This is a genomic window from Phormidium tenue FACHB-1050 (genome assembly GCF_014696925.1).
Lineage (GTDB): Bacteria > Cyanobacteriota > Cyanobacteriia > Pseudanabaenales > Pseudanabaenaceae > Pseudanabaena.
In genome coordinates, this window is the sequence record NZ_JACJQY010000005.1 from 57,672 (window position 1) to 115,342 (window position 57,671).

Below are 57,671 nucleotides of genomic sequence, written 5' to 3' on the forward strand. Positions count from 1 at the left end.
CTAAATCAATTAGGTAAAGCACATCAATCAATTCGTGAGTTTGATAAAGCAAAGTTATATTTTCAACAAGCGATCGAGCTTTGTCGTAAACTTAATTTCCAAAATGGTGAATTTGAAGCTTTATATAATTTAGGTGTTCTTTGTTACAGTGCTAGGGAATTTGAGAATGCGAAATGTTCTTTCAATCAATCTTTAGTAGTTAAAGAAAAGATTGGAGATAAACAGGGACAAGCCGATGTTTATCATTGCTTGGGTATGGTTGCCCAAAAACTAGGAGAATATGCTGAAGCGCAACAAAACTATCAGCAGGCTCTTGCGATAAAGATCGAATTTGGAGATCTCTATTCCCAAGGCAGCACATACGCTCAGTTAGGAACTCTTGCATTAGAATTGCAGAAATATACTGAAGCACAGCAAAATTATCAACAGGCTCTCACTATATTTATCGAGTTTGACGATTACTCGTCCCAAGCCAACACATACCAAAGTTTTGGAATGGTTGCCCAATTATTGCGTGAATATGCTGAATCTCGGCAATACTATCAAAAGGCTCTTGCAAATTTTATCGAATTTGGCGATAGCTACTCCCAAGCCCGTGTATACGTCCAATTAGGACTATTAGCAAAAGCAGAAAACAACTTCACTGAAGCAGGTAAAAATCTATTACAAGCATTAGAAATCTTTACTCAATTCCAAGATCAGCACAGTGTGGAAATGATTATAAATATTCTCTTTTACCTCTATCAAGCCACCCATGAGGAAAATTTATTGGAAGATATATCTAAGGTTTTAGGCATAACCATTGAGGAAGTTAGACAAAAATTAGAATTAGCTTGAAATTTGATCAATTGCGAGAATATGGAGAAGCGCGACAAAACTATCAACAGGCGATCTTAATCAACGTGAGTTCGGGTTAAGAAGCAGAAGGCAAAGCCCACTCCATATGCAAAGAAGGCTTCTTTGGTTGGTGACAATAAGCAATAAGCCCACAAATGACATTGATCAGTGCCTTGATGGGACTACGATGACGAGAATGTTCAATCTGTGAAATATTTTTAAGTTGGTCAATGATCGACTCAATAATTGAGCGTTTGCGAGCAAGCAACTTATCAGTCAAGCGCATCAAGCGATTTTTCATATTACGCTTTGGTTTGGCAAAGAACTCAATGCCAAAGTCTTGAAACAGTTGAGATGCTAACGACTGAGATACATAACCACGATCAGCAAATACTTTACCAAACATAAATCTGAGCAAATCAGGGATAGGCTTACGGTCATCGACATTGCCTGGCGTAATTTGGATATTCAACAATTCACCGCACTCATTGACAAGTAAATGCAGTTTGAAACCAAAGAACCAATCTACTGATGTCTTACCACGAGCTGCTATGCCTTGGAAGACCTTATGCTGCTTGATCCGTCGATTGTGGCAGACATCCAATGAGGTTGAGTCTACAAAACTAATACCTGTACATTCGCCAAAACAATGTTTCAGGTATATGCATAGTGGCATCATTGCTGAACCCATATACTCGACAAACCTGTTGTAGCTTGGTAGTTTTGGAAATTCCTTTTGCCAATACTTACATACATGTTTTTGGTAGAAATTCTTAAAGTCACGGTAGTGGTTTTGGTGAAAGGCGATCAGGATTGTCATGATTTCACTCATACTCAGACACTTTGTCCTTTGTCTTTGTTGTAAACCATTCCCCAGTAATATCTGTCGCCATTTTGGTTCAAATATTTGGCAAAAATCATCGACATGGCAGAACAGGGCTTCTAAACTATTACTCATGGGAGTTACTTCGCTGAACTTGTTTTTCTTATTTTCAGCTTATCGGTTTCTCCCTTTTTTTGTCCTTTTCCTTATCCCGAACTCACGTTAATCAAGGCAAAATTAAAAAGGAAAAAATGGATGATGATATTTATCGCGATTTAGCTGAAGTATAATAAATTCAAGTGTTTAGCACCTAAAAACATGACCACCATCCCCGAAACGACCTTTACTAAAATTTTAGAAGCAGCCGATCACCTTCAATTAGAAGATCAAGAAGACTTGATTCGGATTTTGCAAAACCGACTGCGCGACAGACGCAGAGCCGAACTAATTCAAGACGTACAAGAAGCTCAACAAGAATTTTCCCTAGATGAATGTAAGCCCGTCACGCCATCACAACTTATCTGGCAAGTAGCACAAGAACTCATGGCAGATGTTCCCCCTGAAATATTAGAGCAACTACCCACCGATGGCGCAGCCCAACACGATCATTACATCTACGGCACACCCAAACGCTAAAAAGGGAAAGATGAACACTTAATCTCCAAATAAAAAAAAGGGGGAAATATGAATCAGCTAACATTAGCGCCAAAGTTAGATAGCCTATTAACAGAATTTCGTGAAGAACTGCAACACCTATATGGCAGTAAATTCTTGCAAATCGTTTTATATGGTTCACAGGCACGCAATCAAGCCACAACTGACTCAGATATTGATGTTGCTGTCATCCTCAAATCTCCCATCTCCCCTCCCACTGAGATTTTTCACATGGGCGCAATCAAATCTAGACTCAGCCTTCAATACGACGAACTCTTATCCGTAATTCCCATCTCAGAAGAAGACTTCAGAAACAAATCTACTCCTCTTTTAAACAACATCCGTAGAGAAGGAATTGCTCTATGAGTCAAATTCAATAAAGCAGAAAGCAAAGTCCCACTACCATGAGACAAGTTCAGGAAATTTCTTTGCTAGCTCCGTAATCACAGGACAAATGGCAGCATTTTCAGTGCGATTTTCTAAGGTGTTCCAACTGAAGGGAGCAGATTGAGCAGCCGATAGCCATAATAATCGCTTAGCACGGGTCATGCCAACATAGAGCAGCCGAAACTCCTCCGCTTGCTTGAGGTAACTGCATTGTCGCCAAGCCTCTTCCGCATTGGGAAGGCGATCGCCATGCACGATCGCTCTAATTTGCGCCCTCGTCACTTCAGGTAACCCAAAGTCCCCTAAGAACTTAACTGATTCAGGAATATAAGCCTCCCCAGGACAAATACGTTTATGCAGAAAGGGCATGAAGACCACATCCCAATCTAGCCCTTTAGCTTTGTGCAAACTGATCAGCGTCACCTGTCCACTTGTCATATAGCGCCCTTCCAGATTCTCATCTTCGACTGCTTCAAAGTTTTCCGATTCGACGATTTCTCGTAGTGATTCAATTACAGTTTGCATCGAATAGCTGCCCACTAGTTGCTGATTGAGGCGATCGCCTAATTTATCGGCAGTTGCCAATAGTCCAGCCTCTTCGTCATAGATAGTAAAGGCGATAAAGGGAATTAAATTATATAATGGAAGTTCAATTTTAGCGCGGAGTAAGCCGATGCATTTAGCTTGGGTTTCTTGAGCAAGTTGTGATAGTGCAGGATCTAATAAAGTGGGATAGAGAAACTTTTCGGGATTACTGGCAAGGGCATTGAGATCTTGCTGTGATGAGATTTTCTGGCGATCCTTCAGAACTTCTAACGCTAATTTGAGATTGTCGGGGGAGTGGGGACGTTCCATAAATTTTAAAATCGCCAACATATCCATCGGCACACGCGATCGACGATCGCTTTGTTCGACATCATAGATTTTAATCTCATGCTCCTTGGTTAGCCATGCTAAAGCCTCAGCAACAAAGCGCCCCTGATTATGTTGACGCACTAGTATCGCGATACTCAGTTTGGGATCTTGAGCAAGTAATTGCTTAATGCGATCGCCGATCATCGTCATCTCATGCTCAATATCATCGACAGTATTGGGCAAATAGATTTCTACGCCTTTACCAATGGGTTCAGGATTAGCATTTGCTTGAGGATCATCAGCATCTACTGGATGAATTCTTTGCTGACGGAACGGCTTCTCAATCTTGGCATATTCGGAATGATTGACCCAATGCAGCATATAGTTTGCGGCTCGCATCACATTTCTGGTACTGCGTCCTGCTTGATCAAGGGTTGAAAGTTGCGAATTAAGACTACAGCGATCGCAAAATTCATTAAAAAAGCGCGGATCGGCAGGGGTAAAAGTGGAGTTAATCGCTTGATTAGGATCACCAACCCGCATCAGGTTTTTGCCCTCTCCCTCTGACCCTCTCCCAGAGGGAGAGGGAAGTAAGAAATTTGACTCCCCTTCTCCCTCTGGAAGAGGGGGCTGGGGGGTGAGGGCATTCTGCGCCAGAATCTCTAACAACTCTGTTTGCAACGGTGAAGAATCCTGTGCTTCATCTTCAAATACAGCAAAAATCCGCTCTTGCCAATATTTGCGAACACCTTCATTTCTTAAGACCCGTAACGCGCCCAAAATCATATCGTCATAGTCGATCGCCCCTTCCTGTCGCAATAGTCGTTCATAGGTTTCATAGAGTCCTGCCGCGATCGCTAAGATATCGCCACCATCGGGAGCTTCCGCTTCACGCAATTCTGTAGCGCTCAAGCCTGAACTCTTGGCTGTGGCGATCGCCTCTCTCGCTAAACTGGGCAATACATCGGTGCGTAATACCGTTTGTCGTCGCAAGCGTTCCGTATCTTCTCCGTCAAAGTTTTTCCCTTCCAGCAATAGGTCATACAATTTCGGATTTTCCTTAACCCAGATATTGGTGGCATTGCGAATTAGCTTCTGCTTGAGAGAGTCCGAAATAATTTTAGTTTCTCCTGCCCCAAATCCTGATAGTTCGCGATGGGTGCTGGCAATGTTATAAGCCAAACTATGCAAAGTACTAACCGTAAAAGAGCTTTGTGGTAAACGCAGATTTTTGAGATGCTCGGATACTTTTTTGCGAATGTTGCTTACCGCCGATCGCGTAAAGGTGACGATTACTAATTGCTTTTGGCGATGCAAATTAAAATTGGCGATCGCGATCGCGGCGGCTACCGCCATACCCGTTGATTTCCCAGCCCCAGGGACTGCGGAAACGGCAAGCTCACCACCCTGCCAATCTGCCATTGTTTGTTGCCCTTTGCGGAGGGTTGAGCGTAATTGATTGAGAGTTTCAGGGGTGACCATGACAACTTTGGCGGATGTACATCACGCATTTTATCGCAAAGCCAAAGAAAAGGAGGGCGGCGCTTTGCGCCGCCCTCCTTTTCTTTGGCTTTGCGAGAGTGTGCCACTTCGTGGCACACTCTCGCAGACTCTATAAATTTAGATAGAAGTCTTTCACTAAAGCAATGTAATCTTGCGTGTACAGGTGTTTTCTCTCTTCGATGGTGATCGTCATTGTTTGAGTGGGATATTTCGTGGGGCTTAATTCCAGTAGCATCCGTTTGACTGGACTTTGAGGAGTTGGCTTAACATGAACTTGGCGATCGCAGAATAAATTAAAACTTTGAGCTTTAGCGAGAAAATTATTAGCTAAATCGGTGGGATAAATAACTGCTAAATGTCCATTTGGTTTTAACAATTGCGATGCGATTTGGAGAATATCAGTTTGAGAAAGGCTGTCACTATGTCTTGCTAAGTTTCGGGAATTTTGTGAAGGTTTAAAAGCATTTTCAAAAAATGGCGGATTAGAAATAATCAAGTCGTATTGCTGAGAACAAGCGATCGCCCAGTCTTGAATACTGGCATGATCGATATTAATGCGATCGCGCCAAGGCGAACTCTCGATATTCTCTTTAGCCTGTTGATAAGCATCATGATCAATTTCCACTGCATCAATGAAGGTACTTGATGATTGCGATCGCTGAGCCAACATTAAAGCCAGCAAGCCTGTACCTGTGCCAATATCCAGAATTTGAGCATTTTCAGGTAGCCTTGCCCATGCCCCTAACAAAATTCCATCTGTCCCTACTTTCATCGCACATTTGTCTTGAGCGATCGCAAATTGTTTAAAGTAAAAACAGGAATTTCGCATTTCTCTATTGCTAACCGCTATGATCTCAGCATAATTAAATATAAAATCCCAGAATCTTTACCGCCTGCTTTGCGGGCGGTAAAGATTTTGGTTCGATGATACTTACCAATTCAACGCAAGTGTGACAACACTATGGATGCAGCACTTACTTCGCAAGATATTTTGCGCCGCTATGCACAGGGCGATCGCGACTTTAGTGGGCTTAATCTGAATGGCATCAAACTTAGCGGTGCAAACCTGAGTCGTACCGATTGGCTAGATGTTAACTTATCTAAAGCCTATCTTAATAGTACCGTTTTCACCTTTGCTTGTTTGACCCGTGCAAATATGCGCGGAGCCTTAATGGTGGGGGTAAATCTCTGTGGTGCAAATCTTAATCAAGCAAGCATGAGTAATGTCAATCTATCCAATGCGGATTTGCATGGAGCTAGTTTGCAAGGAACGACTCTATTTGGAGCCAATCTGAGCCTTGCTAATTTAATGGATGCGAACTTAATTGATGCGGATATGCGAACCGTGAACTTGAGCGGGGCGAACCTTGTCGGTGCTTGTATGAAAGGCGCAAATCTCAGACAAGAAAGAGCGATCGGCGATCAACATGAAATTGATGCTGGTAAAAAGAAGCGCAGTACTGCGAATCTAACGGGTGCAAATCTATCTGGTGCGGACTTGCGCGGTGCAAATTTATCTGGGGCAGATTTACACAAAGCGGATTTAAGGGGAGCAAATCTCCAAGAAGCAACTCTCAGTGGGGCTAATCTGATTGAAGCGAAATTAAATAACGCCAATATGCAAGGGGTCTTTCTTTCGGAGGCTAATCTTAGTTGTGCCACGCTTTCAGGTGCGATTTTAAATAATGCCAAGCTGGAACGCGCCATCTTAATTGATGCAGATTTTAATGGAGTTTCATTGCGAAGTGCGGTTATGGCAGATATTAAGGCAAGTCGCGTGCAGATGAAAGGAACTGATCTCACGGATGTTAAATTGACTCGAGCCGATCTCAGTCGCGCTAATCTTCATGGGGCAATTATGGTTCGCACTAATCTTATTGAAGCTTATCTGGCGCGGACAAATCTCGCTAATGCTGACCTGACCGACGCGATTCTCAATCGTGCTGAATTGAGTAGCGCTAATCTTGTCGGCGCGATTCTCAAGGGTGCGACCCTTCCTGATGGCAAAGTCCATAAATAAATAGGACTTACGCAAAAACAAAACAGCCCTCATTAAACCTAGTTAAGTCAACAATTAATCGCCCCCTAACCCCCAATTCTGGGGGAACAAGATAATAAAATCCTTTCAAAGTCCCCCAGAATTGGGGGATTTAGGGGGCTTAGATACATTGATACAAAAACGGAGAGGCTTGTGTGTACAAGGTAGATACTGGGAGAGGGACTAGGGATGAGGGTTTCAGGGTTTTATACGTAAATTCTAAATAAATCTAAAGGGTAAGATTGGATGGGCTTCACCCATCCTAAATATAATTGTTATAAAACTTGAGGATAAGGTCATGACTTCTCGGTTCTATGCGCTGACACTTGTATTGGCAACTGGACTTGGTGGAATCGTACTACCACCTGATCAGTCCTTTGTGAACGCTCAAACGCAAACAACTCAAACTCGCAAAGCAGAAGCGGATCGCCTGTTGGATTTGGGAACTCAGCAATATAAACTCAGCCAGTTTGAACCTGCATTGCAATCATGGCAACAAGCCTTAGTCATCTATCAAGAAATCAAAGATCGCCAGAAAGAAGGAATATTGCATGGAAATCTAGGCAAAACATACGAATCGCTGGGGCAGTACGAGCAAGCGATCGCTTCTCATCGCCAGAGTTTAGCGATCGCGAAGGAGCTAGGCGATCGCCGTAGCGAAGGAGAGTCTCTGATCAATCTCGGTGTGGTCTACCGCGCTCTGGGTAACTACTCACAAGCGATCGCCCACCATGAGCAAAGCTTAGTGATTACCCGTGAGACTGGCAATCGCCGTGGTGAAGGATCAGCTTTGGGTAATTTGGGAATGAATTACTATGCTCAGGGCGACTATGTGAAAGCGATCTCATTTCACGAGCAACGTTTAGCCATTGCCCTCGAAATCAAAGACCGTCAAGGGGAAGGCAATGCCATGGGTAATCTCGGAAATGCCTATCGCGCTCAGGGTAACTTTGCTAAAGCCATTGAGTATCAAGAAAAGCGTTTAGCGATTACCCGTGAGATCAAAGAAATACGCGGAGAAGGACAGGCTCTTGGCTTTTTAGGACTAGTTTATCGCTCTCTTGGGGACTATCCCAAATCGATTAGCTATTACAAGCAGAGCTTAGCGATCGCCATTAAGATCAATGATCGACTGAGTAGAGCCAAGTCCCTCGGTTATTTAGGTAATGCTTACTACGATCAGGGTAACTATCAGGAGGCAATTAAATATCACCAGTCGAGTTTGGAGGCGGCGCGAGAAATTAGCGATCGCCGTGGTGAAGGAAAATCACTGGGATATCTAGGGAATGCTTACGAAGCTCAGGGTAATTATGATGAAGCCATCAAATACTATGAGTCAAGTTTAAAAATTGCCCGTGAAGTTAATGATCGCCGTGGTGAAGGGAAAACACTGGGTTCTATGGGAAGTGCCTATTATGCCCTTGGTAACTATACGAAAGCGATCGACTACCATAACGCAGGATTAGAGATCGCCCGTAAGATCAAAAACCGTGATGGTGAAAGAATGGCTCTAAATCAGATCGGCTTGACCCTTGAAAAACAAAAACAAACGGATTTGTCCATTGTTTTCTACAAGCAATCAGTCAACATCAGTGAAGCGATCCGTCAAGATATTCGTAAACTTGATCGAGATTTACAGAATTCCTATTTAAGTAATGTGGAAGGTTCTTACCGTCGCCTTGCCGACCTATTACTCCAACAAGGGCGAGTTATGGAAGCTCTGCAAGTTCTCGATCTCCTCAAGGTGCAGGAACTAGAGGACTATCTTAAAAACATTAAAGGAAGCGATCGCACTGCTCAAGGGGTAAGAATTTTAGAACCAGAGAAAGCGATTAGCGATAAGCTGTTAGCGGTTAGCTTTAAAAATAGTCCTGAAATTAACGACCTACTTGCTAAGCAGATCCAACAGCTTCCCAAATCAGAAATCAACAAAGTCCCCGACTATCTCCAACAAATCCCACAGGGGACTGTGCTACTTTATCCGCTGATTTTAAGCGATCGCCTTGAAATCATCCTCTTCTCACCCAATACTCTCCCAATCAGTCGCTCTGTGAAAATCTCTAAGGATAACCTAGAAGCTTTAATTTCTAACTTTAGGGATGGGGTTCGTGATGTTAGTTCCGAAGATGTCAAAGATCCTGCCACTGCACTCTATACTCTGCTGATTAAACCCATCGAATCGGAACTTGCTCAAGCCAAAGCTCAAACTATCCTCTATGCTCCTGATGGACAGCTACGCTATGTTCCTCTCGCGGCTCTCTACAATGGCAAGCAATGGCTAGTGGAGAAATATCGAATTAGTAATCTCATCGCCTATAGCCTCTCCGACTTTTCTCCTCAACCCAAAACTCAACCCAGCATCTTAGCAGGAGCATTTGGCGGAAGAGAAGGAGAGCAAAAATTTGGACAAGTTGCTTTACCTGCAACACTTACCGAGGTCAAAACGATTGCTAAAAAATTCCAAAACTCTGTTGCTTTAACTGAAGATAACTTTAGTCGCCAAGCGATCGAATCGAAACTAAAAAATCATAATATTATTCACCTTGCCACCCATGCAGAATTCAATACAGGTGCGCCAGATAACTCCTTTATTATTTTTGGTAATGGCGACAAAATCCGTCTTCATGAAATCACGGATTGGCAAATCCCCAATGTGGATTTGATCATCTTAAGTGCCTGTCAGACTGGATTAGGTGCTTTTGGTAGTGGTGTAGAAATCTTAGGATTTGGTTATCAGGTGCAAAAGGCAGGGGCTAAAAATGCGATCGCTTCTCTTTGGTCGGTTAATGATGTGGGGACAGGTTCGCTGATGACTGCTTTTTATGCGGAATTGCAAAAAGAGAATGTGGCTATTTCTGAGTCATTAAGGCGATCGCAAATTGCTTTGATCAAGTCTCAAGACTATAACCATCCATACTTTTGGTCAGCATTTTTTGCGATCGGCAATGGGTTGTAGACATATGGCAAAGCAAGTTTTGCTTAGGAAATAAACCCCAAAAAGCAAGTAGCGGCGCGAAGCGCCGCTACTTGCTTTTTGGGGTTTGGTTGGTACTAGCTAACTCTTTTTTTGCTATATATTGTTATTACTGATGTTACGTGGAACCCTCATCCCCCAACCCCTTCTCCCGCAGGAGAAGGGGAGCAAAATCCATATTATTTTCTTGTTCCCCTCTCCTGCGGGAGAGGGGCTAGGGGTGAGGGCTTTACAGACTTCCACGTAACACCAGTTATTACTTATAGGCTCATTTAAAATATTTTTTTAGCGATCGCAATGACCATTCTTTCTAAATACGAAGAATTAACGCAAATCTATGATGGGGTAAGCTCTCAAGTTTATAGCGCTCGATATATAGAAAGTGGTCAAGCAGTAATCCTCAAAGTTTTAAAAGCCGCATATCCAACACCAGAAGAAATTCGACGTTATCGACAGGAATATCACCTTGCCCATCAACTGCAACTACCCAAGGTGATCAAGGCTTTACAACTAGAAGAATGGCAGAGAACCCTAGTAATTGTTTTTGAAGACTTTGGTGGGACTTCTCTTTCGCAATTACTCAAACAATATCCGCAGGGTGTACCACTAGACTTATTTTTTACACTCGCTTTCAAACTAGCAAATGCCCTAGGTCAAATCCATAGCCAATCAATCATTCATAAAGATATTAACCCAGCCAATATCGCTTTTAACCCCAAAACAAAGGTACTTAAACTGATTGATCTCGGTATCTCCACCCAACTCAGTCGAGAGAACCCCATACTGCAAGCTCCTAACACGCTTGAAGGAACCTTACCTTACCTTTCGCCTGAACAGACTGGACGAATGAATCGATCGCTAGACTATCGCACTGATTTTTATTCATTAGGAGTAACTTTCTATGAATTATTGGCAGGTAGATTGCCTTTTCAAAGTTCCGATTCGATGGAGTTGATCTATTGCCATATTGCTAAACAGCCAGATTCTTTACTAGAGATTAAGAAAGGACAAATTCCTGCCATGTTGGTGGAAATAGTCAATAAGCTGATGGCAAAAAATGCCGAAGATCGCTATCAAAGTGCATGGGGATTAAAGGCGGATTTAGAGGAAAGTTGGGTACATTGGGAAAGAACAGGGGCGATCGCCAGATTTACACTAGGAAGATTTGATATCCCCGATCAATTTCAAATTCCTCAAAAACTCTATGGGCGCGATCGGGAAATCAACCAACTCCTATCATCCTTTGAACGGGTTGTGACTCCAGCATTAGAAGTAAAGGGGGATAGACACAAGACCGAATTAGTCTTAGTCACGGGTTATTCTGGCATTGGCAAATCGGCAGTTGTGCGATCGCTATATCAACCGATTACAGCAAAGCGCGGCTATTTTATTACAGGCAAGTTCGATCAGTTTCAACGTAATATTCCCTACTCAGCATTAGTTAATGCCTTAGCGGAGCTAGTCAAACAAGTACTAGGGGAATCGGAGGCAGTACTGCAACAATGTCGCGATCGCTTGGTAGTCGCCTTGGGCAGCAACGGCAAAGTGATCACAGATATCATTCCTGATTTGGAATTGATTATCGGTGCTCAACCTCCCGTGCCGATGTTAGGCTCGGCTGAAACTAAAAACCGCTTTCATCTAGTATTTCAAAGATTTATCCAAGTGTTTTGTAGCCCCGAACATCCTTTGGTGCTATTTCTCGATGATATGCAGTGGGCGGATCTTGCCACTTTAGAATTATTAGAAAAGCTGTTAGGCGATCGCCAAATTCAAAATCTATTGGTAATCGCCGCCTATCGTGATAATGAAGTTACAACAAGTCATCCCCTGACTTTAGTAATTAATCAATTACAGGATAAAGGAGTCAATTTAGAACAGATTACGCTAGCACCATTGGCAATTGAGCAAATCGAGCAATTGATTGCCGATACATTGCATCAAACGACGCTCAATATCAAAGGTTTAGCCGAATTAGTCATCCGCAAAACTGAAGGCAATCCTTTTTTTATTAATCAGTTTCTCAAAACTCTCTACAATGAGAACTTACTGAGTTTTAATTATGGTTTTAGGGAATGGGTTTGGGAATTAGACAAAATTGAGCAAATGGGTTTCACCGATAATGTGGTGGAACTGATGGTCGGGCAATTGCAGAAACTCCCCAAGTCATTGCAGGAAGTCCTATCAATTGCGGCTTATTTAGGTACAGAGTTTGATCTCAGCACCCTCTCACTAGTGCAAAATCGCCCTGCACAGGAGATCTTCGAGGATCTCAAACTTGCGATCAAACAGGGATTTGCGATCGCGCGATCGCCCTTTGATGACAACATCCTCATTCAAGATTATCAATTCGGACATGCTCGCATTCAGCAAGCCGCCTATGCCCTCATTCCTGAACAGGAGTGCAATCCCACCCACTATCGCATTGGACAGTTATTGCTGCAACATTGGTCAGAGGCAACCCAATCCGAACAGATTTTTACGCTAGTTAAACATCTCAATGATGGGATTACCTTAATCACTAATCAACCTGAACGCGATCGCTTAGCCCAACTCAATCTCTTGGCAAGTCGTAAAGCTAAGTTAGCAAACGCCTATCAATCCGCCTATGAATATGCCGAAATCGGACTAGACTTGCTAGATAGCACCGCTTGGCAAGAACATTATGCGATGACTTTACAGTTACATGAGCTTGCCGCCGAAACTGCATCCCTATGTAGCAAATTTGAGAGCACGGATTTGTACGTGGGTACGATTATTCACCATGCTAAAAGCATCCTTGATCAAGTATCTGCTTACATTATCAAAATTCAATCTTTAACTTTTCAGAATCAATTTGCTGAGGCGATCACCATTTCTCAAGTGATTCTCCAAAAACTGGGAGTGCAATTTCCTGAAGTGATTACGTCCGAATTAGGACTACAGGCAATTCAACAGATCAAAAATTTAATCGGCGATCGCGTAATTGCTGATTTGGGGGATTTGCCTGCGATGCGAGACCCTGAAGCGCTGGCGATGACTCAGATTGCGGCGATGACAATTCCCGCTTGCCATATTCTCAGCGCACCGATCTATCCCTTGGTGATGACCTTACAGGTGCGGTTATCAGTTCAATATGGAAATAGTCCTAGGTCTGCTTTTAGCTATGCTGCCTATGGCGTTTTCCTGATTATCAACTTACAAGATATTGATGCTGCGATCAAGTTTAGCCGCCTTGCCTATCATCTCGCTTCTAAACCCGAAGCCAAAGATATTCGTGCGGAAACCTTGGTTCCAATTGGGCTATTTCTACACCATCGCCAGTTCCATCTTCACGAAACCTTGCCCATCCTTCAGGAAGGTTATCAAACTGGATTAGAAACAGGAAAATTTGAACATACGGGCTATTGTGGCTATGGATATTGTGTTAATGCTTTCTGGAGTGGACTCGCTTTTAGAGAGATAGAAACGACGATTAATACCTATGGACAACAGTTACATCATCTAAAGCAGATTACTAATGCGAACTATTGCGAAATCATTAAGGCAGCAATATCTGCTTTGCTAGGCAATCCCAATAAGGTTGAAGAGCATTTTGCTCAGATTACCCAAACAGAAAAATTAATTACGGAATCTCTAGCCGCAAACAGTTGGCTACGATTATTTCTCTTCTATTTACATCGTGCTTTCTTACGATTTTTAATGGAAGAACTAATTGATGCAAATAACGATATTACCCAAGCCAGATCCTACGTGACCTCGATTGTGGGGATTATTTGCAAAGCTAACTTCTACTTTTATGACTCTTTAATCTTGTTGACGACGATTGGCAATTCTGAAGTTGGTTTAAAAAGCCAGTATCAACGCATTCAAGATAATCAGTCTCAGTTAAAGTTTTGGGCGGATCATGCTCCTATGAACCATTTGCACAAATGGCAACTAGTGGAAGCCGAAATCTGTCGCGTATTAGAGCAGAAAGAACAGGCGATGGAACTTTACGATCTGGCGATCGCGGGAGCAAGACAAAATCAATACCTGCAAGAGGAAGCTTTAGCCAATGAGCTTGCGGCTAATTTCTATCGCAATTGGAATAAGTTAACGATTGCACGAATTTATATATTGGAAGCGCGTCATGCCTATTTGCGTTGGGGGGCGATCGCCAAAGTCAAACTGCTGGACAGCCAATATCCTCAGTTATTACATATGCCCGTGAGTAATTCCTCCTCACGCTTCCCCCATACGACCTTGAATACTTTGAATACAGAGGGCGGTAGAAATTCTGGAGCCGATCTCGATTTGGCGACGGTAATGAAAGCATCGCGAGCGATCGCTAGTGAAATTGTTCTCGAAGACCTCGTTCAAACCTTAATGCGAATTCTCTTAAAAAATGCAGGAGCGCAAACGGGTTGCTTGCTGTTGCCTATAGAATCCCCTGTAGACCGATCTGATAACTTAGCGATCGCCATTTATATTAGTGGCGATCAAGCAAACATTTCCCCAAAGCAGGCACTTAATCAGGTCTTACCCGAGTCGGTTTTATATTATGTGACCCGCAGTCAAGAAAGTGTTGTCCTTGACTATGCTACCCATATTGGTGACTTCACGCAAGATCCTTATATCCAATCGGTGCAACCCATGTCGATTCTCTGCTATCCCCTGATCAATCAGGGAAATTTAGTGGGCGTGGTTTACATGGAGAATCAAGTAACAATCGCTGCCTTCAAGAGTAACCATATTGAGTTCTTACAATTAATCAGTGGTCAGGCAGCGATCGCGATTACTAATGCTCAACTCTATGCGGAGAAGGTGCAGTATACCTATACCCTAGAGCAGAAGGTCGAGGAACGTACAGCCGAATTGCAATGTGCCAATGAGGAACTATATCGCCTAGCCACCTTAGATGGACTCACGCAAGTAGCTAATCGTCGTTACTTCGATCAACAGTTAGATCAAGAATGGCATCGCCTCAAGCGCGAACAATTGCCTCTCTCACTGATTTTATTTGATGTGGATTATTTCAAACGTTATAACGATTGCTATGGACATCAGGCGGGAGATGCTTGTCTGATTCAAGTTGCTCAAGCCGCCAAGGAGGGGAGTAGTCGGTCTGCGGATCTGGTGGCGCGTTACGGTGGTGAGGAGTTTGTGATTATTTTGCCCAATACTGATCACAAGGGAGCGATCGCGATCGCCGAACGCATTCAAAAGTCCCTAAGTGCTAAAGCCATTCCCCACGAGCGCTCAGAGGTAAGTGAGATTGTTTCGATCAGCTTAGGGATTACCTCCGTCATTCCCTCATCAGATCTCTCTCCTGAGATGCTCATCTCCAAAGCAGATGAGGCTTTGTATGTAGCTAAACAACAGGGACGCGATCGCTACGTTTTCAATTCTCCAACTTGGGTTAATTGAACATCAGTTCGCCATTTGAGTCGTGCGAAGCACGACTCAAATGGCGATATCGAACTCACGTTATACCAATTCACGAAAGTGTGACAACACTTTTGTGAATTGAAAACCAAACCCAGTAAGGGTTTTAAAAGCACAAAATGGCGTAGCCATTTTGTGCTTTGGTATTAATTGGAAAGATGATTAAAGTTAAGAGTTGCTTAGCGACTTGCTAGAGATATCGAGTATATAGCCATAAAAGGTTTGCTATGGATCACTAGGCTCCTCATCAAGATCCACAATCTGTCCATTAAACAGATCTGCTAAATTTTTGATCACTCTGTCATCCTCTGACATCCCAACATAACCTCTAGGCTGAGGTGGTTGCGGGTTATCTGGATGAGGCTTTGCATTTACTGATGGCTCGGTTGATGGAGGTGCAATTGGCTGCTGATTAGGTATAGGAGGCGGACTTGGCTTTTGATAGCTGACAGGCTGTGGCGCGATCGCAGGACTAACAGGAAGCGGTGCATTAACTTGAACTTGCTCAGCTTGAGGCGGCGTAGTCACAAAGGTAAACATCACTTTAATCGGACGCTGCAAATACTTAGCAAAAACTTCTTCTAGTTCTGGACGCTTTTGAACCACGATATTCTTGGTTGTTTCATCACGCTTGCCACCCAATCCAATTTTGACGCTATTACTCTCAAGCGTCAGAATATGAGCCTGTATCTGGATAAAAACTGATTTTGTGGGTGTGGGCAACATAGATAAAATGCTTTGCCACATCTGATCTAGATCGTACCCAACCGCAGCGAAGTCATCAAGGTCATCAATTCCCGATGAAATCGGAGTTTCGACCATGGGGGGAGTGGGTATCGAAATATTCTCTGGTTCCGATACCTTGGCAATTGGAATTGGTGGGGTTTCTGGTTTTGGTGTTACTTGAACTTGAGAAACAGGCTGGTTTTTCGGTGCTTGGGGTGGAGATTGGGGAGTTGCAGGAATATTGCGTGATGGGACAAATGGTTGAGCTTGAGATGGAACAGGAGCTTGTGACTGGGCGATCGCTCCCTGTGCGGATGGCAGTAAACCCATGAGCGTAACTTCTAGCCATAGGCGTGGCTGTGTGGAGTTACGGATTTGTAACTCAGCCGATCGCAAATGTTGTTGACCCAACAAAATATTGGGAATCGCTAAACTCTGCGCTAGATGAATCAATCTTTCCCATCCAGAACTGGTCATGGCAACAAGATCACTGCGATCGCTAGCGGTTTTGGCAATTAATAAATCACGATATACATTTGCCAGATTTTGCAACACAATCAGAGGTTCTCGTCCGCGATCCATAATGCGCCGTACATAATCAATTAATTGTGTGGAATGATCGGCAGCGATCGCCTCAATCAAAGATAATAAGTCTTGTTCAGGAACGGAACCAACTAAATCCCAAACTGCCTCAACCGTAATCTCTCCATCTAATAAACTCAATTGATCGAGCAAAGATTCAGCATCACGCAGTCCTCCCTGTGCAATTTGAGCAACTAAAGTCAATGCTTCGATATGAATGTTAATGTTCTCATTTGCCGCGATTTTTCCTAAATGCTTGACCATCGCATCAAGGGGAATCCGTCGAAAGTCAAAACGCTGACAACGCGAAATAATCGTAGGTAATACGCGCTGCGGATCAGTAGTTGCGAGAATAAATGTAACGCGATCGGGTGGTTCTTCTAGGGTTTTGAGAAGTGCGTTAAATGCTGCGGTACTGAGCATATGGCATTCGTCAATAATATAAACCTTAAATCTTGCCTTAACTGGGGCAAACTGAGCGCGTTCGATTAACTCGCGAATATTATCAACACCCGTATTACTTGCCGCGTCAATTTCGGTAATATCGAGGGCGTTACCATTGGCGATGCTATGACATAACTCACACTTGCCACAGGGATGAGGAGTCGGGCTGTCAGAGCTTAGGCAATTGAGCGACTTTGCCATGATCCGCGCACTTGATGTCTTGCCTGTACCTCTTGCGCCTGTAAATAGGTATGCAGGTGCGATGCGCTTAGTATTCAAGGCATTGCTAAGGGTATGGGCGATCGCCTCTTGACCCACTAGATCGTCAAAGATCTGCGGTCGATATTTGTGGTGTAGTGGCTCATAGCCCATAGGAACTCGATGATGCTCAAGCACTGCTGGTCAAATATATCACTCACCAGTATAGCGATGAAAAACCTGTAAAGTTGCGCCCCTGCGGACGCAACTTTACGGGTTTTAATACTTTATTTTGCACCAGTACTTATAGCGGTTTTCACTAACTTAGCGGACTAGCATTGTAAACTTATCTTAACTACCCTTAGTAATCACACCTGAATCCTGCTGTAACCAAAGCCAATGCAACCAACCGATCCGAAAAAATTTACTGAAAAAGCATGGGAAGCGATCGTCAAATCGCAAGAGGTCGCGAGACGCGCTCAACATCAGCAACTAGAAGTCGAGCATTTGCTAATGGCGCTATTGGAGCAGGAAGAGGGCTTGACCACAAATATACTCACGGCGATGTCAGTCCCCATGGCAAGGGCGCGACGACAGGTCGAAGAATTTTTGCGGAGACAGCCCCGCGTGGCTAGTCCAGAACAATTGTACTTGGGGCGCAACTTAGAAGTATGGCTCGATCGCACCGAAGAGCATCGCAAGGTTTTTGGTGATGACTTTATTGCCGTTGAGCATATGCTGCTGGGATTAGCCGATGACGATCGCATCGGTAAGCGGCTGTATCGAGATTTAAGTATCGATCGCAAAAAATTAGAAGAAACGATTAAATCGCTGCGGGGTAGCCAGACTATCACCGATCAAAATCCTGAGGCAAAATATGCCGCATTGGAAAAATATGGTCGTGATCTTACGGAACAAGCAAAGCAAGGCAAACTTGATCCTGTGATTGGTCGTGATGATGAGATTCGGCGCGTCATGCAAGTACTGTCACGACGCACCAAAAACAATCCTGTGTTAATTGGTGAACCAGGGGTCGGTAAAACGGCGATCGCTGAGGGATTAGCGCAAAGAATTATTCGTGGTGATGTGCCAGAATCGCTCAAAGACCGCACGATTATTAGTCTGGATATGGGATCGCTGATTGCGGGGGCAAAATATCGTGGGGAATTTGAGGATCGATTGAAGGCGGTTCTTAAGGAAGTTCTCAATTCCGATGGCAAGATCGTGCTGTTTATTGATGAATTGCATACTGTGGTTGGGGCTGGAGCAACGCAGCAGGGTGCTATGGATGCGGGGAATATTCTCAAGCCAATGCTAGCGCGGGGTGAATTGCGCTGCATCGGCGCAACCACTCTCGATGAATATCGCCAATATATTGAGAAAGATGCAGCTCTAGAACGACGTTTTCAGCAAGTTGTGGTCGATCAGCCAACTGTGGAAGATACAATCTCGATTTTGCGCGGACTAAAGGAACGCTATGAGGTGCATCATGGCGTAACTATTTCTGATTCGGCACTAGTGGCAGCAGCGACCCTTTCTAATCGTTATATTACCGATCGCTTCTTACCAGATAAAGCGATCGATCTCGTTGATGAATCCGCCGCAAAATTAAAAATGGAGGTTGATTCTCGACCCTTAGAACTAGATGAAATTGATCGCCGTCTGATGCAATTGGAAATGGAAAGATTATCCTTACAAAAAGAAGGAGGCTTCACCCCTGTTGAACGCACGGAAGCTGAAGGCAAAGTCATCTATAAAACTAAGAGCAGTAAGGCTGTCCAAGATCGGCTCGATCGCCTTGACAAAGAAATGAACGAACTACGCGATCGCCAAATTAGCCTCGATGATCGCTGGCAACAGGAAAAAGATACCATTGATAATCTGCGATCGCTCAAAGAACAAATCGATCAAACTAAGTTACTGATTGAGCAATCTGAACGTGAATTCAACCTCAATCGTGCTGCTGAATTGAAATATGGCAAGTTGACGGAGCTAGAAAAAAATCTTGATGAGGCAGAATTAGAGCTAAATCGGGCTAGAGCCGATGGTTCAATTCTCTTTCGTGAGCAAGTTACTGAAGATGATATTGCCGAAATTGTGGCGCGTTGGACAGGCATTCCCCTCAAAAAGCTACTATTATCAGAACGTCAAAAATTATTGACCCTAGAGAAACATCTCCACGATCGCGTTATTGGTCAAGATGAAGCTGTCACTTCTGTATCTTCAGCAATCCGTCGCGCCCGTGCAGGGATGAATGATCCTAATCGTCCCATTGGTTCATTCCTGTTTTTAGGTCCCACAGGAGTGGGCAAAACCGAGCTTGCACGTACCCTTGCTGAATTCCTATTTGATTCCGATGCCTCAATGGTACGGATCGACATGTCGGAATATATGGAGAAACATTCAGTTTCGCGCTTAATCGGTGCGCCCCCTGGATATGTTGGCTATGAAGAAGGTGGACAGTTTTCCGAAGCAGTGCGTCGCCATCCTTACTCAGTAGTACTTTTTGATGAAGTCGAGAAAGCGCATCCTGATGTGTTTAATATTCTTTTGCAAGTTCTTGATGATGGTCGCATTACCGATAGTCAAGGTCGCTTAGTGGATTGCAAAAATACGGTCATCATCATGACCAGTAATATCGGTAGCGATCGCATTCTCGAAGTGTCCAAAGATTTATCTAGCGATCTTGATGGGGATGCTCGCTATGACCAAATGCGCGATAAGGTACTTGAAGTACTTCGCAATCACTTCCGTCCTGAGTTTCTCAATCGGATTGATGAAACGGTAATCTTCCATGCATTACGTCGTAATGAAATTCGCTCAATCGCGGAGTTACAAATTAAGCGCATTGAAAATAGGCTGAGCGATCGCAAGATTTCATTAAAATTGAGCGAAGAAGCTAAAGACTATATCGCTGCTGTTGGTTATGATCCTTCTTACGGTGCGCGTCCTTTAAAACGTGCTATTCAAAGGGAAATCGAAAACCCCATCGCCAACAAAATTCTGGAAGGAACTTTTGCAGAAGGGCATCAAATTTCCATCACTGTAGAAGGTGAAACACTAGTTTTTAGCTAAACTTAGACAGCCTAAGAAATCATGCGTAATGTTATTTCTAGATAGTGTGAAGCGGCGCTTCGCGCCGCCTCACACTATCTAGAATGGTGACAGCTATATAATCATCATTAATTATTTGGAGAAGCGGTTAATCAAAGTCCTAATTATTTCTCGATCGCTGATCGAATGGGTTACGTGATGGTTATGCTAGAGCCTAGTCACGTTAATGTCGGTAAGTTATAGGGTTAAATATGGGGCAACTCGAACATATTGAGGCAATTGAAAAGCGCCTGTGGGGTGCTGCTGACACGTTGCGGTCTAACTCCAACTATGCCAGTAATGAGTATTTCATGCCTGTGATGGGGTTGATCTTCTTGCGTCATGCCTATAGTCGTTATTTGGCAGTTAAGGATGAGATTATTACTAACTTGCCGAAACGGGGTGGTAAGGTGCGCGAACTCAAGAAAGAAGATTTTTCACAGAGGAGTGCGATCTTTTTAAGACCAGAGGCGCAGTTTGATTATTTAGTGGCGCTAGGGGACGATCGCGATCGCGCTACTGCGGTGATTGCGGCGATGGAGTCGATTGAGGCGGACTACACCACTTTGAAGGGGGAACTACCTAAGCAGGAATATCAAGAACTGGATAATGAGGTTTTGGGGCAGTTGCTCAGAGCACTGAATCCAGAGGAGTTGAAGCAGGTTAAGGGGGATGTGTTTGGGCGAATTTATGAATATTTTTTGACGCAGTTTGCGGATCTGAAAGCCCATGATAATGGTGAATTTTTTACGCCTGTTTCTTTGGTTGCGTTGATAGCCAATGTCTTAGAACCCGATCGCGGTATTTTGCTTGACCCTGCCTGTGGTTCTGGGGGGATGTTTGTTCAGAGCGCTCATTTTGTGGAGGATCGACAGGGCAACCCGCACTCGTTGACCTTTAAGGGTTTGGAGAAAAATCCGACGACGATTCGGCTAGCCAAGATGAATTTGGCGGTGCATGGGTTGGAGGGGGATATGCAAAAGGCGATTACTTACTATGAAGATCCCCATGAGTTGTTGGGTAAGGCTGATTTTGTGATGGCGAATCCGCCTTTTAATGTGGATGAGGTAGATGAGGAGAAGGTCAAAAACGATCCGCGTTTGTTGTTTGGTTTGCCGAGTGTCAACAAAAACAAGAAGATTTCTAATGGCAACTATCTTTGGATTACCTATTTTTATAGCTATTTGACCGATCGCGGCAGAGCAGGATTTGTCATGTCGTCTCAGGCTTCGAGTGCGGGCGGTACGGAGGCAACGGTACGCCAGAAGCTGATCGGGACGGGTGACGTAGAAATGATGGTAGCAATTCGCTCGAATTTTTTCTATACGCGCACTGTGCCTTGTGAGTTGTGGTTTTTTAATCGGGCAAAGTTGCCGCAACATAAGAATTTTGTGTTGATGTTGGATGCTCGGAATATCTACCGCAAAGTAACGCGCAAAATCTATGATTTTAGTCCTGAGCAGTTACAAAATCTGTTGGCGATCGTGTGGCTATATCGGGGACAGGAAGACAAGTTTCTTAAACTGGTGCGGGATTATCTCGATCGCACGTTAAGCGCTGTCAATGGTTGTTTTGAGTCGGTTGATGGATATACGAAGGCGATCGCTTTATTTCGAGACAAGATGACTCCTTTTGTAAATGGAATTTCGCAAACGCTAAAAGGTGAAGCCTCACCGATGCAGGAGTTTGAGGAGAGTTTGACGACCTTAATCAAGGATGTGGAGGTGTTTAAGACCCTCACCCCTAGCCCCTCTCCCGCAGGAGAGGGGAACAAGACCCTCACCGATGGCGGCACTTCTCCCGCAGGAGAGGGGAACAAGAATAAGAGTAAGAATGAGATTAGTCTTAATGAGGTGGTGGGGCGGCTTGCACCGCTTGCGGAAACTAGCCGTGACTTGGTGAGGCAAGCGGATCTCGTTTATAAGTTGGGCTGTCGGGTTATGGACTGGTGCGAGAAGGAAAAGGCGGCGAAGGATAGCGATCGCTGGTCGAGTCGAGATGTCACGAAGGAACGCAAGGCGGCGGATTTGGCGCGACAGGATGCGGTGGAGCAGTTAAAGCTGGTGCGCTATTTTCATAAACAGGCGGTGTGGCTGACGGAACGTTTTCCTGATGGTAAGTATCGGGATGTACAGGGTTTGGTGAAGCTGGTCGATCGCGCTGAGTTGGCGGCGAATGATTGGAGTTTGACTCCTGGGCGATATGTGGGTGTGGCTCCTGAGGAGGTGGATGAGGATTTTGATTTTGAGGAGACTTTGCGGGATATTCACATTGAGCTTGAGGGTTTGAATGCTGAGGCGGTGGATCTGGCGGCGGCGATCGCGCAAAATTTTAAAGAGTTAGGAATCTAAAATATATGGCAAGAGATATTTTTCATAACGTTGTTAGGGTTGCCTTAGAAAAAGAGGGATGGAAAATTACGGATGATCCCTATCGCTTGCGCTATGGTATTGCTGATGTGTATATAGATTTGGCTGCGGAAATGGCGATCGCGGCTGAGCGAGAAGGGCGCAAAATTGCTGTCGAGATCAAGAGTTTTGCTGGTGGTTCCGCAATTTCAGAGTTTCATACAGCTTTAGGGCAGTTTCTGAATTACCGTATTGCTTTAGAGGTTGCCAATGAGTTAGATCGAGAACTTTATTTAGCTGTTCCGAGTGATGTCCAGAAAGACTTTCTCCGATTTGAACCTGCTAAAATTGTGATTGCTAGATACCAAGTAAAGCTAATTATCTACGATATTAAAAAAGAGGTTATTACGCAATGGATCGAGTAAGTGAGTATCGCCAAATTATTTGTCAGTTTCTAAAAGATTTTAGTAAGGATGATCCTGATGCAAGGTTAATCTTTGATAAGGAGCGCGATCGCTATTTGGTGTTGCATTCTGGATGGCGTAATGGTTATCGATTTTATGGTTGTGCGATTCATCTGGATTTAATCGATGGGAAGGTATGGATTCAACAAAATAGTACGGAGGTGATGGTGGATCAAGATTTGGAGAAGCTTGGGGTAAGTCCTAAAGATATTATTCTTGGTTTTCGATCGCCTGAAGTGCGTGAGCGTTTGGCAGCATTGAGATAGGAGAAACTGATGACGACAAAACTTTATGATTTAGATTTTTATGCTTGGACTTTGGAGCAGTCTCGGTTGTTGCAGTCTGGCAATTTACAAGATTTAGATATTGAGAATTTGGTGGAGGAGATTGAGTCTTTGGGTAAGCAACAACGCCAAGAGTTGAAAAATCGGTTAGGTGTTTTGATTGGGCATCTTTTGAAGTGGCATTATCAACCAGAAAAGCGTACTAAGAGTTGGCGGTCAACAATTCGAGAGCAACGTAAGGAGGTGTTAGAACTATTAAAAGAAAATCCTAGTTTGAAGTCGTATTTGCCAGAGGCGATCGCTTCGGCGCATGAGTCAGGCTTGGCGCTAGTTGTGCGTGAGACTCCGCTAGACTATGAGGATTTACCTGTGGAATGTCCTTTTTCGCTTGAGCAAATTTTCGATCTAACTTTTCCTGAAGGTGTTTAGTGAGTGGTTGCGAGTATGGCTAAAGTTATGACGACAAAACTTTATGATACAGATTTTTATGCTTGGACTTTGGAACAGTCTAGGTTGTTGCAGTCTGGCGAATTGAAAGGTTTAGATATTGAGAATTTGGTGGAGGAGATTGAGTCTTTGGGTAGGCAGGAAAGGCGCGAGTTAGAAAATCGGTTGGGTGTTTTGATTGGGCATTTGTTGAAGTGGGTTTATCAGCCAGAAAAGCGTAGTAAGAGTTGGCAAGTAACGATTCGGGTGCAACGTCAACAAATCCAGCGACATATTAATCAGAATCCTAGCTTGAAGTCTTATCTATCAGAGGCTGTTGCTATTGGTTATGAGTTAGGTTTGGAATTGTTTTTTAGGGAGACTCAACTTTTAGATGTCGATCTGCCTGATGTTTGCCCGTTTACTGTTGAGCAGGTTTTTGATGCTGCTTTTCCTGATGGGGTGAAGTGAGTAAGGTTAGAGAAAGATTGTATTTTAAGAGGTTGAGAATATGATTTGGGCAAAAACTAAGCTAGGTGAAGTATTAACCCTCAAGAGAGGATACGATCTCCCCGAATCAAAACGAGAGAGTGGTTCTATTCCAGTAGTTTCATCCTCTGGCATTACTGGTTATCATAATGCTTCAAAAGCTAAAGCCCCAGGTGTTGTAACTGGACGATATGGAACTCTTAGTGAAATTTACTTTATTGAAGAAGACTTTTGGCCTCATAATACCGCTTTATATGTTCAAGACTTCAAGGGCAACCATCAGAGATTTATTGCTTACTTTTTAAAATACATTCTGTTTAAAACTTCAAGCGATAAAGCCGCAGTTCCAGGTGTAAATCGTAATGACTTACACGCACGAGAAATCTTTTTCCCCTCACAGATTGAAACACAGATCAGAATTGCATCTGTACTCTCTGCTTATGATGAACTTATCGAAAATAATCGGCGGCGTATTCAGTTGCTTGAGCGATCGCTACATCTGCTCTATAAAGAATGGTTTGTCCATCTCCGCTTCCCCAGTCACGAACACAGCAAAATTGTAGATGGTATCCCTGAAGGATGGGAGAAAGTAACAGCCTTTGATGTTATGGAAATTCTAAATGGTGGTACGCCTAAAACAGCTATTGCTGATTATTGGGACGGAATCATACCTTTCTTTACACCCAAAGATGCAGCCAGTGAAATGTACACCTATGAAACAGAAAAATTTGTAACAGAGTACGGTCTCAAAAACTGCAATAGCAAACTATATCCAAAAGACACTATTTTTATCACAGCACGAGGAACTGTTGGTAAAATCAGTTTGGCACAAAGAGAAATGGCAATGAATCAATCTTGCTTTGCGCTAGTTGCTAAAGAACCTTTGAATCAATATTTTCTCTACTTTGCTTTACAAGAGCGTGTCAGTCAATTCCGTAGTCGTGCAGTCGGTGCTGTGTTTGACTCAATTATTCGAGAGACTTTTAAATTTATTCCCTTTATTGTGCCGCACCCTTTGCTAATAGGCACTTTTACTGATTACATCACTCCAATAGTTCGCCAGATTGACAATTTACTTATCCAGAATCGAAAACTTAAACAAGCCCGTGATCTTCTACTTCCTAAACTGATGAGTGGAGCAATCAGCGTATGAATCCATCGTCATATTCAACAGAAACACAATTTTTAGAAAAGAAATCCCTAAAAATTGTCACAGGCAAAAATGCAGATTGGGGCGAACTTGCAAAAGACTGTGTTTGCTTAGCCAATGCCAAAGGCGGCATCATTGCGATCGGGATTGAAGACAACAGCGCCGAACCACCCAACGATCAAAAAATATTTGTCGATCTATCGATCAAAATTATTAGCCTATCGAACAAGGCGATCGATAGACTGCTCGATAGCCAAGAATTATTTTCAAGCAAAACCCTTATGCAGTATGCTTTTACGAAATTTGCTGCACGATAATCTATCGATCATCATGGATAAATTGCGATCGATAGAAATTTTGACAATCGAGCAGTGACTTGATCTAAAACCTTTATTTGATAATGGTTTAGGTGTTATTACTATGCAAAAGTCTATCGATCACAACCGATTAAACTTGATCGATATCGCTTGATATTGATCGATAACTTTTCAGACACTTCCCCAAAGTCAAATGCGATCGCCGCGATCGCTACTCCCAGAAATCAACATTCAGCATTGAGTCAATGTCACAGTTAAACTGCCATACATCAGGAAACTTAACCAGCCTATATCCTTTCTCCTTACGAATTTCTTCAAGAGCATCAACAAAAGCTTCATCAAATATTTCAGTAAAATAATTTTTAAGACTAGGGGACAATTTAAGCACCCGCTTCAGTCGCTTTCTTTGTTCGCGAATTGTATTCTCCCAGCCATTAAACTCTTGAGGCATATCTACAAACATCCGCTTGAGCAAATGTTCTAAGAGGGTAGCCAAACGGTTATATACCTCGCTCCTTTCAGACCTTCCCAAGCTCTCGATCTCCTCTATTAAATTCTCTAAATCCACATGGTCAAAATCTTTAGTCTTTAACTTTTCTGTGGTTTCTTGTACCCATTGGTAAAAGTCACGCTCATACAAGGTTAACGGTGGTGCAATCGTTTGTGTCATTTTGTTTTAGTTACAGATTCAAAGGGTAATACTTTCTATTGTCTGCTCGATACTCCCATGCAACCCTCGAAATTGCTAAGATTTTAGTAAAGAATTTCAGAGCTAAATCCATTTTAGCCGAACTGTCAAATTGCCATGACCAAATACAACGAAGACACCCTTGTACAGCAAACCACCGCCGATTATCTGCGCGATCGCCTTGGTTGGGATGTCGTCTATGCATGGAATACCGAAACCTTTGGCAAAAATGGCACACTTGGCAGAGACAGCGATCGCGAAGTCATCCTCACCCGTTATTTATACACAAAACTCGTAGAGCTTAACCAAAATCTCCCCGAAACCGCCTACCAAGACGCAATCAGGCAAATAGTCGAAACCAGCACCGCCCAAACCCTACTCGCCACCAATCGAGACAAATATATACTCCTCAAAGATGGTGTACAGGTTACTTTTACAAATGCCAAGGGCGATCGGGAAAAACGCCGCCTCAAAATCTTTGACTTTGAGAATCCCCACAACAACCATTTTCTAGCAATCCGCGAACTCTGGATCAAAGGCGATCTCTATCGTCGCCGTGCTGATATTGTCGGTTTTGTAAATGGTATTCCATTACTATTTATGGAATTCAAAAACACCGATAAAAACATTCGCGCCGCCTACGAAGAAAATTTTTCTGACTACAAAGACACAATCCCACACCTATTTCACCACAATGCTTTCATCGTTTTAGCCAATGGCATTGATGCCCGCATCGGTTCCCTATCCAGTCGCTTTGAGCATTTTCACGAATGGAAACGCCTAGAAGAAGAAGACAAAGGCATTGTCGATATGGAAACCCTTCTCAAAGGAATCTGCAACAAAGAAAACTTTCTCGATCTATTTGAGAACTTCATTCTCTTTGACGACTCCTCTGGTAAAACCATCAAAATTGTTGCTCAAAACCATCAATATCTCGGTGTCAACAAAGCCGTTCAATCAGTACGCGATCGCCAAGCCAGACAAGGCAAACTTGGCGTATTCTGGCATACCCAAGGCTCAGGCAAAAGCTACTCAATGGTATTCTTCACCCGCAAGATTCACCGCAAATTAGGCGCAAACTTTACCTTTGTGATCTGTAGCGATCGCGATGATCTCGACTCCCAAATCTACAAAACCTTCGCAGGATGCGGCGTAGTCAACAACGACAAAGATCCCTGTCGCGTCAGCAGTGGCGAACATCTCCAGCAATTGCTCGGTTTGCAAAAAAGCCATGTGTTCACACTCATTCAAAAGTTTAATCAACAAGTCGATAAAGCCTATTCTCTCAGAGACGACATCATCGTAATTTCCGATGAAGCCCACCGTACCCAATATGGTTTGCTGTCCCGAAATATGCGCGATGCTTTACCAAATGCAAGCTATATCGGATTTACAGGTACACCCCTTTTATCTGACGATCACATTACCCGTCGCGTATTTGGCGAATATATCTCCACCTATGACTTTCAACGCGCCGTTGATGACAAAGCCACAGTTCCCCTTTACTACGACTCACGCGGCGAAAAGCTCGGCATTGAAACCACTGACCTGAATGAACGCATTGCCAAGAAAATCGAAGAATTAGAAATAGACAACGTTGATATTGAGCAACGCCTCCAAAAGGCTCTCAAACGCGATTATCACATCATCACCGCCGAAAAACGCCTAGACCAGATCGCCCGTGATTTTGTCCAGCACTACGCCACAGCTTGGGAATCTGGGAAAGCCATGCTCATCTGCATCGACAAAATCACCTGTATCCGAATGCACCAACTGATTGATAAATACTGGCAAAAGCATATCCACCAGTTAGAAAAAAATTTAAGGACTGCACCTAGCGATCAAGATGAGAACTATCAAAGGCGACAGATCGAATGGATGAAAGAAACCCAGAGCACTGTCATCATCAGCGAAGAACAGGGCGAAATGGAAAAGTTCCGTAAATGGAATTTGGATATCTTGCCCTATCGCAAATTAATCAAAGACGGATTTGAGTTAGCCGATGGTCAACGCCTCGATGTGGAATCCGCCTTTAAAAAGCCCGATCATCCTTTCCGTATCGCCATTGTCTGTGCCATGTGGCTCACAGGGTTTGATGTACCGAGCCTCTCGATCCTCTATCTCGACAAACCATTAAAAGCACATACCCTCATGCAAGCGATCGCTAGGGCAAATCGTGTCTACGAAGGCAAAACCAACGGCTTAATTGTGGACTATTGCGGCATCCTCAAAAACCTTCGGGCTGCCCTCAAAGACTATGTACAGGGGCAAGAGGGACAGGATAATAAAGAAAATATCGACCCCACCAAACCAGAATCAGAACTATTAGAAAATCTTGTTGCCGCCATTGATGCGGTGCGAATTTTTTTAGGCGATCACCAAGCCTCCCTATCAGACATCATCGAGAATACAGATTTAGCCCTTAATGCCGCGATCGCCGCCGCCAAAGAAGCCGCCAATCAAAGCGATCGCACCCGCATACAATTAGAAATTCTCTGCCGCGATGTATTCAACAAATTTCAAGCCTGTATCAATAACCCCGAAGTAAGTCAATATCGCAATTCCTACAACGCCATCAAGCTGCTCTACAAACTCCTGCAAAAAGACCGCGAACAAGCCGACATCAGCGACATTCTGCGACAACTCCAAGAGATCGTCAATGAATCGATTACAGTCCAAGCCAATCGAGCCAGCGAACTAACTCCAATCTATGACATTAGCCAAATTGATTTCGATCGCCTCCGTGCTGAATTTAAGCGTAGTCCCACCAAAAACACCACAGTCCAGAATCTCAAACAATCCATTGAAAACCGTCTCAATCGCTTACTAACTCAAAATCCCATGCGTACCGACTTGCAAAAGCAGTACGAAGAAATCGTTGCAGAATATAACAGTGAAAAAGATCGAGTCGCGATCGAGGTCACGTTTGCCGCTTTACTCGACTTCACGCAAACCCTCAATGCCGAACAAACCCGTGCCATGCGTGAAGGACTAGACGAGGAATCCCTCGCGATCTATGATTTGCTCCTCAAGCCCGATCTAAGTCCTAACGAAATTAAGCGCATTAAGCAAATCTCTATTGAACTGTTAGCAACCCTCAAAGCGCAAGATCTCCAAGTCGATCGCTGGTGCGACAAAGAATCAACCCGCGATCGCGTCAAAAATAAGATCCATGACTTTCTCTACAGTGATGATTCAGGATTGCCCGTAGACAGTTACGAACCCAACGATGTAGAAGAAAAAGCCAATGCTGTCTACCATCATGTACGTACAGCCTATCCCAAGCTACCATCGCCAATATATGCCTATGCAGCCTAAAAGCCAGAGACTATAACCTGTTTAGCGGACAACAATCTCTGGCTTTGACTAATCCAAGGTGTCGGAATCGAACCGACATATCAACGATTATGAGTCGTTTGCTTTACCAGTCAGCCAACCTTGGGCATATTGTGATTATAGACGTAAGTATTATATGCTATCAAGCAAGCTACCTTGCAGGTTGCCTAATAGCAATTATTAGCTAAAAAAGTTTGTGATGGCAACACCCCAACCCCAAAAGCGTCTCCGCAAGAAAAAAAAGCCACCTAAAAAATTTAGGCTAAGTTATAGTCTGGTGCTGCTATTTGCCATGATTGTTGTCGGTTCTGTCGCTGGGCTAGTAGCTTATAGCTTTGGTAAACAAGCACTGGAGGGCGTTAACCCTTCACCTGCGGGCATAAAATTACCTAAGCCAAGCCCAGTCTCCAAGCCCAAAGAGGCTCCCAAAGCTTCCCCCCAAAGTCAAACTGATGGTAAAGCTTCTTTCTTCTTGGATGAGGCTGAGATTATTGCGGATATGCAAGCCCGATCGCAGCAGGAGTTAGGAGGACTGACAAGACCAGCTTTTGTAGCTAAGGCAAATATTAGCGATCGCAAAAGGATATACAACAAAGTTGACCGCGCCTATAACTCCATGCGTGATCCTCTAGCGGTTTCTGGGGATGCTGATTCGCGGATCGCGGCAAGAATCGCGGCTTTACGTCAGAGGGTTTATACCAGCAGTCGCAGCACCTATGACAATTTTGATCGTCCTGTTGCGAATAATGCGAATAATGCTAATAGTCCATCTCCATCTTTATTGTCTACGCCAGTCGAACTAACACCTATCCGCGATCGCTGGGAAGATCGGGACGCAGCTTTAGGAGGCAACCCTAGACAAGTTACTGTCGAGATTATTGAGGTTGCGCCAGAGCCGCCATCTGGCAGCTTGTTTATACCCCGTCAAACAACACCTAACGACGTTGAACTTAATCGACGCTGACATGGGCTTTCTGCACTTTTCTTCTCAATATAGTTGTATAAAACCCAAAGAGTGTGAGGCGGCGCTTCGCGCCGCCTCACACTCTTTGGGTTTTATGTCCTAACAAGAATGGCGACAGCAATAAATGGCTTGCTAAGCAAGCTATTTATTTTATGTAAATCTTACTTGGCGGTTAGATCGAAATGAAAATCTCTGGGGAGAAAGATTATTAGTCGCGATCGCTTGTCTTGCTAGTTCGGCTCGTTCGCGAGATTTAGTCATAGCGCTTGCGCCGCCAAAGGTTTCGCGCAGAGTTAAGTAATTTTGAATAATCAGGGCCTCATTATCGATAGAGCCTTGAGCCACTTGAGCAGGTGTTAAACGCGATCGCGCGATCGCATCGGCAACACAGGGAATCACATGGCTAGGACGATTGACATGGTGATCAAGCAGCAGCGCCACTGCAAATTCTGAGCTTAATAGCTGCGAAAGGGTAAAGCCTTGCAAAGTTTGGGTAGGCGTAAAATAAAAGCGATCAAGTCGTGAAATCGCGTGCAGTACCTGTACCGATTGCACTAGTGCATCCATACCTGCGATCGCAAACCGTAACGCCCAAAGTGGTTGTCGCATCAGGTTTTTATCGGCGGCATTAACTAGACGATTGCCATTGAGGGACATCCAACCCGTGATGCCATCTAGAGAAGTAACATCCAAGCCAAATTGTCCAAAATAATATTGAAACTCTGACGGATAACGCCTTTTTAAATTATTGAGTAATGCAGGTAATTCGCCCTGTTGTCCTGCGCTACCTAATGTCCATTGAAATATCCCAAAACTGAGATATTGACTATCCCAAGTATTAATCGCATCAAGGCTACCTTCATTAGCCGAAGTTACCAACATTACCTTAATTTCTGATGGACTCATTTGCACCTGTTGCAGCAACCCTGAGCCATAGGCAATAAAATCGCGCAGCTTAAAAATACCTAGGCGATATAACCCCAGATCCCTAGTCTTGGCAAAGGGTTCTTGTTGTCCTGTATTTAGCAGCTTAGCAATCACATCACTGCCAACGGTGGTAAAGGAAATTGCAGTTTTATTGGGCGGATACACTCCCTGCAATGTGTTCCTGACCATAGCAACTTCAGGATTTTGGGTGATCGGCGGAGTTGCAACGGGAATCAGCAGTTTTTGACCAATTCGTAAACTTGCAGGATTGGTAATGTTATTAATACGAGCAATCTCGCGCCAATCACCATTAGCCCCCAAAAAGCGTCTCGCGATCGCTGATAGCGTATCTCCAGCTCTAACAATATATTCCTGCATAGCTGTCTCACAAATCGAACGTTTCAAACTCTACAGGTTTAAACAGCATATTCCGATCAATTGCTGAAAAAACTTTATTATTTGCCCTATCAGAAGTTACGCAACCACAAACTAACTTGGCGACATCAGCTCGATGGATAATTCCCGCAACCGTAGGATCTTCCGTCAGCACAGCGTTACCTGTCGCAACTTCGGACTTCAATCCCCCTGGGCGAATAATTGTGTAGGTTAAGCCACTAGCAACTAGGTGCTGTTCAGCTTTTTCTTTTTCCTTGAGAATTGCACCCAATGTTAGCAACACCTGCGGCGCGATCGCGACTACGCTACTACCACTGCCAATCGAAGAAACCAGAATAAATTTCTTGACTCCAGATTTAATAGCGGCCTCAATCAGATTTTTATTGCCTTCACAGTCGGCACGTTCACCGCGATCGCTGGGCAACCCACCCATAGTCGTAATTACCACATCGATTGCACGACCATGTAGAGCAGCTTCGATGTCAGCAGAATTTAAGGCATCACCAAGGGTAACCTTTGCGCCTAGAGCTTCTAGCTCAACTGCAAAGGTAGGGTTGCGAAGCAATACGGTGAGATTTACAGATGGCGGCTCATTTTCTAGTAACAGCTTGGCAACTTCGCGCCCCACGCCACGACTAGAACCAGCTAGGAAAATATTTTGCATAGGTTACTTTATCTATTTCATCAAAAAACTTTGCACAACAAAGTTTTTTGATACTGCTTAGACTTTAGAGCGATCGGTAAAAATTTCATAACCAGTCTCAGTTACCAGAACTGTATGCTCAAATTGTGCTGAAAGCTGATTGTCTACCGTTACTGCTGTCCACTTATCCGCCAAAATCCTGACGCGCTTTGAACCAGCATTTAAAATTGGCTCGATCGCTAAAGTCATTCCTGGACGAAAGCGTACATTTGGCAACTGATGCGTCCGAAAGTTAAATACCGAGGGTTCCTCATGTAGATTCCGCCCCACCCCATGACCTGTAAAATCTTCAACAATCGCAAAACCATTAGCCTTAACATGATCCTCGATCGCCCCAGCCAAATCGAGCATACAATTACCTGGCTTCACTTGCTCAATCCCCTTAAAAAGGGCTTCTTCAGCTACACGCATTAACTTAGCAGCCTTCTCACTAACATTGCCGACTGCTAAGGTAATGCAAGAATCCCCATGAAACCCATTTTTAAATGCGCCAGTATCAACCTTGACGAGATCGCCGAGCTTAATCACTTTTCTCGCATTGGGTATGCCATGCACAACTTCGTTATTAATGCTAGTGCAAAGACTTGCAGGAAAACCGCAATAACCCTTAAAGCTAGGTACAGCACCCATCTCACGAATCCGCTTTTCAGCATGGGCATCTAGATCCATGGTTGTCATTCCTGGGGCAATGATCTCCGAAATTTCTTTGAGTACCGTTGCCACAATGCGAGATGATTCACGCATATAGTCCAACTCACGTTGAGACTTAATTTCAATACCTTTGGTTTGTTTAGGAGTTGATTGCTTAGCAGGTTTTTTGCTTTCTGCGCTCGGTTTAGATCGCAGGGCACTGAGAATATTCATTAATTATTTGAGGATAGTATTTACAAGGGCTAATATATTTTTAGCCTATTAAGTAACAGGATTGGTTATTTTTAGGTCAAATAGCAGAATTTGAATAGCAAAAAGCTCCTCATCAAACCTGATCTCCAACTACAGCACTTTTCGAGGTTCAACTATGACGCAATCTGGGATGCCTCCCGTACCGCCACCTTCTTCAGGTGGTGGTGTGCCACAGCCACGTACAAACCCCGCCGCACCCGCCCAGCAGCGTGTCGCACCTCCCACCAATCCTCAAGCGCCTCCTAACCCTCAAGCGCAGGCTGCCCAGCAAGCTCGTGCGGGACTAACTCCTGCCCAACAGCAACAAGCAATAGCTGCCCAACAAGCCCGTGCTGCTGCTGCTGCTCGCCAAGCTCAGATGTCGATTCCCACAGACACTCAAGTTACGAGTGTGCCACCACCACCAAATCCCCGTCCGCCAATTCGTCCAGGTCCACCACCAAACTTACCAGGACTAGGTGTACCCGCGATTTTGCAACGTAGTACAGGGCAACCTACCCTTGCCCAGATCGTCAAAGATGCCCATGAACAAAACTGTTCTGATATCCATGCTGGTGTGAATGAACCAGTCCGATTTCGGAGTCGAGGCTTAATGGTGACACAGGATCAATATCCAGTCCCAGATAAGCAGACCTTTGATACTTGGTTGACGGAAATTATGGATGATAAGCAAATCCAGCAATTTCGGGACACCCTAGAGTTTGACGGTGCAACTCAGTACGAATTTGCCCGTTGTCGGATCAATGTTTTTGATTCGTTACGTGGCTCAGCGATGGTATTACGACTGATCCCCCTCAAGATTTTGTCGATTGATCAGCTTGGTTTGCCAGAGGTATTCCGTGAGCTTTGCTATACGCATAAAGGTTTGATTCTGGTAACTGGCCCTACGGGTTCAGGTAAATCAACTACCTTGGCGGCGATGGTGGACTTCATCAATACAGAGATGCAGAAGCATCTAATTTCCATTGAAGATCCGATTGAATTCGTGCATCAAAGTAAAAAAGCGCTGATTAAACAACGGGAAGTTGGTATCCATACCCTCAAGTTTGACAATGCACTAAAGGCTGCTTTGCGTGAAGATCCTGACATCATTCTGATTGGGGAAATGCGTGACAAAGAAACTGTCAACACAGCGCTCAAGGCTGCTCAAACAGGACACTTAGTATTTGGAACTTTGCACACCAATAGCGCCGTGAAAACGATTGAGCGGATTCTTAACCTTTACGAACCTGAACAGCAAGGTCCAATGCGGATTCAAGTCTCTGAATCTTTGGTGGGAGTTATTGCTCAATCATTGGTGCGTACCACCGATGGGAAGCGAGCCGCCGTTCATGAAATTATGATCAATACTGACGCGGTACGTGACTACATCAAGCGAGGTGAAGTGGATGAGATTGAGGCGCTAATTCCTAAATGTACCTATGAAGGAATGGTCAACATGAACCAGTCACTCTATAAGCTCTACGAAGATGGTCGGATTACCGAAGAAACTGCGGTAGAAAATTCGCCAAAACCAAATGAAATGGCACAAATGCTACGCGGTCGCATGTAATAGTAAATGCCCCTAAGGGGCATTTACTATTTGCATTTACTATTTTAGGATGATCACTTCGCCACGATCGCTTGCAGCTTTAAACTCTTCACCAAAATTACAATGGGCTAGCTCACCGAGTTGAATATTGTGTTCAAAGTCTGGTAATGATGCATTGATTTCAAGCGATCGCAGACAGAGTGAGAGACGAGTTATTTCAATGGACTCCTCGACAACATCACAACCAAAAAGATTGTGTTGCAGGATATGTGTTATTACTTCTGTTGGTGTTTGGTATGCGATCGCTTCTACATTATCTGAATTATCTGAGAACTTAGTTAGTAGATAATGAATGCGCTCATGTTCAGAAAGCAAAAACTCTAGAGCCGTTGAGAGAAATACACCTGCACCACATTTAGGATGGATAATTTTAATTTTCAATAAACGTTTTTGATATTCTTGACAATATGCCAAAGTGTCTTGCGTAAATTGTTGATCTTCATTGTGATGATTCTTCGCGCTAGAAAGATGCTGCTGCAAAGCTCGAATTACTGATTCACTATGTAAAATTGCTTTGCAAGGTAGTTTAGGAGTCCGACGTTTACTGAGATTACTTAAATCTTTACGATACTGGGATAGCTCTTTAATTGATTCATCAAACAGACAGGTCAGAATATGGCGCGTGATATCTTCGTTAAAGTCAAAGCGGGCAATTTCTTTAATCTGACGACATAGCTCATCGCCGACAAACAGAGCTTGATCTAAAATGCGATCGCTCACAAACAGGCTAAATGGATAAGCGTTAATGGGGATGTGATAATTCGCATTACCATTTTGCACCCAATTAAATATGGCTTTATAGTTTTCCCAAATCGGTTGCACAATGTAAGGGTTTTTAAACTCGTAAGCATCCTTAATTAAATTTTCAGGTAATAGCTGTCGATCCTCGCAATAAGCTACAAACAAGATGCGATTCAAAAGCTTTTGGGCTTGATAAATGGCGATCGAGATCGCATCTTCGGCTTTGATTTGGAGAGAATTTTCGGCATCTTCAACGGGATGGGCTAAGAGTTGGAGCCGATAGCGGAAATCTTTGATCAGTTGACTACGAATTTTGTAATAGTGACTGTAGAAATTTTTGAGAACTTCAGATTCAAGTTGATGAGATTCTTCTAGTAAATGGGTGGTACGTGATCGCTCTTCACTATTGGCAATTCCTCTCAGAAGAGTCCGTCTCGACAATAAAAAATAAAAGGATTTGAGTTGTTCCAGATCTGCCAACGATTCCCAAGCAAATCTCTGACAAAACAAACTTGATACATCTCGATGATAAAGACATATTTCTCGATAATCCAAGACGATTAGCCATTCAGTTGCTTCATGCTCTGGATCGGGCTTAACGATCGCACCTTCTTCGGCAGCATTAACTCGGATTTCGGCAATTACATTTACTGAGGTTTCCGTAAAAAAACCGAGGGCAGGATGGGGATGCAGTTCTAATTCCCATGCGCCTCCATTGTTTTCAAAGGGAGACTTATATCCCAAAATATCAACAAAAATGTCATGGAGAAACTGCGCCTCGGCAAGCAGATTGGACGGCTCACCATCCTTAGCAAAACATAGCCATTTTTGGATTATTTGAAAGCGATCGCCCAAATCTCTTGGGAAGCCAAAGGAACTAATCCGCTTGGCAAGTGGCTTAGGATGAAATAGAGAATAGTAAGGCGATCGCTGATTCATTCATCTTTGACGGCATTTTGAGCTAATAGATTTTCGGCAGCTACTTCTGCAAGTAAAGTCTCTCGCTCTTCAGGAGACATTTCCTCTAACTTCTTGGTGAGCACTGCTTTTTTGTACTCATCTAGCTGCTGATTGTAAGTCATCGTCTTTGTGACCGCCCGAAACACATAGGTGGAAATCCAAGCGATTAATACACCAACTAAAACCACTTGACTCCAAACACCCGCATTAGTCGCATCCAATCCAGAGGAGCGAAACAGCCAAAAGGCAACTCCACCAAATCCAAAAAAAGCAAGGGTAATTGCTAGGGCATCAATGCGGCGCATATTTTTAATCTCTGAAATATTTTTCGTTAAACTGAGCAGGAATCGCTCAGTTTAATTCAGGCTCAAATTTGCCGTGCTGTGGGTCGAAAGTTAAAGAAGGGAGAAAGTAGTAACAGTCCTGGAAAGAAGAAAAAGGCAAGAAAGCATAGAAATACTCTTTCTACAGATCCTGTTTTGTACCAACGCGCCTTGAAATAAAACAACACGATTAAGGGGATCACCAGTAAATATGTACCTGCGATCACGGCATAGACAATTGCAGCCAATATGGGGGCAGAAAGAAGCAAAGACATATTTCTAGCTAGATAAAATTGTGTGGATGTATCTATCTAGCAATTGTAACAGGATAGTAATCGACAAATCGAATATGAAACTGATTTTGGTGTTTCCCGCGCCAAAGGCACGGGAAACACCAAAATCAGTTTTTTGAAATCCCATCTACGGCGGGCTTTCAAAAAAACGATCCTTAAATAATGAGAATCGCCGATCAAATTATTTGATTTTAGGTTGTTGCGGTGGTAATATAAGAAACGCTGAAAATTTTACCCGAATAAATCCCTAAGAACTGTGGCACCTCAACAACAAAAGATTCGGATTCGTCTAAAAGCTTTCGATCATCGCCTGCTAGATTCATCCTGCGAAAAAATCGTCGAAACTGCTAATCGTACAAACGCTGCGGCTGTTGGTCCTATTCCTCTGCCAACCCGTCGTCGTATCTATTGCGTTCTCAGATCTCCTCACGTAGACAAAGACTCCCGTGAGCATTTTGAAACCCGTACCCATAGTCGGATTATTGATATTTACCAACCATCGGCAAAAACTATTGATGCATTGATGAAGCTTGATTTAGCGGCTGGTGTGGACATCGAAGTTAAGCTCTAGAGTTCAACTTTCAAGTTCAACACAAGCAAAATTTCAGAAAAGCCCAGACTTATGAAAGTGGCTAATTGGTGACGAAAGTGTTACTGAGTTTAATGCTTTCATAACTCTGGGCTTTTTAGTTTTAAAGGGAATGGGGCGCGAAGCGCCCCATTCCCTTTTTAGGTTTTGGATTTGGTTTACACTAGTTTTGAAGCTGCTAAGCTTCAAAATCTAGCTCTAAGGAATGAAGATGCTGAAAAAGCTAAAGATTAAATACCTTTTGGCATTTTTGTTGGCGGCGATCGCCACAGTAATGTCAATAACACTCGGACATAGGTGGAGCCCTGCTAATGCTCAAAGTCAGCCACAAGTTCAGGCTCAAAACCCATCTGCCGAAACAAGTATTAAGACTGTAAGCCTACAAAATGCAGGCTTGCAACTACAAGAGATTGCTCAAGGAATTTATGCCCTAGTTGCCAGTACTGATTTTCCGCCTGCGAGTCCTGCGGTAGCGATCGCTAATGGCGGCATTGTGATTGGTAGTGATGGGGTGTTGGTGATTGATCCATTCCAAACCCCTGAACTAGGTGAGATGATGATCTCCACCGTCAAATCATTGACAGATAAGCCAATCAAGTATGTTTTGAATACGCATTATCACTCTGATCACACAGGTGCAAACTCAGTTTTCGTGAAGCGAGAGATCCCTGTGCTTGGGCGCGGCGTAATTCGTGAATATATTCAAAGTGGCAAAAATAATACTGGTGGTATTACGCCGCCAACGGTGATTATTAATAGCCAAACAGATCTTTGGCTAGGCGATCGCCAAGTTAGGATTGAGCGCGTAGACGGACATTCGGCAGGAACGGATCTAGTAGCTTACGTACCCGATGCCAAGGTTCTGTTTACAGGGGATATGGTATTTAATAAGCGCATTCCTTACACTGCTGATAGTGATATTCGTCAATGGCAAGGAAGTCTGTATCGCTTAATTGCTACTTATCCTGATGCTAAGGTTGTCCCCGGACATGGTGATGTTACCAATGTAACGGGTTTACAGGCTCAACAGGCTTATTTCAGTTGGTTAGAGCGCATGGCTTTGGAATGGAAAGGTCAAATTTTGTCTAAGGAGCAAGTGTTAGAAAAATTTGCCAAAATTCCTGATGCTTACAAAGATTACAAATTTAAGGCGATATATCCTCTTAACTTAGATTCAGCCTATGAGCAATTCACTCGTAGTGCCACGATTCCTTTGATTCCTTAAAAACAAGAAGCGTTGTGCTTAGTACAACGCTTCTTTAAGTTCTTTACCCCTGTTATTGCTATGGTTGCTTATCCCCCGAAATTCCATCTCAAATTACCACTGCTAATTGGTCTAAGTTTACTATCGGCGATCGCCTCTGTAATCTTCACTGTATCTCGTGCCGATGCATTGCAATCAATGCTTAAACCCAATGCACCCAGACTTGGCGATACGGTATCAGTTTGGATTGCTACCGATAAACCTGCAAGCACGCCGCCAACAGTATCGGTAAATAACCAACAATATCCCGCCTTCCCCATGACTCAAAATCGTTGGCGAGCATTTATTCCCACGACTCCATTGGATAAGGCTGGTCTAAGACAAGTGATAGTCAAGGCTGATGGTTTACAACAAACCTTGCCAATGCAGTTAGGCGATCGCAAATTTCCGACTCAAAGTATTTGGATTAATGATTCGGGTGGTGGATCAGAACCTACAGATTATGAATGGGACAAGGTTTCAGCTTTTAAAAAATTAGTGACACCTCAGAAATTTTGGAATGGTGCATTCCTAAGACCAAATGAAGGTGAAATCACGACGGGCTTTGGGATTCAGCGTTATTACAATGGGGTATTCGCTGATGACTATTATCATCGTGGTGTTGACTATGCGGGAGGCACTGGTTCCCCTGTAATTGCACCAGCATCTGGATATATCCGTTTAGTAGGGACTGTATCTCAGGGTTTTCTTTTGCATGGCAATACGATCGGGTTAGATCACGGTCAGGGCGTGGCAAGTATCTTTCTGCATCTCAGTAAAATCTATGTGAAAGAAGGAGATTTTGTGAAGGCTGGTCAAGTAATTGGCGCAGTCGGGGCGACAGGTGCAGTGACGGGACCACATTTACATTGGGGATTATATGTGAATGGGGCAGCGATCGATCCTGTTGCTTGGCGATATGAAGGTGTCGAATAGCTGTCCTGATAAGCTTATAAAAGAAAGTGCTTTGCACTTTCTTTTATAAGCCAGAGATCGCTATGACACTTAACCCTGAACAATTATTAGAACTTGCGCTCAAATCGGGAACTGAAGCAGCCGAGGTATATGCTTCAAGCTCAGTTTCTCGACCCGTATTTTTTGAGGCAAATCGGTTGAAACAGCTAGAGAGTATTGACTCAGAGGGGGTGGGGTTAAGGATTTGGAAAGATGGCAAAGTGGGCTTAGCGATCGCCTATGGAGCCGTAGAGCCTGAAGATTTGGTTCAGCAGGCGATCGCCTTAAGTGCTTTGAATGAACCTGAAGAGATCTTATTGCGCGAATCAACTGTTGCTGACTATCCGAAACTATATGGACAGGAAGTTACTGTTGAGCAGATGGTTGATTGGGGAAAACAGGCGATCGCGCAGGTGATCGATCATTATCCTGAGGCTGTGTGTGGTGCAGATTGGGATTGTGGTCGTGAAACGGTACGCATCCTCAATAGTAAAGGTTTGGACTGTGGCTATACCGATATTACGGTAGATGGCTCTCTGAGTGCGGAGTTAACGCGGGGAGATGACTTTCTCAATGTTTGGTATGGTCAATCGGAACGGGGTAATTTACCACCTGATGCGATCGCCAAAAAAGTTTTGCAATATCTCGATTGGGCGAAGAAAAATGCTCCTGCTCCATCGGCAAAATCGCCTGTGATCTTTACGGGCAAGGCGGCGGATTTGTTATGGGGTGTGGTGGCGATCGCTATGAGTGGGAGACAGGTGCAGCAAAAAGCGACACCTTGGCTAGACAAAACTGGACAGCCTGTAATTTCTGATATTTTCACGGTTACCCAACATCCTAATTTTGGCGTTTATAGTTCTCCTTTTGATGATGAAGGTACACCGACACAGGAAGTTACTTGGATTGCTCGCGGAATTTTGAAAGGTTTTTATGGTGATATGCGTACTTGTAAAGAGTTGGGAATTAAGGCGACAGGCAATGGCTTTCGCGGAGATTTAGGAAATTATCCTAGTCCTGGATTATTTAATTTGGCGATCGCGGCTAGTCAAACGATCCAAGGTGATATTTTGGAACTCGCGGCAACTTTAAAAAATGGCTTAATCGTCGATCAGGTCTTAGGTGATGATCTGGATCTGTCAGGAGATTTTTCGATCAATGTGGATTTGGGCTACCGTGTCAAAAATGGCAAAATTATCGGACGGGTCAAGGATACGATGCTATCGGGAAATGTCTATACTGCGCTCAATCATGTTGTGGCGGTAGGCAGCGATCGGCAATGGCACGGCTCGCTATATGTACCTGCAATGATCGTTGAAGGGCTATCAATTACATCTCGATAAGTCACAAAACAAAAGTGGCGACGCGAAGCGTCGCTACTTTTGTTTTGTCATTAGACAATTTGAGGCGATCGCTTCTAATACCAATTCACTAAAGTGTGGCAACAATTTTGTGAGTTAAAAACTAAACCCTGTAAGGGTTTTAAAGACACAAAATGGCGTAGCCATTTTGTGTCTTGGTATAATTCACGAGCAATTGCTATAATGTCTGAGTCACTTTTGTGAATATATTTGTGATTTGATCAAGAGAGACTGTAGCTCAGTTGGATAGAGCGAGCGCCTCCTAAGCGCTAGGCCATCGGTTCGATCCCGATCAGTCTCGTTACGTACAGCGCTTTGCGCTTAAACTCAAATAAAGTGCTGCGCGAAGCGCGGCACTTTATTTAAACTCGATCAATGCTGATGCGATCGTCAAAGACAAAACATTCACCTTCCCAAACACTTTCTTCCTTTGGCACTTCTTCTATATATTTGAGAATGCCACCTTTAAGATGATACACCTCGCTAAAACCTTGAGAGAGCATATAGGCACTAGCCTTCTCACATCGAATTCCGCCTGTGCAGAACATAGCAACTTTTTGATGTTTCTCAGGACTTAGTTGTGCTTTTACATAGTCAGGAAACTCACCAAAAGTTTCTAAATTAGGATTGATCGCCCCTTTAAATGTGCCAAATTCCACTTCATAGTTATTGCGCGTATCAATCACAATCACATCAGGATCGGCAATTAATGTATTCCAATCTTTAGGTGCAACATAAGTACCAACTCGATATCTAGGATCAATATCTGGTACACCCAGAGTCACAATTTCCTTTTTAAGCCTTACTTTCATCTTTTGAAATGGAATTCCGTCACAATAGGATTCCTTATGCTCTAAGTTGTGAAGACGAGGATCGTTACGCAAACGGGCTAGTAAAGCATCGATCGCTTCGCGACTACCTGCGATCGTGGAGTTAATTCCTTCCTTAGCTAATAGGATCGTCCCTTTAAGTTTGAGAGCATTACAAAACTCCTTGAGTGGAGTTCGCATGGTTTCATAATCTGATAATTCTGTAAAATGATAAAACGCAGCCACCACAAAAGGTTCTATCGGCTCTTGCTGATTGGCTTGAATTGCTTGACTAATTTGTGATTGCAGGCGATTTACTTGTTTGATCCTAGTCATTTGCCCAGAAATTTGCTTACAGACGGATTACTTTCTCTATAAACTAATATAGCGCTTTACGTTATCCATAGGAAAACCCTATACCTATCTATGGAACAAGGTGCTTAAACTACTTGTCTTGCTATATTATTGGATCAGCGATCGCATTTTGTTTGCAACTATAGGCTTTTCTCTATATGTCTAGTGTCATCATTCAAGGAGCCAAACACAGCTACAGCCTCACTTCTCCTGCTCAGTCGAAGCATAAAGCTCCCACAATTGCTTTTTTGCATGGTTGGATGCTAAGTAAAGCTTATTGGCAACCATTGATTGCTCAGTTAAAACCTGATTTCCAATGTTTAGCTTATGATCTACGGGGGTTTGGACTTTCTGAAATTGGCGATCGCGATGAATACTCGCTAATTAGCTATGCGAGGGATTTAGAAGAATTGCTTGATCGTTTAGAGATTTCTCAAGTTTGGTTGGTGGGGCATTCACTCGGTGGTGCAATTGCTTTATGGGCTGCTAATTTATTAAGCGATCGGGTTTTGGGTGTGGTTTGCTTGAATGCAGGTGGCGGCATTTATATCAAAGAAGAGTTTGAGAAATTTCGTACCGCAGGTAAAATTCTTTTAAGATTGCGTCCCCAATGGCTGAAGAATCTTCCCTTAGTTCATGCCCAATTTGCTAAAGATAGTGTTTACAGCACCTTAGATCGTGATTGGGGGAGACAAAGAGCGATCGATTTTGTGTCTGCTAAGTATCCATCTGCGAGAGGAACTTTGCTGGGTTCTACTAGTGAAGTAGAAGTTCACAAATTGCCGCAGATCGTATCGAAGTTGAGACAACCAGTTTATTTTGTTGCTGGGGCAAATGACAAAATTATGGAACCAAAGTATGTAAGCCATCTTGCTAGTTTTCATCATTCTTTTAATGGCTATGGTGAGAATGTATTTGAACTCCCTAACTGTGGACATATGGCAATGCTGGAGCAGACCAATTTATTGCATAGGCTGTTATTAGATTTATTAGCCAAACCCGTTACTTCAAATTGTCTCTAGTGGATAGGCAGCGCGAAGTGCCGCCTAGACCCAAAAGAAAAGTGGCGGCGCGAAGCGCCGCCACTTTTCTTTTGGGTCTAGCTATAAATAGATTGCTCAGAACTTGATTCTACTAGAATCACAGGGATAAAACTCGTTTCTAAAACTGCTTGAGAAACAGAACCCACTAGCACCTGTTCCCAAGGTTGATGTCCTCGTTTGCCGATTACAATATCCGTTACTTTGCGAGATTCAGCCACCCGAAGAATCTCTTCGGGAACTGTACCTGACAGGCTTAAAAACTCATAGCGAATATCTGATAAGAGCTTTTGAGATTTTCCTTGCAAAAGCGCGATCGCCTGTTGATCGCCAAGATTATCTACATACAAAACAATCACCTCGCCATCACTACGCCTTGCTAAGTCTGCGGCTTTAACTAAAACATCTGTTGCTAGGACAGAGTCATCTATGGCAGCAAGGAAAACTGGACAACCCGAAATCGCTACTTTTGTGGGATCGACTTCGCCGCGTTCTAGAAGTTTGGGAGCAAAGGTAGGAATCGCCCATGCACCCAAAGGCGCAGTGACTAAAATCGAAAGCGCGGCGATCGCTAAAATTGTCTCACCACCAGTAATCCCCTGCGCCAAAGGAATTGCCCCAATAGCCGCCTGTACTGTCGCCTTAGCGGAGTTGGCTGGCAATAGAAATAACTGCTCCTTCCATGTCCAATTACTACCCACAGTAGACAGATACCAACCTAGCGATCGCCCAATCAAAGTTCCAATTCCTAATATCAATAGCCCTACTAGCAGATTGTTTCCTAAAACATTCAGTTGAATACTTGCTCCTAGTAACACAAACAAAATAATTTCGGCGATCGTCCATAAACTATCAAAGCCGCCTCGTAGTCTGCGAGCTAGAGGTGCATCTAGTTCTATTAAGAAAAATCCCATCGCCATCACCGCCATATAGCCAGAGAAAACAGGAAGATGGTCGGCTAGCACTACCAGCCAGAGAGCGATACTTGCGGAAACTAAAGAATCCTGAACGGCATTTTGAGTCCAATTCTGCTTGATTAACAGTGATACTAGCATTCGAGCCGAGACCCATCCCATTATTACACCTAATGTAATTTGGATGATGATTTGAAATGGAAGTAATTGCCAAGTTATACCTGTTGCTGGGCTTTGGGATAGAAATGGGAGCAGTAGGCTAAACACCATCAGAAGCAATACATTTGACAAAGCACTACCTGTAAGAATGGCATCAGTAATCCCTTTGGTTACTCCCCATCCTAAGCTTTTCAGTCGTAGCATCGCGGGTACGATGACAGCAGGAGATTCTGCGCCAATAATGCAGCCTAGTAATAGTCCCGTTAAAAAATCAAACTGAAGTAACCACATCGACGCAATGGCGATCGCGATCGCTTCACAAGCCGCAGGTAAAAATCCTAATCTTAAGGCGACAGTTCCCTGTTGTGTGAGTTTTTCGCGATCAAGCCCCAACCCTGCTTTCATCAAAATCACCATCACAGCGATCGTGCGGAAGGACTTAGCCGCACCTAGCACTTCGGAACTAATTACATTGCCTACCTGCGCTCCTAAAAGAACGCCCACCAGTATCATGCCAACAAGAGCAGGGATTTGCAGCCGTCGAGCGATCTGCCCGACAAAGAAACCCATCACCAAAATCCAAATAATACTTTCTAACATCACGTCACGTTGATCTTGAAATGTTGAGCGTGACTTGTAGAGGAAAAATTGATCTAGGCATCCGCGCAGTCCTACTCTTCCGCCACAAGTCGGAATAAGTAGGAGCTATCAGCCTTTTAAACGTTACAAAAACAATCGATAACGCAAGGCGGTTTCGGCAAGCTCCATTGCCATCCTTACTTTTATACCATTGAGGGAGACAAAAAATGTAGAGGCAATTTATGAATTGTCTCTACATTTTTTAAAAGGAACCTAAATAAACGCCAAGAGTCCTGCTTTTTTCTAAATTTGCAAATAGTCTTTACACCAAGCCACAAAATAGCTACGCCATTTTGTGGCTTTAAAACCCTTACTGGGTTTGGTTTTTAATTCACAAAAGTGTAGCAACACTTTCGTGAATTGGTATTATAGCCGTCGCCATTCTTGTTAAGACATAAAACCCAAATAGTGTGAGGCGGCGCGAAGCGCCGCCTCACACTATTTGGGTTTTGATTTGTCCTAATACACTTGACTACAGCTATACTTGCTCAGACAAAGGCAGGGATCTTAACCTATAATTTCAGAGCTTTCTTGCATGTAGCAATCCTAATTCGCGATCTCTAATGAAAAAAAAGGATAGTTGGTTTCATATTGCACTACGTTGGAAAGGCTCAGTAGTTCCAGAAGTCTTGCCGCGATCGCTATTATGTGGATTGTTTGGGGTTGTAATTTATATTCTTCATCTCTTAAATATCAAAGTTTCTCTACCAATTTTAGGTAGCATTATTCCTAATATCGTACTAGGTTTATTGCTCGTATTCCGTACCAATACAGCCTATGAACGCTTTTGGGAAGGACGCAAAGCATGGGGAACTCTCGTTAATACAGTACGAAACCTATCGCGACAAATTTTAGTAGCTATTTCAGAGCAACAACCAAGAGATCGCCAAGCTAAAGTTGCGGCAGTTAAGCTATTAACAGCCTTTGCGATCGCCTTAAAACTACATTTGCGATCGGAACCAGTGAACGCTGAACTCGAAGCCAACCTCTCTTCTGAACAATTTCATCGCCTTAAAACGATGAATCATCCACCTCTTGAAATTGCCTTTTGGATTAGTAGCTATCTTCAAGAACAAGCTCAACAAGACAAGCTTGATCGCTATCAGCTTAGTGACATGGTTCAACTTTTAAACTACATGATTGATGTTGCAGGCATTTGTGAACGTATTCTTAGAACCCCAATTCCTCTTGCTTATTCTATCCATTTAAAGCAATTATTAATGATTTACTCTTTGTCACTTCCCTTCCAAATGGTCGATCAACTAGAATGGATGACTGGACCAATCGTCGCTCTGATTAGTTTTACTCTCTTAGGAATTGAAGAAATTGGTATTCAAATTGAAGATCCCTTTGGTCATGATGCCAACGATTTACCACTAGATAATATCTGTAATAGCATGATGCGAAATATTGAAGATTTACTGTTGGTTAGTAGTGAGTGACAAAAGATGAGGGGCGGCGCGAAGCGCCGCCCCTCACTTCTTGGGTTTTATGTCCTAAGCAAAACTTGCTTTGCTATATACACTCAAATCTATGCGTTTATCATCCTTAGCAAAATGCCATTAATTACCTCTGGCACTTCATCCTGCGGACAATGCCCCGCATTGGGAATGTCAATAAATTCCTTAACACAATCAAATCTTGTAAAAGACTTACGTCCCAATTCTATCGGCTCCCAAGGATCACGCTCGCCCCACAGCACGATCGCCTCACAAGGTAAAATCGCCAGCAAATCTTCAGGTCTTGGTCCCTGTGAATAACGCACAAAAGCCATAAACACATCAACAGCATTAGGATTTTGAGCAGGCTTGATTAAGATTTCAATTAACTCATCGGTAATAGCACTACGATCTATATAGGCTTGTGACAAAATTTGTTTTACCGATCGCGGTTGACGGACTTGATCAAAAAACAACTTGGCGATCGCCCGATTACCCAAGATGTTTTGAACAGTCTTTACGCCTAAGCGCTTCAACCAAGGCATAGATAATTGATTTTGTTCTTGTAATAGCCGTAATGAACAATTAATTAATACCGTTCTGGTAATCAGTTCAGGGGCATAGATCGCCGCTTGCATAGCAACTACTGCGCCGATCGAATTACCTACCAACATGGCGCGATCGCCCACCACCTCACGCACAAAATCAGCAACCTGATGCCCCCAAGTCTCGAAGGTATAGGGCAACTCACTCGGTTTTGGCTGAGCCGAAGATCCAAACCCTATTAAATCGATCGCATAAACTCTAAATTTTTGTGCCAAAACTGGCACATTTTTGCGCCAATGTCCCACCGACGCGCCAAACCCATGAATCAGGACAATTGCAGGCTTATCTTTTGCTAATCCTTGATCATCTAATCCCTCAGCACAATAACCAATCCTATAGCCGCGCCATGTCCAAAAGCGATCGGCAAACTTACGATAATCAAAAATCATGACAGCAACTTAATTTATGGGCTAGGAAGGGGTAATACAAGGTTTCAGCTGCTTTCTGAAAAGTAAACTTATGTGAAGCAATTAGAACTAGCTAATTTCGCCTATCCTATCATTGACTAGAGATTAGCCTCTCGTAATTATATTTAGCTTATTTAGCCCCAAACTCATTGTATGTTTGGGAATAGGTATTTTTATAACTTTTCGATAACATTTTGGAGATTTAAACGTGGCTCTTCCTTTGTTGAATTACGCTCCAGCATCGCAAAATTCTCGCGTCGCTGGTTTTACAGTCGGTAGTGACAGCACACCTCGTATTTATAACACTGCAAACCTGCTTTCTAGTGGTGATCTAGGTGAACTGATTGAAGCTGCCTATCGTCAAATTTTCTTCCATGCTTTTGCAACCGATCGCGAAGTTACTCTAGAATCGCAATTGCGTTCTGGCAATATCTCGGTCAGACAGTTTGTGCGTGGACTAGTACTCTCAAAAACTTATAGAAGCAGTTTTTATGACAAAAACAGCAACTATCGTTTTGTAGAGCAAACTGTACAGCGTGTTCTTGGTCGTGATGTTTATAGCGAAAAAGAAAAAATTGCTTGGTCAATCGTAGTTGCGACCAAAGGTATTGAAGGCTTTATTGATGCATTGCTCGACAGTGATGAATATCTTGAAGCTTTTGGCGATGATATCTTGCCTTACCAACGCCGTCGCGTTCTACCTAGCCAAAGAATTGGCGAAGTGCCTTTCAACCTCAAGTCTCCTCGCTACGATGCTTACCATCGTGCACAGTTGGGCTTCCCTCAACTTATCTGGCAAAATACTGTCCGCAGCTATGTGGTTACCGACAGAGCGCCAAAAACAGGCGATCCAGCTTTGTTCTTGAATATGGCTCGTAGCATCGCGACTGCTCCTGCTACATCAACCCCTGTATCTGCTCAAAATCTTGACTACGAACGTCTAGTTCCTCGTCGCTAATCTCAACCTATACCAAATTAAGAAATGGCGTAGCCATTTCTTAATTTGAAAACCCTTACTGGGTTTGGTTTTTAATTCACAACAGTGTTGTTGTCACACTTTTGTGAATTGGTATTAGAGGGCAAGGTGTAAAACTCCTTACTCTTTAACACCCCGAAAGCAAAGGGGGCGCTTAGCGCCCCCTTTGCTTTGTCTGCAAATTACTATAAAATTTGTTGGTTTCCCTAAGTCTTGTCTTTATTTTTCACTATCTTCACTAATGGATATTCATCAATTTCTTGAACTCTTTGTCGGTCGTTGGCGATCGCAACGCAGCGATCATCAATTTAGTCAGGGAAATGGTAGTGACACTCGCTCTGTAATTGAGATTACTGCCTTAAATATTGATGATCCAGATTTGATGGCAATTTGCCAGAAGTATGACATTGATCCAAATACTGTCATGCATCCGATGAAGATGTCATGGGAAGAAGAATCTCTAAGCAGTAATAAGCCCAAAGGTAATGCTTTAATCGTGCCTGTCCCTAATGATCTCGCTTCACCACAAAAAGGCTTGATTTTGACCAGCCAAGGTAAGGGTGTCTATGAGCTTGGTGCAGATGAATCTCTCACAATTCATACAGTGACTGCTCAAAATGTGATCGAGGAGCGCATTTGGTATGGAAATCCTAACTTAAGATTTCGCGTGGCAACTTTGGTAAAAGGTGAGCTTGCTAGCGATCGCCGAGTCCAATCTTCTAAGTTTTATTCGGAAATTCGCAGTATTCCACCGAAGGCGTAATACCAAAACACAAAATGGCTACGCCATTTTGTGTTTTTAAAACCCTTACTGGGTTTTGTTTCTATAGCTGTCGCCATTCTTGGACATAAAACCCAAATAGTGTGAGGCGGCGCGAAGCGCCGCCTCACACTATTTGGGTTTTGATTTGCCCTCATACAGGTGGCTATAGCTATAATTCACGAAAGTGTAACTACACTCGCCAAACCCAAAATAGAGTTGTGGTGCTTTGCACCACAACTCTATTTTGGGTTTGGCTGTAAATGCGGCTTTTAGAGACGTATTTACTTTACGTCTTTAAGAGATGTGATACTAATGTCCAAACTTCTAAGCCGATAAAACCTGCTAAAAAGATAAAAATCACAATATTTAAACCAGCTTTAATTTTTTCCATATGCTTACTTTAATTAGACTCTGTAAATAGATTTAGTAAAGATGTAGAACGAACATTGCTTAGCCCGCCTATCCTCCAGCACTCAACTCCAAACTAAGATGTTTTGGGAAAGTGTTGCGAACCATCCCCAAACCAAAATGTCTTGAGGTCTGTTTGATTGATATAGCAATCCTAGATGGTTTGAGAGAGTGCGCCCCGAAGGGGCGCACTCTCTCAAACCATTTAATCTCACAAATAAAATAAGATTGTTATATCTGTACAGATAATTGTTGTTATCTACTCCAGCCTGTCATATTTTGATGAATTAAGTGCTTAAATAAACCAAATAATTTTGGCTAGAAAAATCATCACTTTATCTAGTTGAGTTAAACTTAACCGTTATTACATTCAAGTGTGAGGATGTACTGCTGTGAATTGGGTCAAAAGGTTTAGTATTCTCGGCTCTGTGGCGATCGCATCTTTGACGATCACCCAAGCCGCCTCGGCACGTTTTGTGATTTTTGTTGCAGGTAATGATGCTGCAACATTACAACGAGTTCGCACTGTCTCCCCAACTGCTTTTGCAACCAAGATCAACGATCAACCTGTAGTTCAAGCAGGTACGTTTAATTCTGAAATTAGTGCTGATAGCCTCGCGATCGCTTTGCAACAATCGGGACTGTCTGCTCAAAAGTATTTTAGATCTTCAGGGGGCAAGGAAAGTAATGTTCAAGTTCCTTTCCCAGAAACCTCATCCTCCTCAGTAGTCTCTTTGCCTAGCCCCCAACAAGTTGTAATTCAACCAAGTTCTACTGTTCAATCAGTAAGCTTTCAGTCTGACTCTCAGCCACAAGTTTTTAACTCCGTACCTCAACAAGCGATCGCTTATAACCAAAACCAATATCAGCAGATCACAACCAATACTGTCGTTCCTCAAGTACAGACACAGCAAGTGCTTGTCCCCCGTTGGCAGCAAGTACTAGTCCCAGAGACTCGCCAAGTTGTGACTCAGACAGTTGTCCCGCAAACCCAAATTGTGCAATCAGGGTATGTTCAACCAACTACTTACACACAATCAGCAGTAACCTCTTATGTGCAACCAAGTTTGCAAGCGACAGGTTATAGCCAAACCACTGGTTATGTGCCGCCACAGACAGGATTTATTCCTGCGGCATCTGCAACAACAGTAGTGCCAATGACCTATGACAACTCTATTGTTGCAGCTAATAACTTTACAGTGCAGCCTCAGACAGTCTCTACCTATACGGGTACTACCGAGACTCAGATCCCTCAAGCTGCTCAAAATTCGGCTTTCCGCTATGTGGCGGCTGTACCTGCAACAGCAAGCAATCAGTTTTTGCTGTCACGAGTGCGTCAATATGTTCCTAACGCCTTTTTCTCTAACTCTGGGCGCGGTACTTATATCCATGCAGGTGCTTACCAAAGTCGCGATTCAGCAGAAGCAGTATCTCGCTATCTGCGATCGCAAGGTGTTGACTCACGAGTTCTTTACTTCTAAACATGCCTGTGAATAGCACTTCAGACATTACCCCTGATCCTAACCAGAAATCAGTACGTCGCCTCAAATGGCTTGAGCCTGTCGCCTTGCTTTTTCCCAGTGGCTTTTGGTTGATCGCATTTTTGATTATTCCAACAGCTTTTATTTTAATTCAGAGCCTTGTCCCTTTAGGTAAAACTGAGTTTGGGCTAGACAACTACCAAAGAGTATTTGAGTTCGTTGGTGGCAACTTTATCTATCTAGTCGTCGTATGGCGATCGTTGCTTTATGCAATGATCACGACGGGATTTTGTCTGGTTTTAGGTTTCCCTGTCGCTTACTGGCTGGCGGTGATTGCTCCTAAGCGCTGGCGCAATATTTTGCTACTACTATTTGTCTTGCCTCTCTGGACTTCATCCCTATTGAGATCCTATGCATGGATTACAATTTTGCGCCCGACAGGAGTTTTAAATACCTTTCTTAACTTCATTGGGCTATCAGGTATCAATGTTTTAAACAAGGCTGAAGGGGTGATTATTGGCATGATTTACACCTATCTGCCCTATATGGTTTTAGTGCTCTATACTTCGCTAGAACGTCTAGATTTACGCCTACTTGAGGCGGCGGCTGACCTTGGGGCTAATGCCAAACAAACTTTCTGGCAAGTTACAGTTCCACAGGTTTCATCAGGGATTATCGCGGGATCAGCGCTGGTATCAATTACTAGTTTTAGCGATTACATTAACCCACAGCTATTAGGTGGACCTGGTAGTCGCACGATCGCCTCAATTATTGAGTTGCAATTTCTAGGTGCAAGTAGCAACCGAGGGTTTGGCTCGGCTCTCAGTATGGTGCTAATTCTTGCTGTAACAATTGTGATTGCTTTGCTGATTAAATATGGCGATCGCAGGGTGGTAAGTGATGGCTAATCAAATCAATGTCCCGACCGTTAAGCGTTGGCAAACTTGGTATACAGTCCTTGCCTTCTTTTACATGTACTTGCCGATCGCTGTCCTTACAATCTTTAGCTTTAATCAATCCCCTTCACCATCGAAATGGACTGGGTTTACTTGGGCTTGGTATGCCAAGTTCCTCCAAAATCCAACTCTGCTTGCAGCCTTAAAAAATAGTCTTAGTGTGGCGCTAACTGCGGTATCGATCTCCGCCGTATTAGGTACGCTGACGGCTGTTGGTTTAGCCCGCTATTATTTTCCAGGCAAGAGTCTATATCGTGGTGTTACTTATTTGCCATTGATCATTCCTGACATTGCGATCGCCGTAGCAACTCTCGTATTTTTTGCAGCAATTAAGTTACCACTTAGCCTAGTCACGATTGTAATTGCCCATATTGTTTTTTGCCTAGCCTATGTTGCCGTAGTGGTTTCCAGTCGTCTTGCCACGATCGATCCCAAACTTGAAGAAGCGGCTCTTGATTTAGGCGCTACCCCTGTTCAAGCTTTTTTGCGAGTATTGCTGCCACAGCTTTTACCAGGGATTGTGTCAGGCTGTCTGCTCGCGTTTATTCTCAGTATGGATGACTTTGTAATTGCTTATTTCACCGCAGGCGTTGGCTCGACTACACTACCGATCGCCATTTTCTCGTCACTACGGAGTGGGGGTGTTACGCCCGAATTAAATGCCCTCAGCGTATTACTAATTATTGCGTCAGGATCAATGGCGGCGATCGCTGAAGCAATCAGAAGTTGGGGCAATCATGATTAGGCGTTGATCTTACCCAAGAATTTAGTGTTGCGGCGCGAAGCGCCGCAACACTAAATTCTTGGGTTTTAATATCTAGTTGTAGACTGGTAAGGAGTAAGAAAATTGATATCAAAAACTTGGAAATTATGATACTTTTTTGAAAAGCTTTATCAAAAATTAACTGGTTTTGCAAACATAGGTTAAAAACGTGTGGTATATTACATCTGGCAAAGCTAATCAAAGCTACAGAATGACTCCCCATGAGTGAGAAGCCTTTAAAGCTGCGAATCTCAATTCCACCCGTTGAGGGAATCGAGGACATTCCCATCGCAGCAGTCGAAGTACTCGCTACAAAAATGGGGTTTGATCCTGATGCTGTGCAAGATATCGTACAAGCTCTTACGGAAGCTTTGGTTAATGCGGTTCTTTACAGTACATCTGATCTTGACGTAGAAGTTGTAGTTTTCGCGGCAAATACCAGCCTAATTGTAGAAGTCCATGATCGTGGATCGGGTTTTGATATCGATAGTGTACCTCCGCCAGATTTTGATTTGATATCCGAGATTGGTGTCAAAAATGGTGGTTTTGGTATACATATGATCAAAGCGCTGGTTGATAAGGTCGAGATCGAATCTACCAATCAAGGTACAACAGTCCGTATGAGTAAGTTCCTGTCTATCCCCAAACCCATTCTCCAATCATGACTCATTCCTCATTTTTACAAGATGAACTCAAGATCGTCGAACAAATTGATGGCGATCAAGTTATTCTCAAACTGAATGGTGCTTTGAGTGTAACCACGGTTCCCTATTTTAGACAAGCCGTGCAACCATTTATTGACCGCAAATTATCAGCGATCGTTTTGGATTTTGAAGGAGTGACCAAGATCGTCAGTAGAGGCGTAGGCGCAGCGATCGATATGGCAGTGCAAGCTAAGAAGCAAGGCGGCAAACTACGCTTAGAGAACGTTGGTAAATATGGTCGCTCACTATATATCCAAGGTGTACATCTAGTAGCTGAAGTACCTGAATTAGAAGGTTTTGAACCATAAGAACCAATAAATTATAAGCGTTGCCCTGCAACGCTTATAATTTATTGGTTCTTATTTTAGGAAGTAAATATGAAAATCGTTAGCCGTAAATCGTTGGGCATACAATGTGTTTTCGATATTGGCTTAGAACAAGATCACAATTTTTTATTAAATAACGGCTATATTGCCTCAAACTGTTTTAATAAATCCCATAGCGTCGCCTATGGATATGTAACCTATCAAACTGCTTATCTTAAAGCAAACTATCCCGTTGAATACATGGCGGCTTTGTTGTCTTCGGTCAGTGGCGACCAAGACAAAGTACAGCGATATATTGCTAACTGTCGCAGTATGGGGATTCCTGTTGTCCCACCTGATGTAAATAGTTCAGGTGAAGACTTTACTCCCCATGGACATCAGATTCTATTTGGCTTAGCGGCTATTAAAAATCTTGGGGCAGGACCGATCGCTTCAATTTTACAGGCGCGTCAAGATGGGGCTTTTACATCTTTGGCGGATTTATGTAGTCGCCTCGATTCGCGATCGCTAAACAAAAAAGCCTTAGAAGCTTTAATTCAAACTGGCGCGTTAGATTTACTAGAGCCAAATCGCCATCAGTTGATGAATGATCTCGACATCACCATGGAATGGGCTTCACGCCGTGCCAAAGAGCTAGCATCAGGTCAGGGCAACCTTTTTGATTTCTTTGGTGAAAGTAGTAATACCAAAACCTTTGATACTGCTCCTACGACTACCCGTGTTCAGGACTATTCATCTCAAGAAAAGCTGAGGATGGAAAAGGAATTATTAGGTTTCTATATTTCCGATCACCCCCTCAGTGTGGTCAGCCGTTCCGCAAAATTAATGGCTCCGATTAATCTTTGTGATATTCCTGATTCATCAGAAACCAAAATTGTGACAGCGATCGCTTTAATTCTGGATATCAAAGAAGTGGTCACCAAAAAAGGCGATCGCATGGCTATTTTGCAGCTAGAAGATCTGACTGGCAGCACTGAAGCTGTGGTTTTCCCAAAAACCTTTGACAAAGTAAAGCATCTTCTCGAAAAAGATAAACGTTTGATGGTGTGGGGAAAGATTGATCGCCGCGATGAGCAGACACAATTAATCATCGACAATATGCAGCCAATTGAGTCCGTGAGGATGGTGCGGGTCGAACTCACTCGCGAACAGGCAAGCGATCGGCAAGTCTTACAACAACTTAAAACCGCCTTAAATCCTAATCCTAATTATAGTAATTCCAATCAAGGCAATTCTGGTTATGGCAATTCTAGCTATGGCAGAAACGAACCTGATAACTCTGGCAAAATCCCTGTAATTGCGGCGATCGAATATATGCCAAAGTTAGTGCGCCTAGGTAATCAGTTTTGGGTCGAAGATGAAGAAACTGCTGTTAAAGCTCTACAACAAGCAGGATTCAAAGCCACCTACGACGCACTAGTTACTTAAAACTTATAACGCTTTGCGCTCAAACCCAAACTAAGAGATTTTTTGAAAGTGTTGTTTCGCAACACTTTCAAAAAATCTCTTAGTTTACTTAATCGGTAGTTGCTGTAAAAGAAGAGGGGCATTGCCCCTCTTCTTTTACATTCCTAATTGTCGTCTGGCTTCAAATAAGCCTAGGGCCGCACTCACAGAGAGATTAAGACTACGAACCTTAGGATGTTCCATAGGGATATAAACCGCAGGATTATTAGCAAGTACTTCTGGAGGTAAGCCACTGGATTCACTGCCAAATAATAGCCAGTCACCATCTTGGTATTGAAATTCTCGAAAATGTTTTGCTCCACGTGCACTAAAGCAAATCCACCTTGCTCCATTGGATGCTTCGCGTAAGGATTCAATATTGGGATGCACAGTTACATTTACATATTCCCAATAGTCTATGCCTGCCCGCTTGAGTTGTCGATCGCTAATTTCAAAGCCCAGAGGCTCAACTAGATGCAAATGTGTATTTGTAGCAGCACAGGTGCGGGCAATATTGCCAGTATTAGGCGGAATTTCGGGATAGATGAGAGCGACTTGCAGCATTGACTATAAATATATTTAAAGACTGTGTTGTTTACACAGTCTTTAAATATAAAAGAATTACGGCACGAAGTGCCGTAATTCTTTTTATTAGCGTGGAGTGCGTTCTTCGATATCTTCTAGGGTTTGTAAGACTAGACGTTTAGCTTGGAGTTTCCATCCCCATTTTTGTAAAGCGATCGCTGCTCCAGTGCCAATAACAGTTGCAATAAAATCTAAAGGCTGTTCCATTGATATACCTAGCAACAAACCTAGCCCTGCAATACCCCAAAAAGGCAGAGATACGGATTGACGATTTTTTTCTACAATTTTGCTAATGTCGTCGGTGGGCATGACTGCGAGTAACTCAGCTTTTGCCTGTTTTTGTTCCGCTCTATTGAGGGATAAGCCGATTTTTTGGCGTAGTTTTTCGATTTTGCGGGCGTTTGTGCTGTATTGCACTAACTCATCTTCCGCCAGCATAATTAAACGCTCTAGTTTTGCCATTGGTAAAAATTTATTAGATTAATTAAATTAGGGATTAGTTCGCACAGTTTCTCAATCTAAACATCATAGCGATCGCGATCGCAATTACCTAAAGTAATACCAAGTTAAGAAATGGCGTAGCCATTTCTTAACTTGAAAACCATTACTGGATTTAGTTTTTAATCCACAAAAGTGTTTATCACACTTTCGCAAATTGGTATAGCAATGCAAGAGATAGATAGGACGGCTCAAAACCCAAAAGATGAGTAGCAGCGCTTCGCGCCGCCACTCATCTTTTGGGTTTTATGTCCTGAGCAAAACTTACATTGCTATATAAGGCGATCGCCACAAAAAGCGTCAAAAAATATTTGACAAGATGCACCATTCTTGTTGTATGATATAAATCTTGAAAAAAGGGCGAATGGCGGAATTGGTAGACGCATCAGACTCAAAATCTGACGACTTCGGTCATGAGAGTTCGATTC

At 43.4% G+C, this 57,671-nt stretch carries 47 protein-coding genes, 3 tRNA genes and 1 riboswitch (2 of these 51 cut by a window edge); of the genes, 33 read left to right on the forward strand and 17 right to left on the reverse strand.

Features of this window, described 5'->3' with window-relative positions:
- Positions 1 to 837: the 3' portion of a tetratricopeptide repeat protein gene (locus H6G05_RS04810; protein WP_190576792.1), read on the forward strand. Its footprint begins 699 nt before the window's first position; 837 of the gene's 1,536 nt are visible here — the last part of the coding sequence; its start codon lies off the left edge, out of view; its stop codon occupies positions 835 to 837.
- Between the two features lie 76 nt (positions 838 to 913).
- Here the strand turns inward: H6G05_RS04810 and H6G05_RS04815 are convergent, their stop codons facing one another.
- Positions 914 to 1,795, reverse strand: coding sequence for an IS982 family transposase (locus H6G05_RS04815; RefSeq protein WP_190576794.1), 882 nt, complete (start codon positions 1,793 to 1,795; stop codon positions 914 to 916).
- Between the two features lie 183 nt (positions 1,796 to 1,978).
- Here H6G05_RS04815 and H6G05_RS04820 point away from each other — a divergent pair, with 183 nt between their 5' ends.
- Together H6G05_RS04820 and H6G05_RS04825 are read left to right on the forward strand one after the other, a co-directional pair.
- On the forward strand, positions 1,979 to 2,296 hold the full coding sequence (locus H6G05_RS04820) for a hypothetical protein (protein ID WP_199310350.1): 318 nt from the start codon (positions 1,979 to 1,981) through the stop codon (positions 2,294 to 2,296).
- A gap of 48 nt (positions 2,297 to 2,344) precedes the next feature.
- Complete coding sequence (locus H6G05_RS04825; RefSeq protein ID WP_190576796.1) at positions 2,345 to 2,680, forward strand: nucleotidyltransferase domain-containing protein; 336 nt, start codon at positions 2,345 to 2,347, stop codon at positions 2,678 to 2,680.
- Between the two features lie 33 nt (positions 2,681 to 2,713).
- Here H6G05_RS04825 and H6G05_RS04830 read toward each other — a convergent pair whose 3' ends face one another.
- The gene (locus H6G05_RS04830) at positions 2,714 to 5,038 is read right to left on the reverse strand and encodes an ATP-dependent helicase (RefSeq protein ID WP_190576798.1); all 2,325 of its coding nucleotides are present in this window, start codon (positions 5,036 to 5,038) and stop codon (positions 2,714 to 2,716) included.
- Positions 5,039 to 5,168: 130 nt separating this feature from the next.
- Positions 5,169 to 5,888 carry a tRNA1(Val) (adenine(37)-N6)-methyltransferase gene (locus H6G05_RS04835; RefSeq protein ID WP_190576800.1) on the reverse strand — a complete coding sequence of 240 codons (720 nt, stop codon included), beginning with the start codon at positions 5,886 to 5,888 and terminating at the stop codon, positions 5,169 to 5,171.
- Between the two features lie 132 nt (positions 5,889 to 6,020).
- Between H6G05_RS04835 and H6G05_RS04840 the strand changes: the two genes are divergently transcribed.
- The 3 genes from H6G05_RS04840 (at position 6,021) to H6G05_RS04850 (ending at position 15,459) form a co-directional block, all read left to right on the forward strand.
- Entirely contained in the window at positions 6,021 to 7,079 is a 1,059-nt protein-coding gene (locus H6G05_RS04840) for a pentapeptide repeat-containing protein (RefSeq protein ID WP_190576802.1), read from the forward strand.
- Between the two features lie 316 nt (positions 7,080 to 7,395).
- Positions 7,396 to 10,053 carry a CHAT domain-containing protein gene (locus tag H6G05_RS04845; protein ID WP_190576804.1) on the forward strand — a complete coding sequence of 886 codons (2,658 nt, stop codon included), beginning with the start codon at positions 7,396 to 7,398 and terminating at the stop codon, positions 10,051 to 10,053.
- 315 nt (positions 10,054 to 10,368) lie between these two features.
- Positions 10,369 to 15,459, forward strand: a complete 5,091-nt coding sequence (locus H6G05_RS04850) for a diguanylate cyclase domain-containing protein (protein ID WP_190576806.1) — start codon at positions 10,369 to 10,371, stop codon at positions 15,457 to 15,459.
- 243 nt (positions 15,460 to 15,702) lie between these two features.
- On the opposite strand, the gene H6G05_RS04855 is transcribed toward H6G05_RS04850, so the two are convergent.
- Positions 15,703 to 17,601 (reverse strand): DNA polymerase III subunit gamma/tau, encoded by a 1,899-nt coding sequence (locus H6G05_RS04855; protein WP_190577033.1) that lies wholly within the window; start codon positions 17,599 to 17,601, stop codon positions 15,703 to 15,705.
- 225 nt (positions 17,602 to 17,826) lie between these two features.
- Here H6G05_RS04855 and clpB point away from each other — a divergent pair, with 225 nt between their 5' ends.
- From clpB to H6G05_RS04895, 8 genes are all read left to right on the forward strand, one after another.
- A complete protein-coding gene (gene clpB / locus H6G05_RS04860; RefSeq protein WP_190576808.1) occupies positions 17,827 to 20,502 on the forward strand; it encodes an ATP-dependent chaperone ClpB in 2,676 nt (891 codons plus the stop codon).
- A 230-nt stretch (positions 20,503 to 20,732) separates the two neighbouring features.
- Positions 20,733 to 22,871 carry a class I SAM-dependent DNA methyltransferase gene (locus H6G05_RS04865; RefSeq protein WP_190576811.1) on the forward strand — a complete coding sequence of 713 codons (2,139 nt, stop codon included), beginning with the start codon at positions 20,733 to 20,735 and terminating at the stop codon, positions 22,869 to 22,871.
- Positions 22,872 to 22,876: 5 nt separating this feature from the next.
- Positions 22,877 to 23,293 (forward strand): XisH family protein, encoded by a 417-nt coding sequence (locus tag H6G05_RS04870; protein ID WP_190576814.1) that lies wholly within the window; start codon positions 22,877 to 22,879, stop codon positions 23,291 to 23,293.
- Complete coding sequence (locus tag H6G05_RS04875; RefSeq protein WP_190576816.1) at positions 23,281 to 23,598, forward strand: XisI protein; 318 nt, start codon at positions 23,281 to 23,283, stop codon at positions 23,596 to 23,598. Before H6G05_RS04870 ends, H6G05_RS04875 begins: the two co-directional genes overlap by 13 nt.
- A 9-nt stretch (positions 23,599 to 23,607) precedes the next feature.
- Positions 23,608 to 24,045 (forward strand): DUF29 domain-containing protein, encoded by a 438-nt coding sequence (locus H6G05_RS04880; protein WP_190576818.1) that lies wholly within the window; start codon positions 23,608 to 23,610, stop codon positions 24,043 to 24,045.
- Between the two features lie 27 nt (positions 24,046 to 24,072).
- The gene (locus tag H6G05_RS04885; RefSeq protein ID WP_190576820.1) at positions 24,073 to 24,513 is read left to right on the forward strand and encodes a DUF29 domain-containing protein; all 441 of its coding nucleotides are present in this window, start codon (positions 24,073 to 24,075) and stop codon (positions 24,511 to 24,513) included.
- Between the two features lie 40 nt (positions 24,514 to 24,553).
- Positions 24,554 to 25,684, forward strand: coding sequence for a restriction endonuclease subunit S (locus H6G05_RS04890; protein WP_190576822.1), 1,131 nt, complete (start codon positions 24,554 to 24,556; stop codon positions 25,682 to 25,684).
- Positions 25,681 to 25,998 carry an AlbA family DNA-binding domain-containing protein gene (locus H6G05_RS04895; protein ID WP_190576824.1) on the forward strand — a complete coding sequence of 106 codons (318 nt, stop codon included), beginning with the start codon at positions 25,681 to 25,683 and terminating at the stop codon, positions 25,996 to 25,998. Before H6G05_RS04890 ends, H6G05_RS04895 begins: the two co-directional genes overlap by 4 nt.
- Before the next feature lie 211 nt (positions 25,999 to 26,209).
- Here the strand turns inward: H6G05_RS04895 and H6G05_RS04900 are convergent, their stop codons facing one another.
- A complete protein-coding gene (locus H6G05_RS04900; protein ID WP_190576826.1) occupies positions 26,210 to 26,668 on the reverse strand; it encodes a DUF29 domain-containing protein in 459 nt (152 codons plus the stop codon).
- A gap of 135 nt (positions 26,669 to 26,803) precedes the next feature.
- Between H6G05_RS04900 and H6G05_RS04905 the strand changes: the two genes are divergently transcribed.
- Complete coding sequence (locus H6G05_RS04905) at positions 26,804 to 30,004, forward strand: type I restriction endonuclease subunit R (protein ID WP_190576828.1); 3,201 nt, start codon at positions 26,804 to 26,806, stop codon at positions 30,002 to 30,004.
- Between the two features lie 52 nt (positions 30,005 to 30,056).
- Here H6G05_RS04905 and H6G05_RS04910 read toward each other — a convergent pair.
- Positions 30,057 to 30,128 (reverse strand) — tRNA-Ile (locus tag H6G05_RS04910).
- Positions 30,129 to 30,221: 93 nt separating this feature from the next.
- On the opposite strand from H6G05_RS04910, the gene H6G05_RS04915 reads away from it, so the two are divergent.
- A complete protein-coding gene (locus tag H6G05_RS04915) occupies positions 30,222 to 30,986 on the forward strand; it encodes a hypothetical protein (RefSeq protein WP_190576830.1) in 765 nt (254 codons plus the stop codon).
- A gap of 150 nt (positions 30,987 to 31,136) precedes the next feature.
- Here the strand turns inward: H6G05_RS04915 and H6G05_RS04920 are convergent, their stop codons facing one another.
- The 3 genes from H6G05_RS04920 to map are packed head-to-tail and all read right to left on the reverse strand — an operon-like array spanning position 31,137 to position 33,876.
- Positions 31,137 to 32,291, reverse strand: coding sequence for a LysM peptidoglycan-binding domain-containing protein (locus tag H6G05_RS04920; protein ID WP_190576832.1), 1,155 nt, complete (start codon positions 32,289 to 32,291; stop codon positions 31,137 to 31,139).
- Between the two features lie 7 nt (positions 32,292 to 32,298).
- The gene (locus tag H6G05_RS04925; RefSeq protein WP_190576833.1) at positions 32,299 to 32,973 is read right to left on the reverse strand and encodes an SDR family oxidoreductase; all 675 of its coding nucleotides are present in this window, start codon (positions 32,971 to 32,973) and stop codon (positions 32,299 to 32,301) included.
- A gap of 57 nt (positions 32,974 to 33,030) precedes the next feature.
- Positions 33,031 to 33,876 (reverse strand): type I methionyl aminopeptidase, encoded by an 846-nt coding sequence (map, locus tag H6G05_RS04930; protein WP_190576834.1) that lies wholly within the window; start codon positions 33,874 to 33,876, stop codon positions 33,031 to 33,033.
- Positions 33,877 to 34,030: 154 nt separating this feature from the next.
- On the opposite strand from map, the gene H6G05_RS04935 reads away from it, so the two are divergent.
- On the forward strand, positions 34,031 to 35,467 hold the full coding sequence (locus tag H6G05_RS04935; RefSeq protein WP_190576835.1) for a type IV pilus twitching motility protein PilT: 1,437 nt from the start codon (positions 34,031 to 34,033) through the stop codon (positions 35,465 to 35,467).
- Between the two features lie 39 nt (positions 35,468 to 35,506).
- On the opposite strand, the gene H6G05_RS04940 is transcribed toward H6G05_RS04935, so the two are convergent.
- The 3 genes from H6G05_RS04940 to ndhL all read right to left on the reverse strand — a co-directional run bounded on the left by H6G05_RS04940 (position 35,507) and on the right by ndhL (position 37,805).
- Positions 35,507 to 37,186, reverse strand: a complete 1,680-nt coding sequence (locus H6G05_RS04940; RefSeq protein ID WP_190576836.1) for a hypothetical protein — start codon at positions 37,184 to 37,186, stop codon at positions 35,507 to 35,509.
- Positions 37,183 to 37,512, reverse strand: a complete 330-nt coding sequence (locus H6G05_RS04945; protein WP_190576837.1) for a DUF3007 family protein — start codon at positions 37,510 to 37,512, stop codon at positions 37,183 to 37,185. The genes H6G05_RS04940 and H6G05_RS04945 overlap by 4 nt, the downstream gene beginning before the upstream one ends.
- A gap of 62 nt (positions 37,513 to 37,574) precedes the next feature.
- Positions 37,575 to 37,805, reverse strand: coding sequence for an NAD(P)H-quinone oxidoreductase subunit L (gene ndhL / locus H6G05_RS04950; protein WP_190576838.1), 231 nt, complete (start codon positions 37,803 to 37,805; stop codon positions 37,575 to 37,577).
- 274 nt (positions 37,806 to 38,079) lie between these two features.
- On the opposite strand from ndhL, the gene rpsJ reads away from it, so the two are divergent.
- The 5 genes from rpsJ (at position 38,080) to H6G05_RS04975 (ending at position 42,271) form a co-directional block, all read left to right on the forward strand.
- Positions 38,080 to 38,394: a 30S ribosomal protein S10 gene (rpsJ, locus tag H6G05_RS04955; RefSeq protein ID WP_009625825.1), complete on the forward strand. Its 315-nt coding sequence runs from the start codon at positions 38,080 to 38,082 to the stop codon at positions 38,392 to 38,394.
- 229 nt (positions 38,395 to 38,623) lie between these two features.
- Positions 38,624 to 39,637, forward strand: coding sequence for an MBL fold metallo-hydrolase (locus H6G05_RS04960; protein WP_190576839.1), 1,014 nt, complete (start codon positions 38,624 to 38,626; stop codon positions 39,635 to 39,637).
- Between the two features lie 60 nt (positions 39,638 to 39,697).
- Entirely contained in the window at positions 39,698 to 40,591 is an 894-nt protein-coding gene (locus H6G05_RS04965) for a M23 family metallopeptidase (RefSeq protein ID WP_190576842.1), read from the forward strand.
- Positions 40,592 to 40,653: 62 nt separating this feature from the next.
- Positions 40,654 to 41,952: a TldD/PmbA family protein gene (locus tag H6G05_RS04970; RefSeq protein WP_190576844.1), complete on the forward strand. Its 1,299-nt coding sequence runs from the start codon at positions 40,654 to 40,656 to the stop codon at positions 41,950 to 41,952.
- A gap of 245 nt (positions 41,953 to 42,197) precedes the next feature.
- Positions 42,198 to 42,271 (forward strand) — tRNA-Arg (locus tag H6G05_RS04975).
- Between the two features lie 61 nt (positions 42,272 to 42,332).
- Here H6G05_RS04975 and trhO read toward each other — a convergent pair.
- Positions 42,333 to 43,115: an oxygen-dependent tRNA uridine(34) hydroxylase TrhO gene (gene trhO, locus H6G05_RS04980; RefSeq protein ID WP_190576846.1), complete on the reverse strand. Its 783-nt coding sequence runs from the start codon at positions 43,113 to 43,115 to the stop codon at positions 42,333 to 42,335.
- Positions 43,116 to 43,291: 176 nt separating this feature from the next.
- Here trhO and H6G05_RS04985 point away from each other — a divergent pair, with 176 nt between their 5' ends.
- Complete coding sequence (locus H6G05_RS04985) at positions 43,292 to 44,155, forward strand: alpha/beta fold hydrolase (RefSeq protein ID WP_190576848.1); 864 nt, start codon at positions 43,292 to 43,294, stop codon at positions 44,153 to 44,155.
- A 77-nt stretch (positions 44,156 to 44,232) separates the two neighbouring features.
- Here the strand turns inward: H6G05_RS04985 and H6G05_RS04990 are convergent, their stop codons facing one another.
- Entirely contained in the window at positions 44,233 to 45,846 is a 1,614-nt protein-coding gene (locus H6G05_RS04990; protein ID WP_190576850.1) for a cation:proton antiporter, read from the reverse strand.
- A gap of 92 nt (positions 45,847 to 45,938) precedes the next feature.
- Positions 45,939 to 46,027, reverse strand: a riboswitch (Fluoride riboswitch).
- Between the two features lie 421 nt (positions 46,028 to 46,448).
- Here H6G05_RS04990 and H6G05_RS04995 point away from each other — a divergent pair.
- Complete coding sequence (locus H6G05_RS04995) at positions 46,449 to 47,327, forward strand: bestrophin family protein (protein ID WP_190576852.1); 879 nt, start codon at positions 46,449 to 46,451, stop codon at positions 47,325 to 47,327.
- An 89-nt stretch (positions 47,328 to 47,416) separates the two neighbouring features.
- Here H6G05_RS04995 and H6G05_RS05000 read toward each other — a convergent pair whose 3' ends face one another.
- On the reverse strand, positions 47,417 to 48,319 hold the full coding sequence (locus tag H6G05_RS05000) for an alpha/beta fold hydrolase (RefSeq protein ID WP_190576854.1): 903 nt from the start codon (positions 48,317 to 48,319) through the stop codon (positions 47,417 to 47,419).
- A gap of 226 nt (positions 48,320 to 48,545) precedes the next feature.
- Between H6G05_RS05000 and H6G05_RS05005 the strand changes: the two genes are divergently transcribed.
- From H6G05_RS05005 to H6G05_RS05040, 8 genes are all read left to right on the forward strand, one after another.
- On the forward strand, positions 48,546 to 49,295 hold the full coding sequence (locus tag H6G05_RS05005; protein ID WP_190576856.1) for a phycobilisome rod-core linker polypeptide: 750 nt from the start codon (positions 48,546 to 48,548) through the stop codon (positions 49,293 to 49,295).
- Positions 49,296 to 49,554: 259 nt separating this feature from the next.
- Complete coding sequence (locus H6G05_RS05010; protein ID WP_190576858.1) at positions 49,555 to 50,076, forward strand: phycobiliprotein lyase; 522 nt, start codon at positions 49,555 to 49,557, stop codon at positions 50,074 to 50,076.
- 800 nt (positions 50,077 to 50,876) lie between these two features.
- Complete coding sequence (locus H6G05_RS05015) at positions 50,877 to 51,965, forward strand: hypothetical protein (protein ID WP_190576860.1); 1,089 nt, start codon at positions 50,877 to 50,879, stop codon at positions 51,963 to 51,965.
- A gap of 2 nt (positions 51,966 to 51,967) precedes the next feature.
- Positions 51,968 to 52,873 (forward strand): ABC transporter permease, encoded by a 906-nt coding sequence (locus tag H6G05_RS05020; RefSeq protein WP_190576862.1) that lies wholly within the window; start codon positions 51,968 to 51,970, stop codon positions 52,871 to 52,873.
- Positions 52,866 to 53,666, forward strand: coding sequence for an ABC transporter permease (locus tag H6G05_RS05025; protein WP_190576864.1), 801 nt, complete (start codon positions 52,866 to 52,868; stop codon positions 53,664 to 53,666). Before H6G05_RS05020 ends, H6G05_RS05025 begins: the two co-directional genes overlap by 8 nt.
- Positions 53,667 to 53,905: 239 nt before the next feature.
- Complete coding sequence (locus H6G05_RS05030; RefSeq protein WP_103669241.1) at positions 53,906 to 54,349, forward strand: ATP-binding protein; 444 nt, start codon at positions 53,906 to 53,908, stop codon at positions 54,347 to 54,349.
- A complete protein-coding gene (locus tag H6G05_RS05035; RefSeq protein WP_094536281.1) occupies positions 54,346 to 54,696 on the forward strand; it encodes an STAS domain-containing protein in 351 nt (116 codons plus the stop codon). The genes H6G05_RS05030 and H6G05_RS05035 overlap by 4 nt, the downstream gene beginning before the upstream one ends.
- Positions 54,697 to 54,765: 69 nt before the next feature.
- On the forward strand, positions 54,766 to 56,142 hold the full coding sequence (locus H6G05_RS05040) for a helix-hairpin-helix domain-containing protein (RefSeq protein WP_190576866.1): 1,377 nt from the start codon (positions 54,766 to 54,768) through the stop codon (positions 56,140 to 56,142).
- A 135-nt stretch (positions 56,143 to 56,277) separates the two neighbouring features.
- Here the strand turns inward: H6G05_RS05040 and H6G05_RS05045 are convergent, their stop codons facing one another.
- A complete protein-coding gene (locus tag H6G05_RS05045) occupies positions 56,278 to 56,724 on the reverse strand; it encodes a tRNA (cytidine(34)-2'-O)-methyltransferase (protein WP_190576868.1) in 447 nt (148 codons plus the stop codon).
- Positions 56,725 to 56,811: 87 nt separating this feature from the next.
- Positions 56,812 to 57,207, reverse strand: a complete 396-nt coding sequence (locus H6G05_RS05050) for a hypothetical protein (protein ID WP_190576870.1) — start codon at positions 57,205 to 57,207, stop codon at positions 56,812 to 56,814.
- Positions 57,208 to 57,601: 394 nt separating this feature from the next.
- On the opposite strand from H6G05_RS05050, the gene H6G05_RS05055 reads away from it, so the two are divergent.
- A tRNA-Leu gene (locus H6G05_RS05055) sits at positions 57,602 to 57,671 on the forward strand (it continues 12 nt past the right edge of the window).

Bases quoted from the DNA above. Each gene is read 5' to 3' on its own strand.
- H6G05_RS04855 (WP_190577033.1), bottom strand. From the start codon at position 17,601: ATGGGCTATGAGCCACTACACCACAAATATCGACCGCAGATCTTTGAC.
- H6G05_RS04915 (WP_190576830.1), top strand. From the start codon at position 30,222: ATGGCAACACCCCAACCCCAAAAGCGTCTCCGCAAGAAAAAAAAGCCA.
- H6G05_RS04945 (WP_190576837.1), bottom strand. From the start codon at position 37,512: ATGCGCCGCATTGATGCCCTAGCAATTACCCTTGCTTTTTTTGGATTT.
- H6G05_RS04885 (WP_190576820.1), top strand. From the start codon at position 24,073: ATGACGACAAAACTTTATGATACAGATTTTTATGCTTGGACTTTGGAA.
- H6G05_RS04825 (WP_190576796.1), top strand. From the start codon at position 2,345: ATGAATCAGCTAACATTAGCGCCAAAGTTAGATAGCCTATTAACAGAA.
- clpB (WP_190576808.1), top strand. From the start codon at position 17,827: ATGCAACCAACCGATCCGAAAAAATTTACTGAAAAAGCATGGGAAGCG.
- H6G05_RS04900 (WP_190576826.1), bottom strand. From the start codon at position 26,668: ATGACACAAACGATTGCACCACCGTTAACCTTGTATGAGCGTGACTTT.
- H6G05_RS04820 (WP_199310350.1), top strand. From the start codon at position 1,979: ATGACCACCATCCCCGAAACGACCTTTACTAAAATTTTAGAAGCAGCC.
- H6G05_RS04815 (WP_190576794.1), bottom strand. From the start codon at position 1,795: ATGAGTAATAGTTTAGAAGCCCTGTTCTGCCATGTCGATGATTTTTGC.
- H6G05_RS04940 (WP_190576836.1), bottom strand. From the start codon at position 37,186: ATGAATCAGCGATCGCCTTACTATTCTCTATTTCATCCTAAGCCACTT.
- H6G05_RS04995 (WP_190576852.1), top strand. From the start codon at position 46,449: ATGAAAAAAAAGGATAGTTGGTTTCATATTGCACTACGTTGGAAAGGC.
- H6G05_RS05025 (WP_190576864.1), top strand. From the start codon at position 52,866: ATGGCTAATCAAATCAATGTCCCGACCGTTAAGCGTTGGCAAACTTGG.
- H6G05_RS05045 (WP_190576868.1), bottom strand. From the start codon at position 56,724: ATGCTGCAAGTCGCTCTCATCTATCCCGAAATTCCGCCTAATACTGGC.
- H6G05_RS05035 (WP_094536281.1), top strand. From the start codon at position 54,346: ATGACTCATTCCTCATTTTTACAAGATGAACTCAAGATCGTCGAACAA.
- H6G05_RS04845 (WP_190576804.1), top strand. From the start codon at position 7,396: ATGACTTCTCGGTTCTATGCGCTGACACTTGTATTGGCAACTGGACTT.
- map (WP_190576834.1), bottom strand. From the start codon at position 33,876: ATGAATATTCTCAGTGCCCTGCGATCTAAACCGAGCGCAGAAAGCAAA.
- H6G05_RS04985 (WP_190576848.1), top strand. From the start codon at position 43,292: ATGTCTAGTGTCATCATTCAAGGAGCCAAACACAGCTACAGCCTCACT.
- H6G05_RS04870 (WP_190576814.1), top strand. From the start codon at position 22,877: ATGGCAAGAGATATTTTTCATAACGTTGTTAGGGTTGCCTTAGAAAAA.
- H6G05_RS04840 (WP_190576802.1), top strand. From the start codon at position 6,021: ATGGATGCAGCACTTACTTCGCAAGATATTTTGCGCCGCTATGCACAG.
- H6G05_RS04890 (WP_190576822.1), top strand. From the start codon at position 24,554: ATGATTTGGGCAAAAACTAAGCTAGGTGAAGTATTAACCCTCAAGAGA.
- H6G05_RS04880 (WP_190576818.1), top strand. From the start codon at position 23,608: ATGACGACAAAACTTTATGATTTAGATTTTTATGCTTGGACTTTGGAG.
- H6G05_RS04875 (WP_190576816.1), top strand. From the start codon at position 23,281: ATGGATCGAGTAAGTGAGTATCGCCAAATTATTTGTCAGTTTCTAAAA.
- H6G05_RS04965 (WP_190576842.1), top strand. From the start codon at position 39,698: ATGGTTGCTTATCCCCCGAAATTCCATCTCAAATTACCACTGCTAATT.
- H6G05_RS04990 (WP_190576850.1), bottom strand. From the start codon at position 45,846: ATGTTAGAAAGTATTATTTGGATTTTGGTGATGGGTTTCTTTGTCGGG.
- trhO (WP_190576846.1), bottom strand. From the start codon at position 43,115: ATGACTAGGATCAAACAAGTAAATCGCCTGCAATCACAAATTAGTCAA.
- H6G05_RS04920 (WP_190576832.1), bottom strand. From the start codon at position 32,291: ATGCAGGAATATATTGTTAGAGCTGGAGATACGCTATCAGCGATCGCG.
- H6G05_RS04935 (WP_190576835.1), top strand. From the start codon at position 34,031: ATGACGCAATCTGGGATGCCTCCCGTACCGCCACCTTCTTCAGGTGGT.
- H6G05_RS05020 (WP_190576862.1), top strand. From the start codon at position 51,968: ATGCCTGTGAATAGCACTTCAGACATTACCCCTGATCCTAACCAGAAA.
- H6G05_RS04865 (WP_190576811.1), top strand. From the start codon at position 20,733: ATGGGGCAACTCGAACATATTGAGGCAATTGAAAAGCGCCTGTGGGGT.
- H6G05_RS04960 (WP_190576839.1), top strand. From the start codon at position 38,624: ATGCTGAAAAAGCTAAAGATTAAATACCTTTTGGCATTTTTGTTGGCG.
- H6G05_RS04925 (WP_190576833.1), bottom strand. From the start codon at position 32,973: ATGCAAAATATTTTCCTAGCTGGTTCTAGTCGTGGCGTGGGGCGCGAA.
- H6G05_RS04970 (WP_190576844.1), top strand. From the start codon at position 40,654: ATGACACTTAACCCTGAACAATTATTAGAACTTGCGCTCAAATCGGGA.
- H6G05_RS04895 (WP_190576824.1), top strand. From the start codon at position 25,681: ATGAATCCATCGTCATATTCAACAGAAACACAATTTTTAGAAAAGAAA.
- H6G05_RS05050 (WP_190576870.1), bottom strand. From the start codon at position 57,207: ATGGCAAAACTAGAGCGTTTAATTATGCTGGCGGAAGATGAGTTAGTG.
- H6G05_RS05000 (WP_190576854.1), bottom strand. From the start codon at position 48,319: ATGATTTTTGATTATCGTAAGTTTGCCGATCGCTTTTGGACATGGCGC.
- H6G05_RS05040 (WP_190576866.1), top strand. From the start codon at position 54,766: ATGAAAATCGTTAGCCGTAAATCGTTGGGCATACAATGTGTTTTCGAT.
- H6G05_RS04850 (WP_190576806.1), top strand. From the start codon at position 10,369: ATGACCATTCTTTCTAAATACGAAGAATTAACGCAAATCTATGATGGG.
- H6G05_RS05030 (WP_103669241.1), top strand. From the start codon at position 53,906: ATGAGTGAGAAGCCTTTAAAGCTGCGAATCTCAATTCCACCCGTTGAG.
- ndhL (WP_190576838.1), bottom strand. From the start codon at position 37,805: ATGTCTTTGCTTCTTTCTGCCCCCATATTGGCTGCAATTGTCTATGCC.
- H6G05_RS04830 (WP_190576798.1), bottom strand. From the start codon at position 5,038: ATGGTCACCCCTGAAACTCTCAATCAATTACGCTCAACCCTCCGCAAA.
- H6G05_RS05010 (WP_190576858.1), top strand. From the start codon at position 49,555: ATGGATATTCATCAATTTCTTGAACTCTTTGTCGGTCGTTGGCGATCG.
- H6G05_RS04835 (WP_190576800.1), bottom strand. From the start codon at position 5,888: ATGCGAAATTCCTGTTTTTACTTTAAACAATTTGCGATCGCTCAAGAC.
- H6G05_RS04905 (WP_190576828.1), top strand. From the start codon at position 26,804: ATGACCAAATACAACGAAGACACCCTTGTACAGCAAACCACCGCCGAT.